The organism is Thermoflavimicrobium dichotomicum (genome assembly GCF_900114055.1).
Lineage (GTDB): Bacteria > Bacillota > Bacilli > Thermoactinomycetales > Thermoactinomycetaceae > Thermoflavimicrobium > Thermoflavimicrobium dichotomicum.
Map to the genome: position 1 here is coordinate 1 of NZ_FORR01000021.1, position 57671 is coordinate 57671.

Annotated in this window: 49 protein-coding genes and 3 pseudogenes (1 of these 52 running past the window's edge); 9 read left to right on the plus strand and 43 right to left on the minus strand. The window is 41.2% G+C overall.

Annotated features, from left to right (window positions below; translation table 11 throughout):
• Together BMZ78_RS15580 and tnpA are read right to left on the minus strand one after the other, a co-directional pair.
• The coding region (locus BMZ78_RS15580; protein WP_093231339.1) for a transposase at positions 1-794 on the minus strand (794 nt) is incomplete at its 3' end.
• A 4-nt stretch (positions 795-798) separates the two neighbouring features.
• A pseudogene (tnpA, locus tag BMZ78_RS15585) lies at positions 799-1194 on the minus strand (IS200/IS605 family transposase).
• A gap of 190 nt (positions 1195-1384) precedes the next feature.
• On the opposite strand from tnpA, the pseudogene BMZ78_RS19630 reads away from it, so the two are divergent.
• Positions 1385-1624, plus strand: a pseudogene (locus BMZ78_RS19630) (IS4 family transposase); the annotation flags it as partial.
• A gap of 221 nt (positions 1625-1845) precedes the next feature.
• On the opposite strand, the gene BMZ78_RS15595 reads toward BMZ78_RS19630, so the two are convergent.
• The gene (locus tag BMZ78_RS15595) at positions 1846-2160 is read right to left on the minus strand and encodes a winged helix-turn-helix transcriptional regulator (protein WP_093231340.1); all 315 of its coding nucleotides are present in this window, start codon (positions 2158-2160) and stop codon (positions 1846-1848) included.
• Positions 2161-2284: 124 nt separating this feature from the next.
• Between BMZ78_RS15595 and BMZ78_RS15600 the strand changes: the two genes are divergently transcribed.
• The 3 genes from BMZ78_RS15600 (at position 2285) to BMZ78_RS15610 (ending at position 6009) form a co-directional block, all read left to right on the plus strand.
• Positions 2285-2680: a DoxX family protein gene (locus BMZ78_RS15600; protein WP_093231341.1), complete on the plus strand. Its 396-nt coding sequence runs from the start codon at positions 2285-2287 to the stop codon at positions 2678-2680.
• Between the two features lie 610 nt (positions 2681-3290).
• Positions 3291-4286: a glycerophosphodiester phosphodiesterase family protein gene (locus BMZ78_RS15605; RefSeq protein ID WP_093231342.1), complete on the plus strand. Its 996-nt coding sequence runs from the start codon at positions 3291-3293 to the stop codon at positions 4284-4286.
• A 235-nt stretch (positions 4287-4521) separates the two neighbouring features.
• Positions 4522-6009 carry a flavin monoamine oxidase family protein gene (locus tag BMZ78_RS15610; protein WP_093231343.1) on the plus strand — a complete coding sequence of 496 codons (1488 nt, stop codon included), beginning with the start codon at positions 4522-4524 and terminating at the stop codon, positions 6007-6009.
• Between the two features lie 78 nt (positions 6010-6087).
• Here BMZ78_RS15610 and BMZ78_RS15615 read toward each other — a convergent pair whose 3' ends face one another.
• The 6 genes from BMZ78_RS15615 to BMZ78_RS15640 form a co-directional block, all read right to left on the minus strand.
• On the minus strand, positions 6088-6618 hold the full coding sequence (locus BMZ78_RS15615; protein WP_093231344.1) for a hypothetical protein: 531 nt from the start codon (positions 6616-6618) through the stop codon (positions 6088-6090).
• A 420-nt stretch (positions 6619-7038) separates the two neighbouring features.
• A complete protein-coding gene (locus tag BMZ78_RS15620; protein ID WP_093231345.1) occupies positions 7039-9108 on the minus strand; it encodes a multicopper oxidase family protein in 2070 nt (689 codons plus the stop codon).
• Positions 9109-9255: 147 nt separating this feature from the next.
• Complete coding sequence (locus tag BMZ78_RS15625) at positions 9256-9888, minus strand: response regulator transcription factor (RefSeq protein ID WP_093231346.1); 633 nt, start codon at positions 9886-9888, stop codon at positions 9256-9258.
• Positions 9885-10913: a HAMP domain-containing sensor histidine kinase gene (locus BMZ78_RS15630; RefSeq protein ID WP_093231347.1), complete on the minus strand. Its 1029-nt coding sequence runs from the start codon at positions 10911-10913 to the stop codon at positions 9885-9887. The genes BMZ78_RS15625 and BMZ78_RS15630 overlap by 4 nt, the downstream gene beginning before the upstream one ends.
• Positions 10910-11446, minus strand: coding sequence for a cell wall-active antibiotics response protein LiaF (gene liaF, locus BMZ78_RS15635; protein WP_093231348.1), 537 nt, complete (start codon positions 11444-11446; stop codon positions 10910-10912). The genes BMZ78_RS15630 and liaF overlap by 4 nt, the downstream gene beginning before the upstream one ends.
• 17 nt (positions 11447-11463) lie before the next feature.
• Complete coding sequence (locus BMZ78_RS15640) at positions 11464-12336, minus strand: DUF4097 family beta strand repeat-containing protein (protein ID WP_175482522.1); 873 nt, start codon at positions 12334-12336, stop codon at positions 11464-11466.
• A gap of 202 nt (positions 12337-12538) precedes the next feature.
• Here BMZ78_RS15640 and BMZ78_RS15645 point away from each other — a divergent pair, with 202 nt between their 5' ends.
• The gene (locus BMZ78_RS15645) at positions 12539-12991 is read left to right on the plus strand and encodes a DUF5946 family protein (protein WP_093231350.1); all 453 of its coding nucleotides are present in this window, start codon (positions 12539-12541) and stop codon (positions 12989-12991) included.
• A gap of 154 nt (positions 12992-13145) precedes the next feature.
• Here the strand turns inward: BMZ78_RS15645 and BMZ78_RS15650 are convergent, their stop codons facing one another.
• Entirely contained in the window at positions 13146-13892 is a 747-nt protein-coding gene (locus BMZ78_RS15650; protein ID WP_093231351.1) for a glucose 1-dehydrogenase, read from the minus strand.
• Positions 13893-14117: 225 nt separating this feature from the next.
• Between BMZ78_RS15650 and BMZ78_RS18895 the strand changes: the two genes are divergently transcribed.
• A complete protein-coding gene (locus BMZ78_RS18895) occupies positions 14118-14291 on the plus strand; it encodes a hypothetical protein (RefSeq protein ID WP_175482523.1) in 174 nt (57 codons plus the stop codon).
• 41 nt (positions 14292-14332) lie between these two features.
• Here BMZ78_RS18895 and BMZ78_RS15655 read toward each other — a convergent pair whose 3' ends face one another.
• The 4 genes from BMZ78_RS15655 to BMZ78_RS15670 all read right to left on the minus strand — a co-directional run bounded on the left by BMZ78_RS15655 (position 14333) and on the right by BMZ78_RS15670 (position 18022).
• Positions 14333-14503, minus strand: a complete 171-nt coding sequence (locus BMZ78_RS15655; protein WP_093231352.1) for a FeoB-associated Cys-rich membrane protein — start codon at positions 14501-14503, stop codon at positions 14333-14335.
• A 13-nt stretch (positions 14504-14516) separates the two neighbouring features.
• Complete coding sequence (gene feoB / locus BMZ78_RS15660; RefSeq protein WP_093231353.1) at positions 14517-16517, minus strand: ferrous iron transport protein B; 2001 nt, start codon at positions 16515-16517, stop codon at positions 14517-14519.
• A 39-nt stretch (positions 16518-16556) separates the two neighbouring features.
• Positions 16557-16793: a FeoA family protein gene (locus BMZ78_RS15665; RefSeq protein WP_093231354.1), complete on the minus strand. Its 237-nt coding sequence runs from the start codon at positions 16791-16793 to the stop codon at positions 16557-16559.
• A gap of 320 nt (positions 16794-17113) precedes the next feature.
• Positions 17114-18022 (minus strand): TIGR01777 family oxidoreductase, encoded by a 909-nt coding sequence (locus tag BMZ78_RS15670; RefSeq protein WP_093231355.1) that lies wholly within the window; start codon positions 18020-18022, stop codon positions 17114-17116.
• Between the two features lie 137 nt (positions 18023-18159).
• On the opposite strand from BMZ78_RS15670, the gene BMZ78_RS15675 reads away from it, so the two are divergent.
• Positions 18160-19950 carry a M3 family oligoendopeptidase gene (locus tag BMZ78_RS15675; protein WP_093231356.1) on the plus strand — a complete coding sequence of 597 codons (1791 nt, stop codon included), beginning with the start codon at positions 18160-18162 and terminating at the stop codon, positions 19948-19950.
• Positions 19951-20069: 119 nt separating this feature from the next.
• Here the strand turns inward: BMZ78_RS15675 and BMZ78_RS15680 are convergent, their stop codons facing one another.
• The 14 genes and pseudogenes from BMZ78_RS15680 to BMZ78_RS15745 all read right to left on the minus strand — a co-directional run bounded on the left by BMZ78_RS15680 (position 20070) and on the right by BMZ78_RS15745 (position 32004).
• Positions 20070-20447: a PaaI family thioesterase gene (locus tag BMZ78_RS15680; RefSeq protein ID WP_093231357.1), complete on the minus strand. Its 378-nt coding sequence runs from the start codon at positions 20445-20447 to the stop codon at positions 20070-20072.
• Positions 20448-20513: 66 nt separating this feature from the next.
• A complete protein-coding gene (locus BMZ78_RS15685; RefSeq protein WP_093231358.1) occupies positions 20514-21710 on the minus strand; it encodes a M20 peptidase aminoacylase family protein in 1197 nt (398 codons plus the stop codon).
• Between the two features lie 61 nt (positions 21711-21771).
• Positions 21772-22791, minus strand: coding sequence for an LLM class flavin-dependent oxidoreductase (locus BMZ78_RS15690; RefSeq protein ID WP_093231359.1), 1020 nt, complete (start codon positions 22789-22791; stop codon positions 21772-21774).
• 166 nt (positions 22792-22957) lie between these two features.
• Positions 22958-24118, minus strand: a complete 1161-nt coding sequence (locus BMZ78_RS15695; RefSeq protein WP_093231360.1) for an RNA-guided endonuclease InsQ/TnpB family protein — start codon at positions 24116-24118, stop codon at positions 22958-22960.
• Positions 24096-24721 (minus strand): annotated as a pseudogene (locus BMZ78_RS15700) (IS607 family transposase). Before BMZ78_RS15700 ends, BMZ78_RS15695 begins: the two are co-directional and overlap by 23 nt.
• Positions 24722-24802: 81 nt before the next feature.
• Positions 24803-25555 (minus strand): amino acid ABC transporter ATP-binding protein, encoded by a 753-nt coding sequence (locus tag BMZ78_RS15705; RefSeq protein ID WP_093231361.1) that lies wholly within the window; start codon positions 25553-25555, stop codon positions 24803-24805.
• Positions 25552-26262, minus strand: coding sequence for an amino acid ABC transporter permease (locus tag BMZ78_RS15710; protein ID WP_093231362.1), 711 nt, complete (start codon positions 26260-26262; stop codon positions 25552-25554). The genes BMZ78_RS15705 and BMZ78_RS15710 overlap by 4 nt, the downstream gene beginning before the upstream one ends.
• A gap of 47 nt (positions 26263-26309) precedes the next feature.
• The gene (locus BMZ78_RS15715; RefSeq protein ID WP_093231363.1) at positions 26310-27014 is read right to left on the minus strand and encodes an amino acid ABC transporter permease; all 705 of its coding nucleotides are present in this window, start codon (positions 27012-27014) and stop codon (positions 26310-26312) included.
• 25 nt (positions 27015-27039) lie between these two features.
• On the minus strand, positions 27040-27831 hold the full coding sequence (locus BMZ78_RS15720; protein ID WP_093231364.1) for a transporter substrate-binding domain-containing protein: 792 nt from the start codon (positions 27829-27831) through the stop codon (positions 27040-27042).
• 65 nt (positions 27832-27896) lie between these two features.
• Entirely contained in the window at positions 27897-28160 is a 264-nt protein-coding gene (locus BMZ78_RS15725) for a glutaredoxin family protein (protein ID WP_093231365.1), read from the minus strand.
• A gap of 48 nt (positions 28161-28208) precedes the next feature.
• Positions 28209-29021, minus strand: coding sequence for a transporter substrate-binding domain-containing protein (locus BMZ78_RS15730; RefSeq protein ID WP_093231366.1), 813 nt, complete (start codon positions 29019-29021; stop codon positions 28209-28211).
• Between the two features lie 18 nt (positions 29022-29039).
• Complete coding sequence (locus BMZ78_RS15735; protein ID WP_093231367.1) at positions 29040-29591, minus strand: GNAT family N-acetyltransferase; 552 nt, start codon at positions 29589-29591, stop codon at positions 29040-29042.
• Between the two features lie 24 nt (positions 29592-29615).
• Positions 29616-30959 (minus strand): LLM class flavin-dependent oxidoreductase, encoded by a 1344-nt coding sequence (locus BMZ78_RS15740; RefSeq protein WP_093231368.1) that lies wholly within the window; start codon positions 30957-30959, stop codon positions 29616-29618.
• A gap of 160 nt (positions 30960-31119) precedes the next feature.
• Entirely contained in the window at positions 31120-32004 is an 885-nt protein-coding gene (locus BMZ78_RS15745) for a LysR family transcriptional regulator (RefSeq protein WP_093231369.1), read from the minus strand.
• A 378-nt stretch (positions 32005-32382) separates the two neighbouring features.
• On the opposite strand from BMZ78_RS15745, the gene BMZ78_RS15750 reads away from it, so the two are divergent.
• Positions 32383-33912 (plus strand): phospholipase D-like domain-containing protein, encoded by a 1530-nt coding sequence (locus BMZ78_RS15750; protein ID WP_093231370.1) that lies wholly within the window; start codon positions 32383-32385, stop codon positions 33910-33912.
• A 340-nt stretch (positions 33913-34252) separates the two neighbouring features.
• Here BMZ78_RS15750 and BMZ78_RS15755 read toward each other — a convergent pair whose 3' ends face one another.
• The 7 genes from BMZ78_RS15755 to gltB all read right to left on the minus strand — a co-directional run bounded on the left by BMZ78_RS15755 (position 34253) and on the right by gltB (position 44970).
• A complete protein-coding gene (locus tag BMZ78_RS15755; RefSeq protein WP_093231371.1) occupies positions 34253-34483 on the minus strand; it encodes a hypothetical protein in 231 nt (76 codons plus the stop codon).
• Positions 34484-34751: 268 nt separating this feature from the next.
• Positions 34752-35681 (minus strand): S66 peptidase family protein, encoded by a 930-nt coding sequence (locus BMZ78_RS15760; RefSeq protein ID WP_093231372.1) that lies wholly within the window; start codon positions 35679-35681, stop codon positions 34752-34754.
• A 161-nt stretch (positions 35682-35842) separates the two neighbouring features.
• Complete coding sequence (locus BMZ78_RS15765; RefSeq protein ID WP_245739877.1) at positions 35843-36322, minus strand: VOC family protein; 480 nt, start codon at positions 36320-36322, stop codon at positions 35843-35845.
• A 132-nt stretch (positions 36323-36454) separates the two neighbouring features.
• Complete coding sequence (locus BMZ78_RS15770; protein ID WP_093231374.1) at positions 36455-37288, minus strand: ABC transporter ATP-binding protein; 834 nt, start codon at positions 37286-37288, stop codon at positions 36455-36457.
• Positions 37289-37526: 238 nt separating this feature from the next.
• Positions 37527-38660 (minus strand): N-methyl-L-tryptophan oxidase, encoded by a 1134-nt coding sequence (gene solA / locus BMZ78_RS15775; protein WP_093231375.1) that lies wholly within the window; start codon positions 38658-38660, stop codon positions 37527-37529.
• Between the two features lie 226 nt (positions 38661-38886).
• Positions 38887-40365 (minus strand): glutamate synthase subunit beta, encoded by a 1479-nt coding sequence (locus BMZ78_RS15780; RefSeq protein WP_093231376.1) that lies wholly within the window; start codon positions 40363-40365, stop codon positions 38887-38889.
• Positions 40366-40377: 12 nt separating this feature from the next.
• Positions 40378-44970 carry a glutamate synthase large subunit gene (gene gltB / locus BMZ78_RS15785; protein ID WP_093231387.1) on the minus strand — a complete coding sequence of 1531 codons (4593 nt, stop codon included), beginning with the start codon at positions 44968-44970 and terminating at the stop codon, positions 40378-40380.
• A 163-nt stretch (positions 44971-45133) separates the two neighbouring features.
• Between gltB and gltC the strand changes: the two genes are divergently transcribed.
• Entirely contained in the window at positions 45134-46039 is a 906-nt protein-coding gene (gltC, locus tag BMZ78_RS15790) for a glutamate biosynthesis transcriptional regulator GltC (RefSeq protein WP_093231377.1), read from the plus strand.
• Between the two features lie 882 nt (positions 46040-46921).
• Here the strand turns inward: gltC and BMZ78_RS15795 are convergent.
• The 8 genes from BMZ78_RS15795 to BMZ78_RS15830 all read right to left on the minus strand — a co-directional run.
• The gene (locus BMZ78_RS15795; RefSeq protein WP_093231378.1) at positions 46922-48919 is read right to left on the minus strand and encodes a hypothetical protein; all 1998 of its coding nucleotides are present in this window, start codon (positions 48917-48919) and stop codon (positions 46922-46924) included.
• A 281-nt stretch (positions 48920-49200) separates the two neighbouring features.
• Positions 49201-50202, minus strand: coding sequence for a 3-deoxy-7-phosphoheptulonate synthase (gene aroF, locus BMZ78_RS15800; protein ID WP_093231379.1), 1002 nt, complete (start codon positions 50200-50202; stop codon positions 49201-49203).
• 17 nt (positions 50203-50219) lie between these two features.
• Complete coding sequence (locus BMZ78_RS15805) at positions 50220-52322, minus strand: hypothetical protein (RefSeq protein ID WP_093231380.1); 2103 nt, start codon at positions 52320-52322, stop codon at positions 50220-50222.
• Positions 52323-52331: 9 nt separating this feature from the next.
• Complete coding sequence (locus BMZ78_RS15810; protein WP_093231381.1) at positions 52332-53567, minus strand: MFS transporter; 1236 nt, start codon at positions 53565-53567, stop codon at positions 52332-52334.
• The gene (locus BMZ78_RS15815) at positions 53552-54529 is read right to left on the minus strand and encodes a D-alanine--D-alanine ligase family protein (RefSeq protein WP_093231382.1); all 978 of its coding nucleotides are present in this window, start codon (positions 54527-54529) and stop codon (positions 53552-53554) included. The genes BMZ78_RS15810 and BMZ78_RS15815 overlap by 16 nt, the downstream gene beginning before the upstream one ends.
• A gap of 13 nt (positions 54530-54542) precedes the next feature.
• Positions 54543-55670: a 3-dehydroquinate synthase gene (aroB, locus tag BMZ78_RS15820; protein WP_093231383.1), complete on the minus strand. Its 1128-nt coding sequence runs from the start codon at positions 55668-55670 to the stop codon at positions 54543-54545.
• Positions 55671-56453, minus strand: coding sequence for an SDR family NAD(P)-dependent oxidoreductase (locus BMZ78_RS15825; protein ID WP_093231384.1), 783 nt, complete (start codon positions 56451-56453; stop codon positions 55671-55673). It lies immediately after the preceding gene.
• Between the two features lie 4 nt (positions 56454-56457).
• A protein-coding gene (locus BMZ78_RS15830; RefSeq protein WP_093231385.1) for an aminotransferase family protein crosses the window boundary here: on the minus strand, positions 56458-57671 show its 3' portion. 64 nt of this gene lie beyond the right edge of the window; the window shows 1214 of its 1278 coding nt (coding positions 65-1278); the start codon falls outside the window, past its right edge; its stop codon occupies positions 56458-56460.

Consider the following 57671-nt stretch of genomic DNA (forward strand, 5'->3'; position numbering starts at 1 on the left):
GACTTTGCTCTATTTCGAATATCCGTCAAATCTTCCATACGAATCATGCCAACACCGTTGGCAAGTGCATGGTCGATAATTTGACGGCTTATTTTGTGATTTTGGTCTTTCATCCAGCGAGACTCTTTATTTTTAGACTTTTTGATTGCAGAAAGCTTTTTCGATTTCCCCAGCTTTCTTCTTTTAGCTGCAAAACGTCTACGTCCAAAAGCAACCTGATTTCCTTTGAAAAACCATGATTTTGTACCAACACTGGCGACAGCTATATATCTTAGTCCAAGATCAATCCCCATTACTTTTGTTTCTTCTTGTTGTTCTACTTCAAAAGTGATTGAAATGGCAATATACCATTTTCTTTTTTTCCTGTATAGCTCGCTGGCACCCTGTCTGACGGTTCCGTTTAGGATTCTCTCCAACCATGCCTGCTGATAAGGACGGGCTACAACAGGTACACCAATCCGTTTTTCCAGGGTGGGAAAAGAAACCGTATAGAAGTCTCCAGCCTTTTCCACCTTGAGGTTCTGATTGTTGAAGCAACACCATAGCTTTTTGAATGATTTCGTGTTTTGGTTTTTCTTTTTTGACTTGACTTCTCGAATCGTCTGGTTTACTACAGCAGACGGAAATATTCCATGAGAAAACTCTTTGAAAATCTTACTGGTTGCCTTGTTCACCTCTGGGTGAACAAGTAGCCAGTTAGCAAATGCTGTGTTTATTTCCGTCATTCGCTGATACATTTCCTGTTTGGATTGAGTTGGCTTATGTAGTTCTAACCTTAGTTTGATAGTGGGCATCCATTCACCCCCTTTTCTTTTGAGATTCCACGTACTGCTTCACCGTTTCACTGGACACATTTCCAGCGGTACTGACAAAGAAGGAACGTCCACATACTTCGCAAATGGTTCAGATGCGAGTATTCCTGGCGAAGCTTTCTGAAAGTCACCCCTTTCAATTTCGCCATCATATCTGATGGAGAATCGGTCGGAAGACAATTCAAGAATAAATGACAGTGGTCAGGCATTATTTCCATTGCTATGATATTCCACTGATTTTCCTTGCAGATTTGCTCTACAATTTCCTTCAATCGTTCTTCTACTTGGTTTACCAGTACCTTACGGCGATATCTAGGACAAAAAACAAAATGATAGTGAATCAATGATACAGTCGTTTTGTTCGTCTATACTCTTGACTCATACTATAACTGTATCAATTTAATATTCAAACTACAACAAAAAATTAAAAAATAGTTGCTCAAAGCATCACCGTAAAGGGTATACCGAGCAACGCCACCTTTCATCCCACGGCTAAAGCCCTATGCATTACCCATAAATATAAAGTCGCTTGGCGACTTTTATGGTAAACCTATCAATCGAGACAGTCCCCAAATGAATCTTGTACTCTGGCTTTATCTGAAAATGAGTGGAAGGCTCTTTATACTGCTATCCATCGAACTTTTTCCCTTCCTTCTGACCCAATTACTCTTTCTACAGCAGTTTGTTGGATTGCTAAATTAGGTGGGTTTCTTAGAAGGAAAAGTGATGGGGTTCCTAGTGCAAAAGTTCTTTGGCGAGGTTTTCAACGGTCTCAAGATTTGACCTTCATGTGGAATACTCTTTATCAATAAAACACTTGTGGGTAATGCATAGGGCTAAAGCCAGTGGGCTTTCAGGCGGCATTTCTTTAAAATTCTGTCTTATGACATGAAAATAAACGACTCGTTATATTCGCTTCTATGAAATCACAGGCGGTAACGACCAACTTCCTAAAGCATTTGTCTCTCAATTAAAAGATGATATCCGGTACAGAAAAAGGTGCAAATCGCACCTTTTTTCTCTTTTATTTTCCTTATAATTCCATCCATGTTTCGGCCCATTTTTGCATTTCATTCATTATTGGTTCTAATGCACGGCCTTTATCTGTAAGTTCATATTCAATACGTACAGGCATTTCAGGATAAACATTCCGAGAGAGAATCCCTGCTGCTTCCAGTTCCTTCAATCGTTCTGTCAGCATTCGATCACTCATCTCAGGAATGATGTCTTTTATTTCCTTAAACCTTTTGCTTCCACTAAGCAATACACGAATAATCAACCCCGTCCACCGCTTACCGATTAGTTCAAAAGCGGCTTCGAATTTGGGGCATAGCTGCAATTCCTTCATGATATCCCTCCCTTAAATTAATTTATCATAGTTACTTGACAAAAGTAAGTAAATCCAATAATCTACTTATAGAAAGTAAGTTGATTTAATTTGATTATAAAATAAATGAAAGGAAGTGTACGGCATGAGTTTAGGTTTGCTTATTATTCGTTTAGTTGTAGGTCTTACATTTATGGGACATGGGTGCCAAAAATTGTTTGGATGGTTTGGGGGACATGGATTGAAAGGAACCGGAGGTTGGATGGAATCCATTGGAATAAGACCAGGTACCGTGATGGCTTTGTTGGCAGGATTAAGCGAACTTATTGGAGGATTTTTGTTTGCTGCAGGAGTGTTCATACCCATTGCATCCATCCTGATCGTGGGAACCATGCTGGTGGCTATTTTCAAAGTCCATGGACAAAATGGCTACTGGATTACCAACAATGGTTTTGAATATAACTTTGTCCTCATTGCGGTTGCAATCGGCATCGGTTTGGTCGGTGGGGGCGACTACACGATCGAATTATTGTGGAAATAAAATTAAACAATAGTCTTATAAAGCAGAAGCAAATCATGATTAATAATCTATCCCGCTGAATCACGATTCACATCGAACCACGTGTGGTTAATAAATAATTTCAGATTTCCATTTACTGCAATTATGACCTAAATAACATTATCTGTTGAACAGCTATATATCTGTAGAACATGCCGTGTAGTAGTTCGTTATTATGTTATTGGACAATTAATAGTTTAATAAACACAAGCTGTCAGCCTGGCACATGTATACCAGGCTGACAGCTTTCTTGTTGCGGCCTGTATCTGCTCGTTATGAAATGAGATTTACCTATCTCGTGCGATTGACACACTCCTGATTAAGTCCAGTCTTAATGTGAGCATTATTTTTTCAAAGTATTTTTTGGTTTTTGATACAAACTCATTTATAGTAAAAATAAATTTGCGATACTAGTCGTAATCATACGATTGGAATCTCAATTATGTCTTTATATTTTTATCTTGAAATGTATTCCCATCCATATATATACTGAGAATCCATCTGGAAGCCGACCTCAAATGGTTGCAAAGTCTGGAAGAAGAAAGATTATGACCCGCAGCCTAACCCTTTACTTCAGCTTGGGAGGTTCAACATGAAAAAAGGAAGCAAGAAAAAACGGATAACGCTGATCGTGCTTGCTATTTTTCTCGCCTTCATTTATGTGAACAACAGTTCCCTTCTGACCGATCCGCCGAACAAGCGACCACTCCTTCTTGCCCATCGCGGATTGGCCCAAACCTTTGATATGAACGGGATCACCGATGAGACATGCACGGCAAAGCGTATTTACCGGCCGGAGCATCCGTATCTGGAAAACACGATTCCTTCGATGCGTGCCGCCTTTGAGGCTGGAGCCGATATCGTGGAATTTGACATCCATCCGACCAAAGATGGGAAATTTGCTGTCTTTCATGACTGGACGCTAGACTGCCGCACCAACGGGAAAGGAGTGACGCGCGATCACACCATGGCTGAGCTCAAAAAATTGGACATTGGCTATGGATACACAGCTGATGGCGGAAAAACCTATCCTTTCCGTGGCAAAGGTGTCGGACTAATGCCGTCGATGGATGAAGTGTTGAAAACATTTCCACAAGAGGAATTCTTGATTCACGTGAAGAGTGATGATCCTGAAGAAGGTGCACTGCTGGCCGCGTACTTGTCCCACCTGCCTCCGAAGCGGCTAAGCAAACTGACTGTCTATGGTGGCGATAAACCCATTGCCGCGTTGGAAGAACGGTTGCCGCAGATCCGCACCATGTCCAAAGCGTCGATGAAAAAATGCCTGATTCCTTACATCGCTCTTGGATGGACGGGATGGGTTCCAAGCGCCTGCGAACGAACCCAGCTCCACATTCCCGAAAAAATTGGCCCTTGGTTGTGGGGATGGCCCCATCGATTCGTTTCCCGGATGGAAGCGGTGGATACCCGTGTCGTGATCGTCGGGGGTTCTGGAGATTTTTCGACCGGTTTTGACACCCTTTCCGACCTGAAGCGCCTTCCTCCCCGCTTCTCTGGTATCATTTGGACCAACCGGATCGACCGTATAGCTCCCGAGTTCAAGCTGGAGGAAAAGAACCAACCATAGGCCTTTCATTTTTGCCATGAACAAGAGTGTCGGATCCATTTTACCTTAGTGGACATACCGTGTTGGATAAGGTTCAGATAGTATACCAATCTTTATAGATTTCTTGAACCAGAATAAAAAAGAGCGGCATGTATGCTGCTCTTTTTTACATAATTGTGTAATCTGGCTGAATAAGATGGCAGTAAGCATCTTTTGTCAGCTCTCAGTTTGGGAAGCGTTGTCTAGGAGGAAAAGTATGTCAAATTACGCATTCCCGCGGTTATCATCTGATCAAATGATTTCGATCATCAGAAATGGACTTAAAAAAACCAAAATTCCCAAGAAGATCATCATTATTGGCGCAGGGATGGCAGGACTAGTCTCGGCCTCTTTGCTTAAACAAGCTGGACACCATGTGACAATTCTTGAAGCTTCAGAAAGAGTCGGGGGACGTGTCTATACGTTGCGATCCGATTTTAGGGATGGGCAGTATCTTGAGGCTGGGGCGATGCGTATTCCTGACACTCATTTTTTGACTTTGGAATATATAAGAAAATTCCGTCTCCCGGTTAACAGGTTCATCAACACGACTCCTAACGACATTATCTATGTTAGAGGAATCAAAACCCGTTTAAAGATATATGAAAAAAACCCTGACATTTTAGGCTTTCCAGTAGCCCCACATGAAAGGGGTAAAACCGCTACGCAGTTACTTCAATATGCAATAAAGCCCGTGACAGATTTTATTAAACAAAATCCGCGGAGAAATTGGCCTTTGGTCATAAAAGAATTTGATAAATACTCGATGGACGCTTATTTGAGATATAACCCGTTTGGAACCACGTTATCTACGGGTGCCATTGACATGCTTAAAGCACTTCTTTTACTGGAAGGATTTCCGGAGCTTTCTTTCCTGGAACTGTTAAAAGAAGCATTAAATATGTTTGACCCTAATATTGGATTCTATGAGATCACAGGCGGTAACGACCAACTTCCTAAAGCATTTCTCTCTCAATTGAAAGATGATATCCAGTACGGACAAAAAGTGACAAAAATTGTGCAGCACAATAACCAGGTAACCATTCATTCTGTCCAAACTAAAATCTTGGAGCCATTTCAAATCACCGGTGACCTTGCGATTATAACCATACCTTTTACAGTCTTGCAATTTGTGAAAGTTGAACCACGTGACTCTTTTTCTGAAAACAAATGGAAGGCGATTCGGGAACTTCATTATGTGGGCTCTACGAAGATCGGCATCCAGTTTAAAAGCAGGTTCTGGGAAAGGGAAGGCATGTATGGTGGGAAAACTATTTCTGATCTCCCTATTACATATACTCATTACCCAAGCCATGACCTAGGCGCATCAGGGCCGGGTGTTGTTTTGGCCAGTTATACATGGGAGAATGATGCTATACCTTGGGACAGTTTGAGAGATGAAGATCGCTGGATAAATGCATTAAAAAATTTGGCAGTTATCCATGGTAAACAGGTCTATCGTGAGTTTCTGACAGGAGCGAGCCACAGTTGGATTCAATATCCATATTCTGCTGGAGCTTTCACGATGTTTAAACCAGAACAGGCAACAGAACTGGGTCCCTATATTTCCACTCCTGAAGGAAGAGTTCATTTTGCTGGTGAACATGCTTCATCTAACCACGGTTGGATCCAAGGTGCAATCGAGTCTGGAATACATGTTGCACATGAAGTCAATGACTTACCCAGAACTTTCTTTCATTCCTAATCACCTCTTCACAATAAAATCCATTCAGATAGCAAAACGCCGGCCGAATAACTCCGACGGCCAGCGTTTTGCCCTTCCTTATGATCTTGCAGGAGCTGTTGAATGTTCGCCTTTCCGTTTTCCCCATGGCTTGATGACTGAAATGATCACCATGGACACCATGGCCAAAATGTTGAAAAATCCAGCCACCAACAATTGGTTGCGCCGCATGATGAATTCCTGATAACCGAGAGCGGATGCCCCATGTTTTTCCGCGATGGCCACCACCTCGCTGAGCCAATCGGACAGAAAGAAGATGCCCATCAGGATGATGAGGATGGTCAGCACTTCTTTGATAATCACCCAATAATATCGGGTCACACCCCAATGGGTCCAGATGGACAAGATGAATCCGGTCACCAAAGTGCCAATGGCAGGAAATTTGATCAAGGTGTCATCAATGAGATGAATGAGGGTATACGTTTGCGCCAAGTCATGCTTTTGCCCGTTCATTATCGCCCATAATCCAAGCAAAAACATGCATAAAGCACCACCCAGCCAGGCAGTGAAAAAGACAATATGGGCAATGAGGAACCACTGCTTTTGTCGAATGGATAAACGCTTTGACACGTTTCACGCCTGCTACTAAAAACATAGAAAAATATCCCTATGTCTAGAAAATTCCTGTTTCAACGTGTCCGATTTCGTACTTCCAGGGAAGATACTACTTTCGTTTGATATAACACTCCACAGGCGTAAATTCCCGGCTAGCCACCGGTACATATACATGATTTCGTTATGTGATCATCATGTATGAGTTTTAGACTTGGTTTTCGTCTTAGGATATTTATTTCTATGCTTTGTAGCAGTTTCCTCCTCTCAAATTTAAAATAATTAAGGTTTTTTCCATATTTATCTACATTTGACTATATTTCTAGAGACTGTTAACTGCCTCCTTTTGGTATTTGATGCTGTTGGTTGATGAGGCTTTTTTAAGTTTATTTGTTTGTATTGCAAACAAGTTTAAATAATTGACAGCCCTGGAATTCGTTACTCCGGTTGATTTTTTGTCTCTCTTCCGGCCATAAACGGCGACGAAATGCCTTCGTATGATAGATGGAGAGTCATGCCCACTCTGGCATGGTCCAAGTTATGGCAATGATCCATCCAGATGCCGGGGTTGTTGGCTCGGAAAGCAACTTCGTACGATTTGCCTGGAGCCACATTCAACGTATCGACCCACCATGGGCTTCCAGTGACAGGCTTTCCGTTTTTGGACAGCACGAGCATGTGATGGCCGTGCAGATGCATCGGGTGATCCATCCCGCTGCGGTTGATGAACGTCGTTTTCACCCATTCTCCTTCTTTCACCATCAGCATGGGCGTTTCCGGGAACACTTTTCCGTTGATGAGCCACAAGGCATTAAAGCGCCCATCGTAAAAGCCCATCTTGTTGTCAAACACCATGGTATACTCACGATCAAAGGAATGCGGGGTATTTGTGCCTGGTTTCGGCTTTCCATATAGGGCTGGATCAAATGGTTTCAGGTCTTTGGGTACCTTTGGCACTTCCCCTTTCCCATCTGGGCTGAGCAATAATCCTGCGGAAGAGGGGTTGTACTCCCTCGAACCAGTCAAAAACACCGGATGGTTCGGCATCGTAAACCGTATATCATAGCGGCCCCCAGCGGCCAATTTCAATTCTTGGTTGGCGATTGTGTTTGGTTGGTGGACATCATTCCCATCGATCGCCACCACTTGGAAAGGAGCGCCAATAAGTACAAATTGCATGGGCAAATTCGACGTGTTTGCCAAACGTAAACGAACTTTCGTTCCCTGTTTCACGATTTGCCTTTTGACGGTATCCGCATCATTAAAAGCGAACACTTCCCCTTGCCCTGTTTTCCATTGGTGACCGAGAACTGTGATTTCTTTCTCTTCAGCCAGCGGTTTCTTCGGTTCCACGACCAGATAGCCAAAAAGTCCTTTCTCCACTTGCAAATCGGACTGCTGGTGCGAATGATACCAGTAGGTTCCCACCTGATTTACCCGGAAGCGGTACACATACCGTTCATTGGGTTGGACAGCATCTTGCGTGACTCCTGCCACCCCATCTTCCCTGTTTGGAACGTTGAGGCCGTGCCAATGAATGGTAACACCTTCCTGAATGTCTTTGTTAATCAAGGTGACTTCCACCAGTTCCCCTTCCCGCATGCGAAGTTCCGGTCCTGGGATTTGTCCGTTGAATGTCCATGCGTCCACCACCTTTCCGGAAATGAGCCGTACCTTTTTCTTTTGGGCGACAAGCGTGAAGCGGCGATCTGGATGACCCGACGGGCCTTTCAATTCCGTCACGGAAATGTTTTTTTCGTTTCCAGAGGCGTGATGGGCATGGTGAACACCATGTCCCTCGGTTGTTTGGTCTCCGAAATCTACATTTTTATGATCCATCATGCTGAACCGGTCAGGTAGGCGACTTTGTTCCATATTCAAGAAAAACCATCCCAAACTGACGACGATGACAATGACTGCCACAGAAATTTTTCGCATGATCCGCACGAGCCAACTGGGCTTGACAAACGATTGCATTTGGTAACGTTTTTTCTGCATCAGCCAGATTGTGATAACGAACAGCACAAAAATCACTCCATCATACAACCAGGAAACCGGCAAAACGATCGTATTCCAATAACTGAAAAACGAACCCAAGACGGCTGCCCGCACCGGCACGACAAACACCGGATTCGCCGCACTCAGGCGGAGCTCCTGGAAATCTGCAAGCGAATCTTCTTTACTGTTCGCGATCCGGTTCAATGTGGGCAAGGTATATGCCAAAGTAAAAGCCACAGGTAGCAAGAGGGGAAGCAAAACGGTCCAAACCTTTTCCGCAACCAATTTCCATCCCAACATTCCCCCTTCCAGTGTAACCATCCCGGCGTGAATCAGGACAATGAATAAGATGAGAATATACAGGATCCTCGCCCGCTTGGCCTTTTTCCGAAAGGTCCGTTCTTCCGAATGGTACGGAAGATTCTTGATCATACGCGCGTTCCAAATGAACAAAATCCACAAGAGAAACGCCACGACAGTTTCTGTATAGCTGAGCAGCATCAGGAACATCTTCCTCTACCTCCTCCCTCCTTCAAAAGTAAAGAAAAAACAGTTTTCCCCAAACGAACTGGAGGGAGATTTTCTTCTACGACTCTGGTAGGAGAAGGATTCCGACCAAAAAATAAAAAAGGCGCCCTTTTAGGCACCCTCTTCCGCCTAGTCCACCAACTTGTTCCGGTGAGCATAGACGGCCGCTTGCGTGCGGTCATCCACCTGCAGTTTGTCCAAGATGTGGGTGATGTGTGTTTTGACCGTGCGGATGGAAATAAACAAGGCATCGGCGATTTCCTGGTTGGTTTTCCCTTCAGCGACCAACTTCAAGATTTGCATCTCCCTTGCAGTCAGCGCCTCATGCGGCTTGGCTTCATCCGTGCGCCGCATCCGAGACAGGACTTTTCCTGTCACTTCCGCTTCCAGCACGGGTTGCCCCTTCATCGCCTGCCGAATCGCGTCAGCAATTTCCTGCGCTTTGGACGTTTTGAGCAAATAACTGAAAGCCCCCGCTTCCAGCGCCGGATACACCTTCTCATCGTCGATAAAACTTGTCAGCACGATCACTTTCGGGGCATCCGGCCGGCGACAGATTTCCCTGGTCGCCTCAATCCCATCCATTTCATTCATCACCAAATCCATCAGGACCACATCCGGCTTTGTTTCCCGTGAAAGTCGAACCGCTTCTTTTCCATTGGCCGCTTCCGCCACCACTTCAAAGTCCGGCTGGGTCTTCAAATAAGTGGCCAGGCCAATCCGAACCATTTCATGGTCATCTACAATCATGACGCGAATCATTCCACCCACTCCCTTTCGATGATCGGTACTTTCACGACGATTTGGGTTCCTTTGCCGGGTAACGAAAAAATCTCCCCCACCCCGCCAATTTCGGTGGCCCGCTCTTGGATGGAGGAAAGCCCCACCGTGGATGTTTTCATCTTGCTGGTGTCGAATCCGATACCATTGTCGATGATCTTCAGCATGATTTGTTTATTGGCATGGAGCAGTTTCACCGTCACCGAAGTCGCCTGCGAGTGGCGCAACACATTGGCCAAGCCCTCCTGGGCGATTCGAAACAGATGGTCTTCGATCCCTTTGGGAAGACGCTGGATGGATTCATCGATTTCCCACTCGACATGGATCGGATGTTTGGCTTGAAAATCAGCCAGGAGCTCTGTCAAGGCTTCAGGCAAACTCCTCCCTTCCAAGGTGACCGGGCGCAAATGAAGTAGCAAGGCGCGCATTTCCCCTAATGCATTCCGGGCCATTTTTTCGATCAGGGCCACTTGGTCAGTCAATGCGGCTGGAACGGCGTTATTTTGTTCCAGCAAGGCCGCTGTCACCATGGAAATGGCAAACAGTTGTTGGCTCACTGCATCATGGAGCTCCCGCGCCAGGCGTTGCCGTTCCTCAAACACAGCTTTTTCCGTCGCCAGTTTCTGCAGGGAAAAAACCTGTTTCTCTATACGTTCAGCCATCCGATTCAATGATTGCCCGATCAAGCCGATTTCATCTTCTTCCAAAGGCGGTACCCGATAAGAAAAATGCCCCCCTTCAAATTTCAAAATGGCTTCGTCCAACCGTTCCAACCGCTTTTTGAGCCTTTTTCCATAATAGTAGCCGAACCATGTCCCAAACCACAGGGTATACACTAGCAAGGGGAAGATCAATGGGATGTTGAGAAATTCCACCGACATCAGGACGGACAATTTCAACTGAAAGTGGACACTGATCAAAAACACGATCAAAAGAGAGGAAAAAAGCGAAACCGCCACAGAAAAGAGCATGATTTTCCACTGGATATTGAGCCCTTTCTTTTTCATAGACATCTCACACTCACATCACCAAACAAAACGGAAACCAATATTTTGACTTTTCTTTTGCTCATGGCGTAGCCTGGTGTCTCTGTCTCCAGATGTGGGCGAAAACCTCTTGCCTCCCGTCCCAGCACTTCCAGTTTGCCCAAAGTCACCGAAGCGTCCACAGAGACTTCCAGATCATAAGGAAGATAAATGTTCACATCCCCAATCCAACCGCTGATCATGATCTGCTTTTCGCCTTCGGAGATCATCGCTTTAGTCAGGTCCAGCTTCACATCGGTGAATCCATGGGAAATCTGCAAGTCCTGGAGCTCATAGTTCGATTCGAGCCGATGAAATTTGCCGATCCACTGTTTGTTGCGGTCGCGGTTCTTGCTTCCGCTGCGAAAAAGGTGAAACCCGACAAAGAAGAATAGGAGCGAAAACAGCAAGCCAAACGCGTTGACTTGCATGAACAATTGAAGCAACAAGGCCAACAGAATGACACCTAGAAAACAGGATAGCCGAATATATTTTCTTTTTTGCAACCGCCGCACACACTCTCCCCCCCTTTCTAATGCAAATCTATTTGCCCGCTGGAAACCTTGAGTTTGACTGGAAATTTTCCCGAACCGACCGTTCCCTTGAGCACATCATCTCCCCTTATGGTCGCCTGTAAACCAGGCAAATCGCTCTTGATTACACCTCTTTGGATCCGCGCCTCCAACCGGAAGTCGGCATCTTGCGGCATATCGATGGTGCCGTGCCCTGCGCTGATCTCCATTTGGACAGGCCCTGTCAATTGATCAATCTGCGCTTTCAAATGCCCCAATGAAATCGACGCATCAAACCCTCCCGCAAAACGATTCAATTTCACTTGTCCTGATTCCACCTTGAAAGTTGCCTGCCGGGTTTGAAGCCCTTCCACCACCAATTGCCCTGATGAGCATTGGTAACTGAATCGGGAAGCATGGACATTTTTCACTCGAGCCTGACCGGACCCGATCTCCAACCGAATTTGATCCCATATCGAATGGGATTGATCAGCAGGAGAGGCCAACATTACATTTCCAGAGGTGAGACGAATATCCAAACGGGACAGCCGATCTTGCGGCAGGCGCACCACAAATGACCTTCCACGATTCGAAAGAAAGTCCGAAAACGAAGGCGTGATGTCCATTTGCAAGACAGACCCGCTTCGCTGAACTACGAACGGTTCATTCCATCTGGCTTCCACTTCCACACGAATGTCTTTGCGCCGTTCGGGTACCAAGCGGAGATATGTATACCCCGCCTCGATTTGCAACGTTTTCACGTCTTGAACATCAAACGTCCGCACTTCGGTACGAAGCGGAAATAACCATTCCCCCATTTTGCTATGCATGAGCGTGACAAGTATTAAAACAACTCCGATTCCCATCATCATGAGTCCCAACACTTTTTTCATAACCATCCGCCTTTAAAAGAAACTACCTCAAACATAATGGAAATGGCTTGCGTGATAGAACATTCCATGGTTGGATTCTGATCTCCTACTCCAGTCGGATCTCCTTATCCAAAAGGGTTAGCAAGCCCTTATTCCCCATCTCCACAAATGATAATATAAGATAAGGTCAGAACTCATCCTATTTCCTTGAAAGGATGGTAAGATGCGCTGTACTTGTGGAATTGAATCGAGAGAAAAATGCCAATCCATCCAACATGCAATCATTATGAAAGAAGTGGAAACCATTCGAAACTACTCCCTGCATCGATTGAGAGTGGATGCCTATTGCCTTCAACATCCGGATATCCATTTGGTTTCCGCCAAATCCTTCGCCGCGCATCTGCTTGGCATGTGCATCGCCATGGAATTTAACAGTGCCCCCGCCTTGTATCAGGTGATCCAGAAATGGGGTTATGGCAAAGGCGATTTGGAAAAACCGCCGATGCTCTCCTCTTTTGGTGATTTGACCATTGAGCACCTGCTGGATGCCCATGACGCCGATGAATACGCCTTGCGAGTACGGGAATATGCGGCAAGTGTTTGGAATGCCTACGAGGTGTACCATGGCTTGGCCCGCGACTGGCTCCAAAAAGCAAAAGCAACGGTTTTTCGCTGAAGAAGAGAAAGGGAACAGTCTTCGTATCCAACTGTTCCCTTTCATCATGGATATATACTTTACCGAAATACACCCGGATCGGATGCGCCACCACTTTAACTATTAAAAAAGCTGCCCCTATTAAAAAGGCAGCTCTCATGTTTGGCTACAGGGATCAAGGCTCATAGATCATTTTTCGTGTCATACCGCCATCGATTACGATATTGGATCCAGTGATAAAATCATTTTGGTCAGCGGTCAGGAACAAACATGCATTGGCGATATCTTCAGGCTTCCCGACACGTCCAGCCGGATGCTGCTTATGGTCAATTTCCCTTAATTGTGAATAGTCCCCTGTTTCAATCCAACCAGGACTGATGGCATTGACGCGAATCCGATCAGGACTTAAAGAAACTGCCAAAGCATGGGTAAGTGCCAATATTCCGCCTTTGGAAGCCGCATAGGCTTCTGTATCAGGTTCTGACATCAACGCTCGGGTCGAAGCAATGTTGACGATAGCACCTCCGCCCTTCTTTTTCATGATTTTAGCCGCTTCCCGCGAGCATAAAAAGACACCTCGCAGGTTGACATTCAAAATGTGATCCCATTCTTCTACTGTCAGCTCATAAGGAGATTTCCAATAGCTAATTCCTGCATTATTGATTAATATATCGAGACGACCATACCGATCTTCTGTATTTTGCATTAAGGAAACAATCTCGTCTGGCTGACCAACATCCACTACCTGAATAAACGGCTCTCTTCCGATGCTCCGGATAAGATCTGCTGTTTTTTGACTATCTTCTGCATTCCGGTCGGCAATGATTACGTTTGCTCCATGTTTTGCATATGTCACAGCAATGCACTGGCCGATTCCTCGACCTGCTCCAGTTACAATAACGACTTTATCTGCAAAGTTCATAACTGCCTCCTTGAGTTGAAAAATTCTTTCATTATACAAGTATACAAGTGGGATAGTAAAATTGAAAACCATGATCCAGCATTGAGAAAGACTGTGATGAGTTTCATGTAGCAGATCGGAACCTTAGGAGACAGAAATTGCGAACTGCCGAGAAAAATAGTGATTGACAGAAGAATTCCATATCGTTTTAATCTTAGATAGAAAAAGCTCCGGAGGTGGTTACCGATGAAACGAAAATGGTTTTTTATTAGTGCTATTATGACATCATTACTGCTAAGTGGCATTGACTCTTGTGCTGCTCTCATAGAGTCTTGTTCCTTAGATTCTTCCCAAATCAAAGACAAAGCTAGAGATTTTCTCTCTTGCAAAAGAAAAACGGAAGCCCCACTAATAACATAGGCTTCCGTTTGTTTTATTGTCCTATGTGTGTTAAATCGATACTACGATCTATCTTTATTAGGATGCTGGGCTTGATTACACAGTACAACAGCACAGCTTTCTTTTACTGAGCAAGCGGCACATTTGCTTTGTTTTGTTTTTTGAAAATAGCGGTAAAGAACCCAACCAGAATAACCAAAAATCAGAGTCCCAAGTAGAAAGTTAATCACCATTTGCCAGTCCTCCCTAGTGGAAGCCAAGAAGTTTGCCGCCCTGAAAAATAATAAACGAAATGAGGTAAGCAACGAAAAAAGCATATAAAACGGAAAACCAGGTCCATTTGGCTGAAGCGGTCTCTTTTTTGATTACAGCTACTGTTGCTAGACAAGGAGTATATAAAAGAATGAAGGCCATAAAACTATATGCTTGAAGCGGTGTGAAAAATTGTGGCAAGATGCCTTGTAAAGCCGCTTCATCTTGCACGGCATAAATAATATTCATGGTCGAAACGACTACTTCTTTTGCCAAAAAACCAGTAATTAAGGAGGCACCTGCTTGCCATGTCCCAAATCCCAGTGGAGTTAGCAGAGAACCAATAAAACCACCGATCAGAGCAAGAAAGCTTTGCTCCATTTTCACACCAAATCCTCCAGGTCCCATATAACCAAGTAGCCAGATTAAGACGGAACCAGCCAGAATAAACGTTCCTGCTTTTCGTACAAATCCTTTTCCTTTTTCCCACGTACTCCGTAAAAGTGAACGCCATTGCGGTGTCCGATAAGGAGGAAGTTCCACAACAAAAATTGATTCTTCATGGCGAGCGATCGTAGTTGAAAAGATTTTGGCCAAAATCAGGGCTACAACAATCCCAAGCACATAAAGAGACAAAATTATAATGGCTTGGTTTTTCTTAAAAAAAGTAGACACAAAAAGAGCGTATACCGTCAAGCGTGCTGAACAAGACATAAGTGGAGTCAAAATAATAGTAAGTAAACGTTCTTTGGGTTGTTCGATCGTACGTGCTGCCATGATTCCAGGTACGTTGCATCCAAAACCGATAATCATGGGAATAAAGGCTTTTCCATTCAACCCCACGTGTTCCATCAGTTTATCCATGACGACAGTGATTCGAGCCATATATCCTGAATCTTCGATGAAGGAGATCAGTAAAAATAGCATAAAAATTTGGGGAACGAATACAATCACTCCGCCTACGCCAGCAATGATCCCATCGACGATTAAGTCTTGCATAAATTTTGAAGCGCCAAGGGCTTGAAGCAGAGAGGTTACTCCTTCAGAAACAGGCCCCTCAATCCACTCTCCCAGTAGATCAGACAATGGGGTACCGACCCACTCAAAGGTTAATTTAAAAGTAAAATACATGAGTGCTAAAAAAATGGGTATACCTAAATATTTATTGGCGACGACTTGGTCGATTCGCTCTGTGATTGTCTTTTCCACCTGTTTGGTTTGGATGACACAGTCTTGAATGATCTGCTCAATCCATTGTCCCCGTCTGAGATGAATATATTGTGGGAGCGATTTTGCCTTTGAAGCTAGCTTTGCTTCGGTTTCTTTATATAACGTATCCAACTCTTTCCCATCAATATATTTGGCTAATGTATGACGCACAGGAGTGTTCCCTTCAAAAAATTGTATGGCTAGCCAGCGCTTGGGAAGATCCATCTCTGAAGGGAGTAAATCAATCAACTTTTCAATTGCTTCCTCAAGTATGTCTCCATAATTTACCCGGAAGGGAGTGGTTTTTTTGTTAGCTAGGTCAGGGATCTCATTGATTAGATTTTCACAACCTTCTCCAGTTCGGGCTACGATCGGAATCACTGGACAAGCGAGTTTCTTTGCCAATTTCTCATGATTGATTTGTAATCCAAGTGATTCGGCTACATCAACCATATTTAAACAAATGAGTAGAGGATTCCCATATTCCAATAATTGAAGGGTCAAATAAAGGTTTCGCTTTAATTGTGATGCATCCACTATGTTTAAGATAATAGAAACATCTTCATTTAGTAGATAGTTGGTAGCAACTCCCTCATCCTTCGAGAGAGGATTTAACGAGTAGATGCCAGGTAGGTCAACTAAAGTACCCAGATTATTTTTGAGTACGCCCATTTTCTTTTCAACAGTGACCCCTGCCCAGTTGCCAACATATTCGTATGAATCAGTAAGGATATTAAATAGTGAAGTTTTTCCTGTATTCGGATTTCCGGCAAGTGCGATATTCATCTAACTTGGCAAATAGAGTTGCCCTTCCTCCTCTCTGTCTTAGACAAATGTTACTTCGATTTTTTCAGCATCTTGTCTCCGTATCCCAATATGTTGACCATTTACTTCGATCTCGACTGGCCCACCAAAAGGGAACTTGCGAACAATTTTTACCACAGAACCTTCCAGAATATCCAAGTCTAGTAATCGTCTGTGTGTTTCCATACTCATTTGTTTTATATCTACAATCTTCCCTTTTTGACCAGCTTGTAGATTAGCTAGCAGGTAAGTTTGCATGTTATCCTGACACCTTTCAATCATTGATTGATAATAATTATCATCTTCAGCTAAATTATAGTCCAGTTGTTTATTGTTGTAAATAACATATTCTATAAAATTATAGAATTATATACAAATGAACTTTGAATATTAGCAATTTTTAAACTACCATTTGGCATGATTCGTTTCCATCTGGCCAGCTCTTTCTCGGCTTCATTCCACTTTGCCAGAAAATGATTGAATATAAAACGGCTACAGAGCATTAAAATGGTCGGATTTGCGAGGCGGTATCGAACCGCCCCTCGTCCGACGCTTGCTCTCATCCCCATAGCTAAAGCTTAGGGATTTTCTCGCTCGCAACGATATAAATCCTTTACAGCATCAAGTATCGTAGGATAATAAAATTGAAACCCATGATCCAGCAACTTTTTCGGTATTACCCGTTGCCCTTCAAGAAGCAGGACAGACAGTTCCCCGAATATGAGTTTCATCAAGGCAGCTGGTACAGGAAACCAATGTGGACGTTTCAGAATTTGTGCCACCGTACGGCCAAATTGGTCATTAGTGACTGGATTTGGTGCCGTTGCATTAACGGGCCCTTCAATATTCTCATTATTTATGCAAAACTCAATTAATCGAACCATGTCTTCAATATGTATCCATGAGAGCCATTGACGTCCACTTCCGACCCTTCCTCCCACTCCCCATTTATAGGGGAGGATCATTTTGGGATATGCCCCACCCCGATTGCCCAGTACCACTCCAATACGAAGTTTCACAGTACGGTCAATCGGAATCTGGTCAACCGCCTCTTCCCATTTTTCCACTACACTAGCCAGAAAATCAGTGATGCAGGCAGGACTATTCTCATCAAAGGTTTCTGTTTCCGAAATTCCGTAGATCGATATACCCGAAGCATTGACCAATACCTTCGGTTTTTGTCCAAGTTGACTTACTACGTGTTTTAACCTTTCAGCTACTGTCAACCGAGAACCGAGAATTCGTTCTTTCGCCGTTTTCGTCCAGCGCTGGTCAATCGATTCCCCGGCGAGATTTACAATGGCATCTACGTTTTCTAGTAATGTAGGTTGACTTTCTAACTTTTCCCAAGTAATAAATGGAACCGCTGGTTGCTGAGTGGAATTGGATGTACGGGAAATACCAACAACTTCATATCCTTTTTCTAAAAAGAATTGGGTCAATTCTTTGCCAATAAAACCGGTAGCGCCCGTAACCGCTATTTTCATGTTCCTTTTCCTCCCTATTTTTTATGATTTAACTTTTCTGTTCAATCATATCAAAATCAATCAATCAGTAGATAAAGACCACTATGAAAAGTTAAAATAGAAGAAGATACATTTGATTTAGAAAAGGAGAAACTTTGATGACATCAAAATATGCTCAAACATGGGATTTGGATGTGTTCTTCTCTGGAGGAAGTGAATCCTCTGCTTTAAAAGAAGAACTGTCCTATTTAAAGAGACATTTACCACTCATGAAAGAAAAAATTTTAACCATCAATACCAAAACGGAATTTCCAGCACAAGAAGAATGGGTTCAGGCCATTGATGAATTGCAGAACCTCACGAAACGCTTCCATGAGCTAAACTCATTTATTTCTTGTTTGGAAGCACAAAATACAAAAGATGAACAGGCAAAAATTCTAAGAAACCAAGCGAATCAGTTATATGCCGTTTATGAATCTGTCATGACAGCTTTGGAAAGTAAGCTGGCACAGATGACAGATCCATACTGGCAACAACTGATCAACAATTCGAAGATTCAGTCAGTTTCCTTTGCTCTCATGGAAAAACGGAACCAGGCTTTTGAGAAACTACCTCCAGAACAGGAAGAATTGGTTAGTGATTTAAGTGTCGATGGTTACCATGCTTGGGAACAAATGTATTATACCATTGTCGGTCGCATGCAAATCCCCTATGAAGAAAACGGAAAAACAGTTTACTTGTCTGTTGGCCAAGCAGTGAATAAATTGGCTCATCCAGATCGAAAAGTACGCCAGCAAGTATTTGAGAAATGGGAAGAAGCGTGGGAAAACCATGCACATCTTTTTGCTGAAACCATTAATCATTTATCAGGTTATCGCCTTCAGCTATATAAACATCGCCATTGGGATCATATCCTGAAAGAACCTTTGGCCAAAAACCGCATGCAAGAAAAAACACTCAATGCGATGTGGGAAGCAGTTGAAAACGGGAAATCGCGGTTAAAAGAATATCTGGAACAGAAAGCAAAAATACTCCATGTAGAGAAATTGAGTTGGTATGATCTTCAGGCTTCCTTACCAGGAAAAACAAAAACATATACATATGATGAAGCAGCCGATTTTATCATCGAACAGTTTGGTCAATTCAGTGAAGATCTAGCCGCTTTTACCCAACATGCCATAAAAAATCGATGGATTGAGGCAGAAGATCGTCCAGGGAAAAATCCTGGTGGCTTTTGCACCGGATTTCCTCAAAGCAAACAATCTCGCATTTTCATGACCTTTTCTGGAACTACGTCCAATCTATTTACCCTTGCTCATGAGCTGGGACACGCATACCACTCGTATGTGATGAAAGATTTACCAGTCCTTGTCCAAGACTATGCGATGAACGTAGCTGAAACCGCCTCTACCTTTGCCGAACTCATTGTCGTGGATGCTGCCATCAAACGTGCTAACACCAAAGAGGAAAAACTGATTTTGCTGGATGAAAAACTGAAATCGACAGTTGCTTTCTTCATGGATATTCATAGTCGCTTTTTATTTGAAAAACGCTTCTATGAAGAAAGAAAACAAGGAGCATTAAGCAGTTCAAGACTATGCGAATTGATGACCGAAGCTCAGAAAGAGGGTTTTGCAAATGCTCTAGCAGAATATCATCCACATTTCTGGGCTTCGAAATTGCATTTCTATGGTACAGATGTGCCGTTTTACAATTTTCCCTATACGTTTGGCTATCTATTTAGTGCAGGTATTTACGCACGATCACAAGAAGAAGGGCCTTCGTTTGCAGAAAAATATGTTCACTTGCTACGCGATACAGGTAGAATGACCGTCGAAGAGCTGGCTTCTCGTCATTTAGGTGTAGACTTGACCAAACCGGACTTTTGGCAAGAGGCAGTAAACTTGGCATTAAAAGATGTGGAAGAGTTTTTAAAGCTTGTTAAATAACAATTATCCTTGACTATATCTTTGTTCAAAATAGCTCTGTTTTTTGTTCCACTAGTGACTTCAAACAATCCCACCCATGTAAAAAGCTGGCCAGAATAAGGTCAGCTTTTTAAATGAAATTATTTGTTCCTATACATATATATACCATTTGCTTTTGCGACTAATGTATTTTGATCATTATAGATCAGGCACTCCGCATGGATCAATCTCTTACCTTTTTTAAATACGCGAGCATCAGCCAGCAAAAATTCTCCTTTGGCAGGACTTAAAAAAGATACTTTCAGGTCTACTGTCACTGCTGTTTGAACACCACTGGGATCTGCTTCTGGAACATTGCACATGGCAACATCGGCAAGGGAAGATATAATCCCACCATGAACAACGCCTAAACTGTTCAAATACAAAGGTTTTAAAGGCAAATAAATTTTAATTTGATTGTCACTTATTCTTTCATACTGTAAACCCAGGAATTCATCAAATGGTTGTTTGATAAACATAGTGTTCCCTACTTTCGCCCTATTTTCATATCTTATTATATATTAAATTTTTATAGTATAAGTAGGTTATATTGATGATGAATTCCTATCGGCCTGATCGGCAGCTCTCCACTGATCCAATGCATTTTTCGCCAATGTTGCAAAAAACTGCGCACTGACCGTTAGTGCCCTTTCATCTACATCGAATGCTGGATGATGCCATTCGTGAGGACCGGAAACACCCATAAACACAAAGGAACCTGGGATTTCCCGTTGATAATAGGCGAAATCTTCTCCGGCGGGAGAGGGTACAGGCGTAACTACATTTAAACCTAGTTGAACGGCCGTTTTAATAGTCAGTTCAGTCAGTACCTCATCGTTTTGAACGGAAGGTGGCCCCGGGTACCAGTGCAAAGTCGCCTTGGCTCCGTAAGCATCTGCGACTCCTTCAACAATACGGGAAATGTGACCGGGGATTTGGAACCGCACGTCTTCTTGAAAGGTGCGAACCGTTCCTTCAAGGATTGCTTTATCCGGAATCACGTTCCATGTGCTCCCACTTTGAATCCGGGTTACACTGATTACAGCGTTATTCAAGGAACTGATATTTCTGCTTACAATTGTTTGCAGCGCTGTGACTATGTGTGATGCCGTTACAATCGGATCAATGCCGGCATCCGGTACGGCCGCATGCGTTCCGAGACCTTCCACTTCAATTTGAAACCCGTCGACCCCTGCCATTAATACTCCTGATTTGATTCCTACCGTTCCTACAGCCAAATCCGGTTTATTGTGCATTCCAAAAATGGCTTGAACTCCTTCCAGCGCACCGCTTTCCAAAATCCGTTTCGCCCCTGCTCCTTTTTCTTCCGCTGGCTGGAAAACAAGACGCACGGCTCCTTTTAATTCCTTTTCTTTATGTTTTAACAAATAAGCAGCTCCAAGAATGGACGCAGTATGAAAATCATGTCCGCAGGCATGCATTTTGCCGGGGATTCGGGAAGCGAATGCAAGTCCCGTTTCTTCGTGGATCGGCAAAGCGTCAATATCCGCCCGCAACGCAATCGTCGGTCCTTCCTCTTTCCCTTTCACTTCCGCAATAACTCCGGTTTTCAAAGGAATATCGTAGATAATCTCGATTCCTGCTTCTTCCAACCATCCACGAATAAACCGCGTCGTTTCAAATTCTTCATTTGATAATTCTGGATTTTGGTGAAGATGACGGCGAATTGCAATTAACTCTGCTTCTAAATCCACTATATTTTCAACCATCCCGTTTCCCATTCGCTCTCCTCCTTTCGCTCGCTCTTCATCCACCTTTAAGTTAAACGATTTTTATACCCTGTTATCTCTTTGTGTGAACTTCCGTAAACGCTTCTTTGAGAAGTTCAATAGAACGAATCCGTTTTGAAAAATCCTGAATTGCCGACGTGACAATAAATTCCTCCACGCCATATCTTTTCTGTGCTTCCAACAGTTTTTGACGTACAGTTTCTTTTGATCCACAAATGATATTGGCTTTTTTGATTTCAATCGTGTAATTCTCTTCAGATTGCCTTCCGTATTCTTCTGCATGTTCCACACTGCCAACGGTTAACGTATTGCCACTTTCCAGGTGAATTTTGACGAGCTTCTGTTCTCCTGCCAATTCTTTGGCTTCCTGATCCGTATCCGCCACGATAACGGAAAGCGCAAGAATCGCTTGTGGTTGTGCACCTTTGTCTGTATTAAAATGGTTCCGGTATGTGACAAAAGATTCATCAGCAACGGATTCATCGCTGTTAATAAATTGAGCAAACACATAAGGAAGTCCAAGCTTTGCAGCCAATTCCGCACTGGAAACACTCGTTCCGAGCAGATAGATTTCGGCCGGTTGCTGAGGAATGGGGGTGGCGCGCAAACCAGCAAGCGGATGATTTTCATCCAAGCGATCTTGTATAAATTGTTCCAATTCGATGATTTTATCTGATAGCGATTGCGACCCGTGGACAGCCCTTTGTTGCAAAGCTTTAGTCGAACGGGGAAGTCCTCCTGGCGCTCTTCCGATGCCCAGATCGACCCGTCCCGGAGCCAGAGAGGCCAGGACATTAAAATTTTCCGCTACTTTATACGGACTGTAATGCTGCAGCATAACGCCACCCGATCCAATTCGGATGCGTCTGGTTTTTGCTAGTAAATACGCAATTAACACTTCCGGGGAAGATCCAGCCAGTTGATCGGAGTCGTGATGTTCAGACACCCAGAAACGATGGTAGCCCAGCTCTTCCGCTTTTTGAGCAAGTTCGACGGTATGTTGGAAAGCTTTCGTTGCTGTTTCTCCTTCAAATATCGGGCTCTGATCCAAGATACTCAACTTGATTCCCATCGTCTTTCCCTGCTACTAAAAACATAGAAAAATATCCCTATGTCTAGAGTTTTCCTGCTTCAACGTGTCCGATTTCGTACTTCCAAGGAAGATACTACTTTCGTTTGCTGTAACACTCCACAGGCGTAAATTCCCGACTAGCCATCGGTACATATATGTAGGTTAGTTAGGTTAACACTACATATTCTTTCGCTTGCATAAGGTTCATGGCTGCATTTAAGTCTCGATCCAAGGTATGACCACAAGATTCACACTGAAATATTCGCTCAGACAGAGAAAGCTTCTCCTTCTTGTGACCACAACTGGAACAAAGTTTACTAGATGGATAGAATGGGTTTACCTCTCTTAATTCAATTCCTAATTTGGTGCACATATTCAGCAGCTTCATCTTTAAGTCATAGAAACCTTGATCAGCGATTGATTTACTTAAATGCCTGTTCTTCATCATGCCTTGAACATTTAACTTTTCGATGGTGATATAAGATGGCTTGGCTTTCGCAATCATACTCACCACAAAGGCACGATAGGCTTCTCTCATACGTGCAAGCCTGGCATGAAGCTTTTGTACTCTGAGGATATTTTTGCGTATGTTACTTCCGCTTTTAGTAGCAGTTGTTTCACCTCTCTTTTTTCTAAATTCGTATTTTCGAGATAACGCACGTTGTTCACGCTTTAGACGTTTCTCTGTACGTTTGATTGCAGAAGATCTGTTTATGTTTTTAAATACTTGACCATTGCTTAAGACTGCAAAATGCTTGATTCCAAGATCCATCCCGATGCCTTCAACGTAGGAGTGTTTTTCCTTTGATTCAGAGGTAGAAACCTCTACCAACACAGAAATATAGAAACGATCTGCCTGTTGAGTCAGTGTGCAGCTTTTCACCTTTCCTGTGGTGGGGATGTAACCTTTTTCTTTTAACCGCACCCATCCAAGCGTAGGTATTTTGATTCGATGCCGTTCTACAATCAAGTCGCCTTTATTATTTTTAGGGAAATAAACCTTTACATCCTGGTTCTTTTTCTTCTTGAAACGAGGTCTCCTGGATTGTCCCTTGAAGAAACGTTTAAAGGCGGTTTCTGCATTCATGATCGCTTTTTTCCTTGCTTTACTCCCGCAGATTTTAATCCATGGATATTGCTTGGATAGTTCATGATTAACGTATTTGTCAAAATCATAACCCGATATGAATGTTTCGCCCTGCTCATATCGTGCAAAGTTGTATCCAAGATACTGATTGTAGAGAAAACGGCATATACCCATGCTTTGAACGATTTTTGTAATCTGTTCTGGAGTAGGGTTCAGTTCAGTCTTGTATGCTTTTAACATCTTGATCTTCCTTTAGTTTTTTCTTGTATTTACGTAGCCCGTAAATACGAGAGGAAAAAACATGAATAATTGAAATCAAATCCTGTACTAATTCCTGTTCAGGAGATCGTTTCTCATTATGCACAACTACAACCTCTACTCCCAATCCTTTTAAGAATCTTTTAAACCATTCATATCCAAACCGAACAAAGCGATCCTTGTGTGCGATGATGATGCGTGATATTTTTTGTCTTTGTGCTTCTTCCAACAACTGATTCCACTTTTTACGGTTATAGTTCAAACCACTTCCTACGTCTTCAATTACTTCATCAACAATCCAACCTTTAGCATTAGGGAAAACCTTCAAAAAATCTACTTAAAATTTGCTAAGTCATCCATTTGACCACGATTTGATACTCGGGTATAGATTACTGTCTTACCTGTGATTTCTTCACTAGAAGATGCCCCAATATAGTCTAAATACTGACTATGCGTATAATACCTCCTGTTAGTTGGGGTTCGGTAAGACTTTAATATACCTTTTTTATCCCAATTTTGAAGGGTCTTAACAGTAACTCCTAACAACTCACTCATTTGTTTTGGTGAACTTTTCCATATATTCATCATACAACATTTTTATACATTTTTCATTATTTTTATATAAATTAGTTAACTGTTTTTATCTCCTTATGTTTCCTACTTCGGTTATATGGAATATCTCCATTCTGGAGTGATTCGCTTCAAGAACTGTTTCGTGCGTTCTTCTTTAGGAGCATGGAATATCTCATTCGGTTTGCCTTCCTCTACAACCACTCCATTGTCCATAAAAACAACATGATCGGATATATCCCGGGCAAAGCCCATCTCGTGCGTCACCACGATCATGGTAATGCCTTCGCGGGCAATTTTCTGGATCACCGACAGTACTTCTCCAACCAATTCAGGATCCAGCGCGGACGTAGGTTCGTCAAAGAGAATGACCTCAGGGTTTAACGCAAGCGCTCGGGCGATGCCTACCCGCTGCTGCTGGCCACCGGACAATTGACTTGGATACATATCAATTTGTTGGGACAGACCGACTTTCTCCAATATTTGCAAACTTCTCTCTTTTGCGCGTTCCACGGGCCATTTTTGGACAACGACGAGTCCCTCCATGACGTTTTCCAGTACGGTTTTATGTTTGAACAGGTTATAATGCTGAAATACCATGGCTGTTTTTCTGCGTAGCGCCAAAATTTCTTTTTTGGTTGCGCGGTGGCAATCGACGGAAAGATCGCCAATGGTAATGGCGCCGCTATCGGCCCGTTCCAGAAAATTGATGCATCGAAGCAAGGTCGTTTTCCCTGATCCACTGGGACCAAGAATAACCACGACCTCGCCTTTTTCAACGGTTAAATCAATTCCTTTAAGGACCATTTGCTTTCCGAATGATTTTTTGATGTTTTTTAGTCGAATCATGCAACTCCCCCCTTAATAAACATTCGTAAACGTTTTTCCAGAATAGCAGTAACTTTTTCAGCCAATATGGTCATTCCCCAGTAAATGACCGCAGCCGCAATAAAGGATTCAAGGAATTTCCAGTTTGTAGAGGCGACGACATTCGCTTTCCCATTCAATTCCATTAACGAAATCGAGAAGGCCAGCGAAGAACCGTGCAGCAAACCAACGAACATATTGCACAAATTGGGCAGGCTGATCATCAAGGCTTGCGGAAGCACAATGCGTTTCATGGCCTGTGAAGTCGTCATGCCAATCGAATAGGCTGCTTCGATCTCGCCTTTATTGACTGCCAGAATGCCAGATCGGATGATTTCTGACATATAAGCGCCAGCATTAAGCGAAAAGGCAACAAATACAAACACGATAAGCGGAATGGAATTGGATCGTATGCTCCAACCCCATTTTTCGGCTAATACATCGAAAAGGAGAGGCAGGCCTAAATAGACAATATAAATATGCAGGATGAGAGGCGTGCCCCGAAGAAATGAAACGTAAAAATCTGCAATTTTATAAATCACCTTCACCTTATACAGCCGGATCAGCGCAGTGCCGATCCCGATTGCAAATCCTATTAACAGCGGCACGGTGGTAATGACCAGGGTGAGAGGGAGTGCTTTCATGATCTCAAAGAAGGCCGTAACGATAAATCTAAAGTCGATATTCATGGGGACCACCTCACAGAGCACTTTCATTCTGCAACCTGCAAATGAATTCATTGACTCACAGGAAATTGTCGTTCATATCGGAGCATCCTTGTTTCGAGCAAGGAAAAACATTTCTCTAACAAAATACATACCGCATAGTAGATGATGGCGAGCGATATATAGACCTCAAGAAAATGGTTGGTGGCCGTGCCGAGCGTTTGTCCCCTCCCCGTCATGTCCATCACACCGATGTAAAAGGCAAGCGAAGTATCTTTCAAATAGGAAATGACCAAATTGGCGAAATTCGGAAAAGCAATGGTTAACGCCTGGGGAAGCACAATGCGAACAAACGCAGCAATTGGGGTCATGCCGATCGCATAGGCCGCTTCCGTTTGGCCGCGGTCAACAGCGCTGACCGCGGCACGAATGATTTCGGAAAAAAGCGCCCCGATACTGAATCCGTAGGTGATGATGACAAACACTAAACTGGACATGTGGGTAACATCAATCTGAATCGTTTTTAACAGTTCAGGCAATCCGTAATAAACAAGAAACAGTTGAATCAATATCGGAGTTCCTCTAATGAACGAGACATAAATGGCAGACAATGTTCGTAGTACGGGAATATTGTAGATTCTGGGTAATGCAGCCAGAAAACCAACGAGAAGACCGATCAATACCGCACCTACCAGGATCAGCAGCGTAATGTGCAAGTAAGACAGCAATTTGGGTAAAAAATCGAAAACAAGATTAAGATCAAACGATTTTCCCATGATACATCCTGAACCTTTCACTAATTTATTTCGCTTCTTTCAAGTAATCTTGGCCCAGCCATTTCACGCTCAACTTGGATAAAGTGCCGTCCGATTTCATCTCTTTTAACGCTTGATCGATTTTGCCGCTTAATGCCGTTTCATCTTTTCGAAGAATGAAATAGACCTTGTCGTTTGCCAGTGGAGATCCTACCGCCTTTTGCTGCGCATCCACAGTTCTATTGTTATAGTCCACAGTGAACTGTGTGCTGATCGTGGCATCGATCCGCCCCGTTTTCAATTGATTGATGATGTCGTCTCCACCGTTTGAATAAACGATGTTGATCGCGTTATTATGAGTCTTGTTATACCTCTGGAGAATATAAGCTGCATTGCTGGTGGCGCTTACTGCCACTTTTTTTCCTTTAAGATCGTCAATCGATTTAATGGTTTTATTGTTCTGGTTCACTACGACTTTAGTCGGAGAACTGTTATAAGGCTCTCCGTTGAACAAAAACGTTTTTTCCCGCTCGGGATTTTTCACCATATTATGGGCGATGACATCGATCTTGTTCGTTTGTAAGCTCAATAGCAAGTTGGAAAATTCCATCGTTTTAAATTCAAACTCATACTCCGGAAGACGTTTGTCAATTTCTCTTACGACCTCAACATCAAACCCCGTCAACTTGCCATGATCATCAATGAAGCAATAATTGGGAAATTGTGTTCCAGTTCCCACAATTACTTTTTTCACATCGCCTTCAGAGCTGGCCACTTTACTGTCCGAGCTTGTACCGCATCCAGCCAGGATCAGCATCATCGCAAGGGATGTACTCATGGTTGTCCACTTCCAATTTCTGATAAAAATACCCCCAATTCTTTCTCACACATGAAATCTTCCAGCTATTCCTGGCTATTGGATAACAGTGCCTTAAGCCGATCCAGATCAGGCTCAAGCACGGCTTCAAACGTTCCTTTACTGCCAACTTCGATGACCGGTACATGACGAATCCCGTATTTGACTTCCAGCACATCGCGCAATACGTCTTTTCCTTCCACATCGAGATTTTCATAGGGATAGTTGTTGGCTTCCAAAAAAGCTTTCACTTCCGCACAATAATGGCAACCGCTCCTACTCCATAAAACTACTTTTTTACTTGCCGACAAGTTTCGTTCCCCCTCATGTTTTTAACTTTCAAACGATTCGACAGAAGTTTATCCCGTTTCTTTCGAGTAATCAGCACCCAGCCATTTCACGCTTAATATGGACAATGTACCGTCTGCTTTGATTTCTTTTAACGCTTGGTCAATTCTGTCGCTTAATTTCTTTTCATCCTTCCGCAGGATAAAATACACTTTAGAATTGGTCAATACAGGACCTACCGTCTTTTGCTGCGCGTCCACCGTTTTATTATTATAGTCCACCGCAAATTGGGTACTGATCGTGGCATCAGCACGTCCTGTCTTCAATTGGCTGATGATATCATCTCCGCCATTGGTATAGACGATGTTTATGGCGTTGTTGTGCTTCTTATTGTATTGCTCAACAATATAAGCTTGATTGCTAGTCGGGCTGACTATCACCTTTTTTCCTTTGAGATCGTCGATGGAGCGAATATCATTGTTGTTCTTATGCACGACGACTTTGTTCGGGAAAATATTGTACGGCTCGCTATTGAAGAGAAAACGTGCTTCGCGATCAGGGTTTTTCTCCATTTGATGGGCGATGAAATCAATTTTTTTCGTTTGGAGACTTAACAAAAGATTGGAAAATTCCATCGTCTTAAGTTCGAACTCGTACTCTGGAAGGCGTTTGTCGATTTCTCTCACAAGCTCGACGTCAAATCCTGTCAATTTTCCGTTTTTATCAATAAAGCAAATATTAGGAAATTGTGTTCCGGTACCTACAATAACCTTCTGAACTTTTTCGGTTTTACCATTTGCTGCGCTTTCGTCCGATTTCAAATTGCATCCTGCTATATTTAACAAAATAAGAAATAATGTTGATAGAATGGCCATCTTTTTCATGCTGTTTCCTCCAAGTCATTAAGCATGTAGTCCATGGCTAGGCCGGGATCCATCCGTTTTTTCTTGGTTATACTTCGAAAACAAATCCGGGTTAAGAATTTTCCTCATAAAAACGATTTTTTCGCCTTCCTTGTCAACTTCGTAAAAACGTTCGTATCCTTTTCGTTCATACATCGGGACCAGCCATGGGTGCCGTTCGGCTGTCGCAAGAGTAACGGCCGGAGCTTTCAGCGTATCCCGAATGATGTTTTTTTCGACCCAACTGAGCAACTTCGTACCAAACCCTTTCCCTTTGTAAGCGGGGTCCACTGCAAACCACCATATGAACGGCAAGTCGGTTACTTCTTTCACTTCTTCAAGTGCGGCAACCGTAACGGTAGCAATGATGGATCCGTCTTTTTCCAGAACATAGCAGTCATTGTTGGTGATATTGTCTTGAACCAGCTCAATGTTTGCCGTTGCAGCCGGAAATCGAATTCCCAGTTGCCGAATGGGCTCATAGGCTCTCAAAGTGACATCCAATAGTTCTTCGGCATCCTCTAACGTGGCCAATCGATAAATTTCACTCATTTTCTTCACCTCACGAAAGTTTGTTCAGGTACTTGCTTTTGCTTTGGTTTTGGAATACCGGTTTACGGGTTTAGGCAATCCCAAATTTCCGCGCAATGTGTCATGTTCATATTCGGTACGGAACAGTTCCCGCTCTTGCAAAATGGGCAATACATAATGAATAAAGTCGTCCAATCCATTTGGAAGCACAGAGGGGCAAATCATAAATCCGTCTGCAGCCCCCTCTTCAAACCACTCTTGCAGCGTATTGGCAATTTGAACAGGGGTTCCAATGAATGTGCTTCCTCCCTTCGGTGTCGTCACTCTTTGAGCTACCTGACGAAGTGTAAGATTTTCTTCTTTGGCTAATTTCTTCAGCTTTTCCGTTGTGCTTTTCCATCCTTCTGCCCCAAAATCGCCCAAATCAGGAAATGGTTCGTCCAGCGGGTACTGTTTGAAATCAATATCGTTAAAGTATCGGCCCAAGTAATTTAGCGCAACATCAATGTCCACCAGATTGGCGATTTCCTCATATTTGCGCTCCGCTTCTGCTTCCGTCTCCCCAACAATAATATTTACACCAGGGAAAATAAGGATTTGATCACGAGATCTTCCAAAAGTAACGGCTCTATTTTTTACATCTTCGTAAAACTCCTTGGCTGCGGCAATGCTTTCATGATTTGTGAATACGGCATCTGCGACTTTTGCAGCCAATGTTTTTCCTGCTTCCGATGAACCAGCTTGAAAAATAACCGGGTGCCCTTGCTTAGATCTGGATATATTTAATGGACCTTCAACGGAGAAAAATTCTCCCTTGTGATTTAAACGATGCATCTTCTCAGGATCGAAAAAAATGCCTTTCTCTTTATCGCGTATAAATGCATCGTCTTCCCAGGAATCCCACAATCCTTTTGTCACCTGCACAAATTCCTCGGCAATCCTATAGCGCAAATCATGTTTGGGGTGTTCTGTTTTACTAAAATTTAAAGCCGATTTCTCCAAAGGAGAAGTAACAACGTTCCAACCTGCCCTGCCGTTACTGATATGATCAATTGACGCAAACTGTCTTGCTACATTAAACGGTTCGCTGTAAGTCGTCGAAAGAGTGGCGACCAGCCCGATATGAGAGGTTTCACCCGCCAAAGCGGCCAGAAGCGTAAGCGGTTCAAATCGGTTTAAAAAATTTGGATGTGATTTTTCGCTAATATACAGCCCATCCCCAATAAAAACGAGGTCCAATTTTGCCCTTTCGGCTTTTTCCACCAAATCTTTATAATAATTTAAATTGATTGCAGCATCCGCAACAGCGTCGGGGTGCCTCCAAGAGGCTATATTTCCACCCGTTCCGCCTAGAAACGTACCTAATCTGAGTTTTCTTTTTTCGCCCATTTAATCTCTCCCCTATCACTTTGGCTGAGATGGCCTTAATCCCGATAATTCATATAAAATATATAGGATTTATTGTAAATAATATACCACATTCGTTCATTAACGGGGTAATAAGTGTTTTCTATTAATTTATAGATGAATTCGATAAAAAGGATTGTCATCAATCCCTAAAAGACCAAACCTCTGCCAATTCCAAAAAAGATTTGTAAACTCCAGTGTTTTCCCCTTTTAGCGTAATTATATTCGTTTGGAGGGTTACTCCCGTCAATTCTGGAATGTCTACGGGAAACAGTTTTTTTTCACGAACCTCTTGACGTACGCAAAGCTCAGGCAAAAAGCAGATTGCACTTCCTTTCATGACCAGTTTTTTTGCCGTTTCCAAGTTGTCAACATGATATTCGATTTTAGGAGGCTGACCCAAGCATTTAAACAATCGGTAAATTTGCATCCAATCCAAGGCTCCGCATTCAAAAAAAACAAACTTTTGGTTGGCGAGCATTTCAATAGAAAGTTTTTTAGCACCTATGAACGGATGATTTTCATACACAAACAGACGAATTGGGTCTTCATAAAACTTGATCGAATCAATACTGGAATGGGTAACATTTCGTACAAACCCTATTTCAATCTCTTTGTTTAACACTTTCGTCAATATTTCATCGGTTGAAGCCGTTGTCAGCTTAAAATTCATCTCAGGATATTTCTCTTTCAGCTTTGGCAATAATTCTGGAATCAAGTAGTTAGAGACTGATACCGTGCAACCCAGCCTTAATTCGTGGGGAACCGCCTTTTTTTGTTGGAGTTGAAGCTTGCCTCTTTGAAAAAAGTGAAGAATTTGCTGCGCATAAGGTAAAAACTGCTTCCCCTTTTCCGTCAAACAAATCTTCTTCCCTTCTCGATCAAAAAGTTTGCAATCCAGTTCGCGTTCCAGCGACTGAATTCTCGCTGTAACCGACGGCTGAGACAAAAACAAAGCTTTCGCTGCCTTGTTAAAGCTACCATAATGAATCACATACACAAAGGCTTCAATATTTTCGATATTCATTTTTTACCTCCCATATTTTCTTTGCTCTCCCTTGGTAACTTGTTAAAAATATAAGATAAGGCTCCTTCATATAGCCAATGAAGGAGCCTCCAGTTTTTCAGGTCGGCATTATTAAATTAACTTTTCCTACCAGAATACTATGATTTATATCCCTATAAAGATAATATAACACAGCTCGATTTCTCAGTCAGTATCAAATACTTCCCATGAATTAGGTATCCTTGGCAGCTTAGCTCTAAAAAGCTCCTTAATTCATTTCGATGATCAAATCGTGATAAACCATAATCAAATAAAGCTGCACATGATTATCTTACTCTCCAAGTGAATACACACATCACAGATTGCACATCCTATACTCCGAACGAGGGAGGGGTTCATTTGGTATGGATTCTTGGGCTGTACCTATTGAATACAGTCTTTATGTTAATCATAGCAGTCCGCGAGGTACGCCGACCGGCCAAGGCTTTAAATTGGCTAACCATCGGCCTCATTTTACCTGTAATCGGTTTTGGACTCTATCTCAGCACATCAAATCCAGTACGCATTCGTAGAGAAAGACTGACATCTCCGCACAATGAGTCGGACACGTTGCCTGTTTCTTTCAGCCGCTCAGCCTCTGTCATCGCACATGCTTTACGGCATTTGACCGTGCATGGGCTTCGACCCGTCCGAGTACAGATACTTACGAATGGCATTGAAACATATGAAAATCTAATCAAATCCATACAGAATGCGCAAAGAACGATTGATCTGGAATATTACATATACCGGGATGACCAAATCGGAAGACGCATCACGGACCTACTGATCGAACGGGCCAAGGCCGGTGTACGGATCCGCTTTTTGAGAGACGGTTGGGGAAGCAGGAAATTTCCACAGCATCAGATCATTCGGATGATGAATGCAGGGATTGAATGCCGGACGTTTTTTCCTATGCGCTTCCCTTGGGTGTTGTCCAATTGGAATTACCGGAATCATTGTAAGAACGTCGTGATCGATGGAAAGGAAGCTTTTACAGGCGGTATCAACGTCGGGGATGAGTATACCGGATTGAAGCCGAACGTAGGTTTCTGGCACGACACCCATTTGCGAATGGTAGGTGAAGCTACAGTCGATTTGCAGACTGTCTTCGACGCCCATTGGAACATCGCTTCGCCGGAACGGATGAAGACGAGAATACGTTGGAATACAAAAGCTGAGGATACGAAAAAGCCCATTCAGGGTCCCAGGCATATATCGCAGAACATCGTTCCACCCGGCAGGGATGTTCTTTCCAAATGGTCGGCAAAGTGGAGCACTGAGTTGGGCACCATGGATGGTACCGACGTTTCCACCGTCACGAGCACAGAGACGTTGCAGAAAGCGTACGTACAGACATTAGAAGGTAATCCTGGAATTCCTACTCAAGTCATCCGGCAGGCTTACTTCATTTGCTTGACACAAGCGACCCAGACCATTGACATCACCACCCCCTATTTTGTCCCTGATGCAGATATCATCATGGCGATAAAGACAGCCATTGCACGAGGTGTACGCGTGAGATTGCTGGTGCCTCGCCACGTAAGTCCCAAAATCGTAGGCTCTGCAAGCCGCACCTACTATGGAGAACTGTTGGAAGCCGGAGTCCAAATCTACCTGTACAACAAAGGTATGTTGCATGCCAAGCTGATGATCATCGATGGGGAGATTGCCGAAGTAGGCGCAGCCAACTATGATATGAGAAGTTTTCGCCTGGATTACGAGGTGTGCGAAGTCTTTTACAGTGCTGATGTGGCGCGGGAACTCACGGAGCAATTCGAGCGCGATCTTACTGATTCCGTACCATTGCATATCGAAGATTTGCGGCAGCGCTCCCTTTCGCAGCGCATTCTCGATCAAGGAGCGCGCCTGCTTTCCCCATTGCTATAGCGGAAACTCCACCACCAGTGGCAAAACAAAGATCGATAGAATTGCTAGGCAAACTCGCTTGCTAATGAAGCAGTAATACTACCAAATGGTTTCAATTTTCCACCAAGCAAGTAAGTGTCAATATTGCTTTTATTTAGCAATGACTCGAAGGCGACATTAAGCTGGTGCAACTGATAAAACTGTATAACAAATACAAAGCTGAAACGATACCTAGTAGCGAATTTGGTCTAATGAATCCAGAGAACAAACGTTCTTAACCTATCTAAAAGAAAAAGCTTCCTGCTCTCCAGATAGAGAGACAAGAAGCTTTTTAAATCTGGCCCTTTATTTTGCTGGTGACTTAGTACCCACTTTCACCACCACTACCATTCCTTCTGCTATTGTAGTTGATAAAATCTCTAGTATGGTTATTGCTGACATAGTGAATCGTTCCATTTGCAGAAGTGTATCTTTTCCGTTTAGGATCTATTCGATTTTCGATCTTATCACAGACAACTGCAAGGATAACAAAACCAACAACAAATCCGATAAATTGAATCATAAGCTTGAAAATATCTATTGTAGGTTCCACTGTATCCTCCTTGTCTGCTTTTATTATAACCGAAATACGGTATGTAGACAATCTATGTAGTTTGAAGAGGATATGGTTAATTTTTCTAATATTTTTATGTTTTTATCGCAAACTGGTATTAATTTTATACTAGTTTTAATTAATTGATCAAATTTAAATAACTATAATTATATTATGAAAAACATTTTTTCATTTTGTAACCTTATTTTAAGAATAAATGACACATTAGATATACCCCATTTTAAATACAGATAAACCACTAAATTCGCTAGATGACTCCTTTTTCCAGAAATGTAATCTTCCTTTCTGTAGCATGAAGCCGGACAGAGATTCCTATAGGAATGGCGAGATTCGGTTGACAATGCCCTATGTTCATTCCATAAAAACAAGGGATATGGAGGGGTGCCAGAATATCTTGTAAAACTCGGTCAATAGTTAAGCTGGGTCTTTTTGTTGGGGCAGGTATATCACTAAAGTCAGTAATCACAATTCCTTTGGCCGCTGTTAACTTTCCAGCCAGCTTTAGTTGTGTGAGCATTCGATCGATGGAATATGGTTCTTCGCTCACATCTTCAATGAATAGAATTTTGTCTTTTGTATCAATTTCATAGGGCGTCCCGAGTGTGGCTACGAGTAGAGAAAGATTTCCCCCTATGATCTCCCCTTCAACCACACCAGGTGTAATGGTATAGGAGTCCTCTTCACGCCCACAATACGATTCTATGGATGCTGGATCAGTTAAATGATGAAATAGCATAGAACATGTCAATGGATCATGCTCTTCCACCAGTTCACCTACCATCGGACCATGGAACGTAACTAGACCGGTATGTTTATGAATCGCAGTATGAAGACCTGTTATATCACTGTATCCCACAAAAATTTTGGGATGTCGTTGAATCAAATCGTAGTCCAGCAAATCTAAAATGCGCGGGGTGCCATACCCTCCTCTTATGCTAAAAATGGCTTTAACCTCTGGATCTATAAACATATCCAGAATGTCTTGAGCACGAGTTTCATCACTTCCAGACAAATATCCATAAACTTGACCAACAGACTTTCCCAGTTTCACTCGATAACCAAACCCTTTTAAGATTTTGATGGACTGTTGGATCACTTCTGGAGGAGCCGGGCTTGAGGGAGCAACTACTCCTATTGTATCGCCAGGCTCCAATCTTTTTGGCTTGATTTTCTCCATTCTTTACACCTCTTAACCACAGATTATAAAATCAGAAGCCATCATTCATACCTTATGATGGCTTCCATTATTTTAGCCGAATTATATGACAGAATCCGATCTGGTGATATATCCGTAACGGGAAGCCGGAGACATGTTGAGGCACTGTTATATCCAGTTTTTCACTTCTTGTCGATTTGTTGATGCAGTTCCCGCCATCGGCTAAGCGGGATTGCCCCCAGCTCGGGCCGTGGACCTTCCGGTAGTAAAGCGATATATTCCAAACTGTGCCCGTCAGGATCCTCAAAATACAACGATGCGGCTGGCATCCACGAATGGACAGTAGGCTCACCACCAGGATTGCCGAAGAAATCACGATACTTAATTCCTTGTTCAGCCAAAAATGCCGGAGCCAGTTCCAAATCCCTTAACGACACAGAAAAAGCGAAATGACTGCGAACGATCTGGTCTTCGGGTTTCTCCCACAACCCCAACATTTGCTGACGTGCTTGCCCTACCCAGAAAAATGCTAATTTTCTTTCTGGTTCACTGTAACAAAGTTTCAGCCCCAATTGATTCTGGTAAAAAGAAACGGATTTTTTCAAATCCCGCACATGCAAATGAGTCTCATAAATCCCCGAAGGTTCCACCCAGCGATGCACCTCAATTCCCTCCCGGTGAATCTTTTGATACATCAGCTCTATTCCCTATTCGGCGATTTTTTAAACTTTTTTGTTTATTAAATATAATAATCCTGTTTTGATCACAAACTAACTGTAGCGTAGGTTTGTTACTTATTTGGAAAAAATTTCAGATGTGGCAGTCCATTCCTCAAATCGTTGCTGTACCCCTTTTGAGTCAAACGATACCCAAAAACGATGATGCTTCTTTTCCACTTCTACGGGAAGATCAAAAAAAGCGCTTAACGTTGTTGAAGTCAATACTTGGTTTGTTTCTCCCTGTAGAAAAGACATACCATCCTTCAGTAAAAATGTGTGCGTAAAACATGGCAAAATCTCTTCAATGTGATGGGTAACATATATAAGTGTTGGAGCATTGGGTTGAGAAGCAATTTTTTCAATGCTATGTAAAACATGCTCTCTTGCAAATAGATCCAAACCGGTACAAGGTTCATCCAAAATGAGTAATTTGGGTTTGGCCATTAAAGCTCGAGCGATTACAATACGTTGCTTTTCCCCTTGTGATAGGGTTTGATAAGAGCGACCTGCCAAATGTTCGCAGCCTAGAAACGACATCAAGCGTTTGGCCTCTTCCATATCTGCATCGGAAAAAGTATCATAAATCCCGATCGAAGCAAACTTCCCGCTTAGAACAATCTTCTCTGCCGTTTCAGATCCATGTATTTTTTCTTGAAAAGAAGAACTGACCCAACCGATCTGCTTACGTAACTCACGTAAATCAACAGTACCGTAACGATGGCCGAGTACCGATATCTTCCCTTTGCTAGGCCAGAGATACCCGCAAATCAGATTGAGAAGAGTGGTTTTTCCTGAACCATTAAGCCCCAGGAGACACCAATGCTCCTCTGACCGAACCTGCCAATGGATATTCGATAAAATATGTTGTCCATTTCGTGTAAAAGATACATTTTCCACTGAGATAACCATTTTCCTCACCTTACCTTTATTACCCGCTTTTTCAGGAACAAAATAAACGTCCAACCTGTTGACCAAGTATCCTTTATATGCCGGTTTTCCTTTTCCGTTTCACTCCCGTTACTTAAAAACGAGCAAGAAGCCGTTCAACTGGAAAAGGAAAACCGGGTTTGTAGAGCGGCCTCAATATCCTTACCCCAGACCGATTTGTTATAAAGGAAAGCTTTTTATTTGTGAATGAGACGTTTTTTCAAAAACGATCCAAGGAAAACATGGAAATATCATAGGATGATTTCCCTTTTGTTACCAATTCGCTTACGATCTCACCGATCACACTTGCAAATTTAAATCCGTGTCCTGAAAATCCGGTAACGATCTTGATATGCGGAAAGTCAGGTAGTTGGTCAATGATGAAATGTCGATCAGGTGTCAAAGTGTAGAGGCATACCTTCCCGGCTTTACATTTACCAGCAGCCTGGGGCATAAATGTTTCCAGAAACTTTCTTACATCCCCTTCATCTTCTGAATACAAACCAAATTCGCGACTGACTGTATCAGGATCTACCTGTTTTCCTTGATCATGGCGTCCGATTTTCAAACCACTTCCTGCAAAACTGGGAAAACCATAGTAGTTTTCATCGGATAAATTGTAAGAAAAAGCTGGAAAAACATGAGCATCATATAGCTGTTCATCGCATTCAAACCACGCAACTGTCTTGCGAACCGGTTGTAGCGGAACATCGATATGTATTTTCTTCAGCAGTTTTTTGGTCCATGCTCCAGTGCTGATCATCACTTGATCTGCAGTAAATGCACCTTCTGTGGTATGGATCGTCGCCCCTTGAGAATCAAGATCGATTTTCTCTACAACGGTATTGACAAGAAATTCAGCTCCGTTGGATAAAGCAAGCTGACGATAAGCTCGAAGACATTCTTCGCTAAAAAGAACTCCTGCTCTCTTTTCAAAACAGCCTATAAAACCTTCTGGAACAAAAATCCCTCGCCAGCGGTACCTGATTTCATCATGGGATAATATTTCAAGAGGTAGTGAGAATTCATTCGCACTGGCAATCATCTCATCCATAAACGGTGTATGCTGTGGCCCGATGCACAACACTCCCGTTTTGGCAAAGAGCGAATAACCTGATTCTTCTGCTAACTGATCCCATAATTCTTGAGCTCTGAGTACCAGCTGAACATACTGTCTACCTTCTCCGTACGCATGACGAATGATCCTTGTATCTCCATGATGACTGCCATACGTGTGTGGAGGATCATAAGCATCGATTAACAGAACATTTAGACCTTTTTTTGTCAAATAATATCCTGCACTCATTCCCATGGAACCTGCGCCTACGACAATCACATCATAATGTTTTTTCACGATGTTCACTCCAGTGAATGTCAAGATAAAAAAACAATACCCGTGAGCGTTGAAGGAATTTATTTGACAAGTGAAATGTTACTTTTTAGTTTATCAGGAAAGCCAATCTTTTACTAGATAATTAAATCCCTTGCCATCTACTATGAACACAAAGAAACAGTTCTAAAAAAGGCTACTGACTGTCTACTGCATAAAAACAGTCGGTAGCCTTTTTCATAACATCAAATCAAGGCAAATTGGTATATCCCATCAAGTATTTATCGCATTCGCGAGCCGCTTCTCTTCCCTCATGGATGGCCCAAACTACCAGACTCTGACCCCTGCGCATGTCTCCTGCAACAAATACTCCTTCAAGGTTGGTCTGATACTTTCCGTACTCTGCTTTTACTTTCAAATTTACGTGCTCTAACCCTGCATGTTTAATTAGATGTTCGTCTGTTCCAGCAAATCCAATGGCAATGAGTACGAGCTGTGCTGGCCACACCTTATCGCTTCCTGGTATTTCCCGGAAGGTATAACGCCCATTTTCATCACGGATTTTTACCATATCAACCGTATGAAGCTCCTTGACATGCCCATGTTCATCTCCAACAATTTTTTTGGTCATGATGCAATATTGACGTGGATCTTTGCCAAACCGAGCGAGTGCTTCCTCATAGGCATAGTCCAAAGTAAATACGTTTGGATATTCCGGCCAAGGATTGTCTTCCTCTCTGCTCTCAGGCAAGCGAGGATGTTTACCAAACTGCACAACACTACGACATTTTTGGCGTAAGGCAGTGGCGACACAATCGGCTCCGGTATCCCCACCACCGATCACGATCACATCCTTGCCTTCAGCTGAAATGTATGGTCCACCATATTCAGGATCCAGTAATGTTTTGGTGGAATCCGTCAAATAGTCCATGGCAAAGTGGATGCCAGCCAACTCTCTGCCTTCAATTTGGAGATCACGCTGCTTTTGTGCTCCAGCACAGAGAACAACCGCATCAAATTTTTGTTGAAGTTCCTGAAGAGAAATATCTTTTCCGATCTCTGTGTTTGTGACAAAAGTAATACCTTCCTGCTTCAATAAATCAACACGCCGGTCAATCCATCTTTTTTCCAATTTCATATTTGGAATTCCATACATCAGTAAACCACCGATACGATCCGCCCGTTCAAACACTGTTACCCAATGTCCTGCCTTATTCAACTGATCCGCACAGGCAAGACCAGCAGGCCCCGAACCGACAATCGCCACTTTTTTGCCTGTACGTGTTTTGGGAGGCTGCGGAACAATCCATCCTTCCTGAAATCCTTTATCAATAATGGCTCTTTCAATACTTTTAATGGCAACAGCAGGATCGTGGATGGCTACTGTACAAGATCCTTCACAAGGTGCAGGACAAACGCGTCCCGTAAATTCAGGAAAATTGTTTGTTTTTAACAAACGTTCCAACGCTTCCTTCCAATGGCCTCGATACACCAGGTCATTCCATTCAGGGATGAGATTATACAGTGGGCAACCAGAAGCCTGACCATTTAATTCCATTCCCGTATGACAGAAAGGGGTGCCACAATCCATACAACGCGCCCCCTGCTGTTGGAGTTTTTCTTCGGGAAAGGGAAGCTGATATTCTTCCCAATCCCGTAGGCGTGACAGAGGATCCCGTTCTTGTGGCACTTCTCTTTCATATTCGATAAAACCTGTGGGTTTACCCATTTCTCTCCCTCCTCAAGCGAATATCGTTTCCAGTACTTTGTCTTTTTCTGTCTGCTTGTCTTTCTTTTTGAGCTGTTCAAATGCGACAACAGCAGCTTCTTCACGCGATAAACCTGATTGTTCCAATTCGTTGATTGTATGCATCATCACTTTGTAATCTTTTGGAATTACCTTGACAAACTTATGAACCTGTGTATCCCATTTCTCTAAAATGGCCTGACCAAGTTGGCTGGATGTGTATTTAACGTGATTCTGAATCAATTGTTTTACCCGCTCAACATCTTCTTTCTCAACCAGTTTCTCAAATAACACCATTTCCCGGTTGGATTGTTTTTGGAATTCCTCCAGATCTTCAACGAGCACGTAAGCCACTCCACCTGACATCCCTGCTGCAAAGTTTTTACCAACAGGACCGAGGATGACTACACATCCACCTGTCATGTATTCACAACCATGATCACCAATGCCTTCTACGACAGCGTGTACGCCACTGTTTCGAACGCAGAAACGTTCACCGGCAATTCCATTAATATAGGCTTCACCAGATGTTGCTCCATAGAAAGCTACGTTACCAACAATAATATTTTCTTCTGCGGCAAATGGCGCTGAAGATGGTTTGGCAACAATGATCTTTCCACCTGATAACCCTTTTCCGATATAATCGTTGGCATCGCCTTCCAAATAGAGCGTGATTCCCTTTGGAACAAAAGCACCAAAACTTTGTCCGGCCGAACCTTTAAAATGAAGGTGAATCGTATCATTTGGCAAACCGTTTTCACCAAAACGTCTCGACACTTCACTGCCAAGGAGGGTTCCGACTGCTCGATGTGTATTGTTGATCGATAAAGTAGCTTTTACTTTCTTTCCTTCTTCTAAAGCTGGTTGGCATAGCAGCAGAAGTTCGCGCGAGTCCAACGATTCTTCCAATCGATGATTTTGTGCAGTTTGATAATATTTTCCTACTTCTTCTGGCACACTTGGCTGATAGAGCATCGGCGACAAATCAAGATATTTTGCCTTCCAATGCGTTTTAGCCCGCTCGCTCATGGTTAATACATCCGTACGACCAATCATTTCATCGATGGAGCGGAAGCCTAGCTGAGCCATGATTTCTCTTACTTCCTGAGCGATAAATCGCATATAGTTGATGACATGTTCAGGATCACCCATAAATTTTTTACGCAACTCTGGATTTTGCGTCGCAACACCGACTGGACATGTATCGAGATGGCAAGCCCTCATCATCACACAGCCAAGAACAATCAGCGGTGCAGTCGCAAATCCATACTCTTCCGCACCCAAGAGAGCGGCAATCACGACATCACGGCCTGTCATCAGCTTCCCATCTGTCTCCAATACCACACGATCCCGCAAGTTGTTTAAAACCAGGGTCTGATGAGTTTCCGCCAAACCGAGCTCCCACGGCATCCCTGCATGTTTAATGCTTGTTCTTGGAGAAGCGCCTGTGCCTCCATCATGGCCACTAATCACAATCACATCAGCCAGTCCTTTGGCTACCCCTGCAGCAATCGTTCCCACTCCGGACTTCGAAACCAATTTGACACTGATACGTGCTTGAGGGTTCGCGCGCTTTAAATCGTGGATCAGCTGTGCCAAATCTTCGATGGAATAGATATCATGATGTGGAGGTGGCGAAATCAATCCGACACCTGCAGTAGAGCCGCGTACTTTTGCAATCCATGGATAGACTTTATTTCCAGGTAATTGTCCGCCCTCACCCGGTTTAGCACCCTGGGCCATTTTGATTTGGATTTCATCGGCATTGACCAAATAATGGCTTGTGACTCCAAACCGACCGGAAGCTACCTGTTTAATGGCGCTACGGCGCGAATCACCATTGGCATCCAATTGATAGCGTTTCGGGTCTTCTCCACCCTCTCCGCTGTTACTTTTGCCGCCTAAACGGTTCATGGCAATCGCCAAAGCTTCATGTGCCTCTTGACTTAGGGAACCATAAGACATCGCCCCGGTTTTAAAACGACGGACGATCGATTCGACTGGTTCCACCTCTTCGATCGGAACAGGCGGACGTTCTGTTTTAAAGTCAAACAGGCTGCGTAAAAATGTGATTTGTTCCTGGTTGGCCATTTCCGTAAACTTTTTAAATAATTGGTAATCATTTCGGCGGCAAGCTTGCTGTAAAGTATGGATCGTACTTGGATTGAAAGCATGATGCTCACCGTTACGCCGCCATTGCAAGTCGCTGCCAGGCTCCAGTGTCTTTTCGTCATACTCACGACCATGGAATGCCTGGGCATGCCGCATCTGTGCTTCTTTGGCGATGATATCTAGCGGAATCCCACCAATAGGGGAAGAGGTTCTTGTAAAATATTTTTCAATGACAGCCTGATCAATTCCGATCGCTTCAAAGATCTGTGCGCCCCGATAGCTCTGAATCGTTGAGATTCCCATTTTGGACATGACTTTCACAATACCATCTGTGGCAGTCTGGATATATCGTTGTACCGCTTCCTCAGGTGTGAAACCGGTTAACATGCCATCGCGAATCATTTCTTTGAAAGTAGCAATGGCTAAATACGGATTAATCGCATCAGCTCCATATCCGATCAACATGGAGAAATGGTGCACGTCACGCGGTTCAGCTGACTCTACGATAATACTGACTCGGGTACGGGTTCCCTGACGAACCAGATGATGGTGAAGACCACTTACAGCCAAGAGTGCCGGAATGGCCATAAACTCATCATTGACGCCACGATCTGACAGAACCAGCAAAGTGCATCCTTCCTGGATCGCCTGGTTAGCAGCGGCAAAAAGGTCATCCAATGCTTTTTCGAGATCGCCTTTTTCCACTTTAAACAAGATAGGCAGCGTCTTCACTTTAAATTCCGGATATGGGTTTTTTAGAAGTCTTGCCAATTCATCATCTGAAATAATGGGCGAAGATAAACGAATTCGACGACAATGGGTCGGTTCTGGTTTTAACAGATTTCCTTCTGATCCCAAGAGAGTCACCGTTGATGTTACGCATTTTTCCCGAATGGCATCAATGGGTGGATTCGTCACCTGAGCAAAAGATTGTTTGAAATAGTTATACAGAAGCTGGGGTTTATTGGACAGAACAGCCAAAGGCGTGTCGCTTCCCATCGAACCGACCGGATCTTTCCCTTCGGATACCATCGGTAATAATTGTTTCATTAATTCTTCATAAGTATATCCGAACGCCTTTTGCAGCTGAAAAATCGTTTCCGAATCCAATTCAGATGAAGAATGATTCTGCTTAGGTAACTCTTTCAACTCCATCAAATTTTCGTTTAACCATTCACGATAAGGAGCTTCTTTCGCAATCTGTTCTTTAATCTCATCATTGGTAATGATACGGCCTTCGTCCAGATCAACCAATAGCATACGTCCTGGTTGCAAGCGTTTTTTGCAAATCACTTGCTCCTCTGGAATATCGATGACACCTACTTCAGATGAAAAGATGACCATATCATCAGATGTTACATAATAACGTGCAGGACGAAGACCATTCCGGTCCAGGATCGCTCCAATCTGTTTACCGTCTGAAAAGGCAATGGCTGTAGGACCATCCCAAGGTTCCATCAAGCAACTGTGATATTCGTAGAAAGATTTCAGGGTATCATTCATTTGCTCGTTGTATTCCCAAGGTTCAGGAATCATCATCATCGCTACATGCGGAAGCGAACGTCCTGATAAGGCTAAAAATTCAAAGCAGTTATCCAGGATCGCCGAATCGCTTCCTTCCAAATCCAAAATGGGAAGGATTTTTTCCAAGTCTTCACCGAATACATCGGATTCAAACAGTTTTTCGCGAGCAAGCATCCAGTTGATATTTCCACGTAAAGTATTGATTTCACCGTTATGCAACAAGTATCGGTTTGGATGCGCTCTTTTCCAGCTTGGAAACGTATTCGTACTAAAGCGATTGTGTACCATGGAAAAAGCCGATGCAAATAATGGATCTCTTAAATCTGGATAAAAATCTCCCAGTTGTGCAGGTGTCAGTAATCCTTTATAAACAATGGTTCGGCTTGACATCGTGACTGCGTAAAAATCTTCACCTGCTTCTCTTTCCATCTGTTTGCGGATCACATATAGTTTCCGTTCAAAGGACAATGGATCATCCGAATCGCTATTTGCACCAATAAACACTTGCCGGATCACAGGCTCGGTTTCTTTGGCTAATTTCCCAATATTCATACTATTCGTCGGAACTGTTCGCCATCCCAGCAATTTTTGACCTTCCGCACGAATGAGATCTTCCAGCTTTCGTTCATATTCGGCTCTTTGATTTGGATCACGTGGTAAAAATAGCATTCCTACTCCATATTTACCTGGGGAAGGGAGATTGATATCAAGTTCTTTGCACACTTTTTTAAAAAACTCGTGAGGAATCTGCAGCATGATCCCTGACCCATCACCAGTGGCATCATGTTCTCCACCACGATGTACCAATTGACAAAGGATATGCAATCCTTTTTCTACAATTTCATGAGTAGCTGTCCCTTTAAGGTTAGCGATAAAACCAATTCCACAAGCGTCATGTTCGTACTCCGGATGATAAAGTCCTTGCTTCTTCGGCAGTTCTGTATAAGTCAACATTCTTCACTCCTTTGTGAAGATTTGGTAGTTCCCAGATATTTAAGACTCGTTGCGAGGATTCACATTACTTGTTATTTTATATTTGAATAATTATACAAACAATATATATTTCCGATTAAACCAATCTCAAAATGAGATTAATCATACTGGAGAGTGTTCTATGGAGCTAAGACAACTGCAATATTTCATAGAAGTAGCCAAACGTGAACATGTTACGGAAGCTGCCCATTCACTACACGTGGCCCAATCCGCAGTAAGTCGGCAAATCGCCAATTTGGAAGCAGAATTGGGAGTTCAATTATTTTTTCGGGAAGGACGCAATGTCAAACTGACACCACTCGGGAAAATTTTTCTGGAACATGCCGAAACAGCACTTAGAGAGATCGAAAAAGCCAAACAAGAAATTGAAGAGTTTCTAGATCCGGAGAGGGGATGTATTCGTATTGGATTTCCAAGCAGCTTGGCATCCTATGTCTTACCCACTGTGATATCAGCTTTTCGAGCCAAATATCCGAAAATAAGCTTTCAGCTTAGACAAGGGACCTTTCATTTTTTGATTGATGCGGTGGTCAAAGGAGAAATTGACATTGCCTTTATTGCCCCTGTTCCTGTGGAAATTAAAGAAGTACAGGGCCGTATCCTTTTCTCGGATAAAGTGGTCGCCTTATTACCTGCCAATCATCATCTCGCCCATTATCCTGCGCTTAGGATCAATCAGTTAAAAGATGAATCCTTTGCCCTGTTTCCAAAAGGATTCGTCCTGCAGGAACTGGTTGTAAAGGCATGTCATCAGATGGGCTTCGAACCCAAAGTGGCCTTTGAAGGAGAAGATATTGACGCTATAAAAGGATTGGTTGCTACAGGTCTGGCCGTTACTCTTTTACCGGAGGTTACCTTGATTGACAGCATTCCGCGCGGAACAGTAAAAATTCCGATTAGTGAGCCTGATTTATCACGTACGGTAGGCGTCATCATTCCAAAAAAACGGAATCTCCCTCCGTCTGAACAGTTATTTTACGAGTTTATTACCAAGTTTTTTACGATCCTTGATCAATTTAGTCAGTAGTTTAAGCTAAGATACAGAAAAACTCTTGCTGTTGAAGCAAGAGTTGAGGATGTTGCAAACCTAGCATCCAAGAAACAAATGGATGTTAGGTTTTGTTTTATTTGGATTGACCACTCCCCATGCCTACCTAAAAGCAGGTGATTCTTGGGTAATCTCTTCTACCGAAGAGAAATTTACCAAGCTTAGACCAACAGCCCATCGGCAATGAGTCTCATACCTTCTTGCAAGATATTAATGGATGCCTTGGGAACTCCCATCTGCTGACAGGATAATAAATCCTTAACTTGATGGCGATGTGGCGGAACCCTTAATCTATATAAATAGATACGCTGGAATCTTTGAAGTCTCGATCATGGTGAGTTTGGCACTCTGGACATGTCCGCTCTCTCCGTAGACTACGGATAAGTCTGAGATATTTCTGAGGAGGTTTCAGAAGAAGCTGCTCATTTTTTTCGTTTTAGTGTTGACACTCCACACGGCTGAAGCCGTGGTATTCTTGCGTTAGCGCCCTCAGTCCATTTCTGTTTCGGACAACGCCCAAGTTCAGGGGTGTGCATCACCCCATCCCATGCAGTTCTATGGTACTGGACCGCATGTACCCACATGGGCGGCATACCTGTTACCAGTATGCTAGTTCCTTTTATTCACTCTCATGGTTTTATCTGGTAGGAGTCATTTCGCTACCAGAACCTCGTACCATGACGTCCACAGGAACATTCGACCTACTACCAGCAGGATGAGCACCGCTCGTATGTTTTTATATAGAAAATGGTTGCTCTAAGCAATCCCATGAAGGGATTACCGAGCAACGCTGTCTTTCATCCGCGATTCAAACCGTGGGCTTTCAGACGGCATTTTTGTAACTCACTTTTGTTTGTCCTATTATACATAGGTGAAATGTTCATTTTGTACATATACTGGCTTTGTAATTACCCAGAGCCTTTCATTAACCAATGCAATAAATTTAAGGGAATTATATTGTGATTGCGAATCAACTGTAAGAGTTACTTCGAACACAGACTCGTTAGCAATATTAATCAAGGGTGAGTTACACCCAATATAAGTTAAACCATAGTCAAATTGATTGATCCCTTCACTTTCAATTCTAACTGTCAGAATCCCGCCTGATTCAACATTGTCCAGAGAATTAAGCTTGATTCTCACAAATTCATCAAAAAGTGGCTTATCTTCTATCGTACCACAACTTGAACAAAGCAATATTTCTCTCTTAATACTTGTATCCAAAGGGGATATGAGCACTTTTTTGGTCAGGTTTTTACCACAAAAACAAAATTCATTTGTCTCTTCATAATGCGACATCACAAAGTTCTCGGAATACTTTTCAGTAATTGGAAATAAACCACTTTTAGCTTCGTTTAATAAGCTCTTTAAAACACTGATAGCGATTTTACTTCGTAGCATCTCCACTTTGCTTAAGTTGTCTTTTAACTTTCTAAAATGTTTTGAGTTAAAACTAGCTTTGGGGTAGTGGGAACTAATTGACGCGTAAGCTGCTTCTAACTGCTTAATGAAGCCATTTGCAGAAGGTGGCATCAATTTCATTAAATTTAGCTCATTAAAGCTAGATTTGACCACATTGTCTAACATTTTAAAAGAACCACTTAATCCTTTTGTGGACGGGTTCAAACTAACAATTAAAACTTTATTTTTACCTGTCAATAACCATTCACTTTCTCCATTTTGAGTAACAAAACCTTTTCTTTCTAAATTTATTTGGTCGGCAAATTCCAATTCTATGAAATGTTTAGGATTATCAATGTTAATATCTAGTGTATCCAATACTTTATCTTCTTTGTATGTGATCAAATCTTTCACTAAGGAATAGTTTTGTTCCGGATCCCCTAACAATATATATCTCCCAATTTCATTTGCACATCGAGAGATATTCTTATTGATGAGCGAAACAATATGACCAAATGTGTATCCGAAATGTAACAAGCCCAAATACCAATTACACTCAACTGAACTATTATCTTTAACGCCTGGATACAATATTAATGATCTTAAACCACTTAATAGCAATGTCCGCCATAAAGGATTTAACTGTGGATGATTCTTTGGTTGATGAGTTTTCAAACCAAAACACGAATCTAAAAATACGTTAAGAACATTAATTTTTGAGGCAAGTACCCTGTTTTTATCAGGTTCTTTACTGACAATTTTTTTCGATCCTAAATAGATCTCTTCACCATTTCCGTGAGCAGCAATAATAAGGTTATCCATCCCTTTAACATTATGTTCCATCAAACGATCGAAAGGATCCTTTTTACGAGTATAAATATAGATCTGATCGTTAATATTCTGTGATTGCATTTTATCGTCAATCATTTGAAGGTATACAGAGTTACGAACATAATCTTGAACGGGAGTTAGAATTTTTGCTGTAAAAAAACTTAGTTCAGCCAAATTTCCACCTATTACAAATCCAACTTTTTTATTATGGAGAAATTGATTAGTTTTAATCAAACTATCTACATCAGGTGTAAAGGAAAAAATGGTGACATAGTTAACTTCGTAGTCCTGTAACTCTTCAATATTCTCAAATTCAATTAATTTTATATTCTTATGATAACTATAAATCTGGGCAAACAGTTTTGCCTTACTCCCCTTTTCTATTGCACAAATGGCTTCACTCCTAGTTTTATTATTTGCGGAAATTATTTGAATAGTTAATTCCCGTAAATCGTCAAGATTATGTATAATTTGCAAACTGACTTTGTATCTTTTTGCTATAGTTTCAATATGTTCTAGTGGATTAGTTTCGTCATGAACTATAGGTAAATAACCAGGTTTAAAAATCAATTCATTACTAATTACAAAATTAAGCATTGAAGAATCAATTACAAGCCACTTCAACACGTTCATACCTCCCTCTATAAATAAGTTTGTTCTCTCCCGATTTCAAAATGAAACCATCTTAGATGAAGATAAGATTGAATAAATGTATATTTGGATCTTCACAATGTCCAAGGAGTTTACCCTCCCATATCTCACAGGATCATTGTTGTTCTACATACCTTGGTATGGAGGCTGAAAAAGCTCCTTGACAGGGGCTGTACCCGAATGGAAAAATTATTTAAGGGTCCATTGTGCAACAGACACCGCGTATGTGTATGTTACGGGGGGATACTTTTCATTTTTTAAACCACTTTATTTGTAGCTTCTACACTAAACTGTTCATAAAGCCTTTTAAATTGTTCGAAATTAAGCGATTGTTGACCATCCGATAATGCCTGTTCAGGGTTAGGATGTACCTCAATAATCAGACCATCGCTTCCAACCGCTAACGCCGCTTTTGAAACTGGAGGAATATATTTAGTAACGCCTACTGCATGACTAGGATCAATAATAATCGGAAGATGGCTTAATTCTTTAATGATGGGTACAGCACTAATATCTAACAAATTTCTCGTATACTTCGAATTTGCTCTGATTCCTCTTTCACATAAAATGACATTAAAATTACCTTCACTTAGGATATACTCAGCTGCTAGCAACCACTCATCAATCGTCGCACTGAATCCTCTCTTTAACAAAATTGGTTTATTTGTTTTTGCCACCTTTTTTAAAAGGGGGTAATTATACATATTACGAGTTCCAATTTGTAATACATCACAATATTCTGCTACAACTTCCACATCCTCTACATTCACTACCTCAGATACAATGGACAAGCCTGTAGCTAATTTAGCTTTATATAATATCTTTAAACCTTCTTCTCCTAGTCCTTGGAATGAATATGGAGACGTCCTTGGCTTAAAGGCTCCTCCTCTTAAAAAATTTACACCTAAAGAAGCCAAAAACTCTGCAGTAACCATTAGTTGCTGCTCGGATTCCACGGCACAAGGCCCAGCAATAAACACTGGCTTTCCATTACCAACATAGTTTTCATTCACCTTTACAACTGTATTTCCACTTTTAAATTGTCTACTTGCTAGTTTGAATGGATATTTTACTTTATAGAAATCCTTAATTTTACGAGAGTCAATTAACGTATATATTAAATCTGTACTTTCCGGTTGAGTAAGTAAACAAATTTTACTTTCAGCAGTATTTACTACAGACTTAATCCCTTCCTTATCTAGCCTTTCTTTAATCTCTTCAAGAAAAGAATTTTCTGATTTAATAAATTCTATAATCATCAAGATCGTACTCCTTTTTAATAAATTAAAAGATGGGGACGTTTAAGAAAGTAATACTTCAAGTTGGACATCAAGATAAAGACGGGGTATACCTTATCCCGTGTGTAAAGATCCTCAGTTTTAATACTATAGCTAATTAACTTTTTCATTTTCCCATCAAGAATAAAGCTTGATGTTGTATCAGTGTTATTTATTCTATTTTTTATCCCTCTCCATGTAAGGAGACAATCAATAATGGCGGGGTAAGAAGTATTATTAACAATAGAAAACTGATAATTTACCTTACCTTTTTCAACATATGTTGCCATTTCAATACTTATCTTTAGATCGTCAAAGTCTGTAATGACGGAGCATGTGGGGCAAAATTCAATAGTTCTATGAATACTATTAATACTTGCGTATTGCATCGTTTGTTCAAAATAGTAACTAGAATTGCAAACTGGACAGTTCTGTTTCATGATGTAATCTTTAATTTTACTTTGTACATAATGTTTATCATAAAAACGTTTTTTGTCGGTGATCGTGTTTTTTTCCCAATAAGATAAGGATTTTTTATGAAATTTATGAACTAAGGATATAAAATCTTCTTTTTTCTGCACAAATAGTCCATCATTTTTAGAACTATAATTCAGCAAGATAGAATACTCATTAATTTCTTTAATACGGTTGAGTATTTGTGACTCTAAGCCTTTGGTATCAGGAGGATACAATCCGTATACATTGTTTTTTTGCATGCTATTAAAGCAATCTCTAATCGTTTCAAGAAAATGCTCTTTATAATTATTTTTTAATTTTATCTCTTTATATGATTTCAATTTATCCGCAGTAAACAATATAAGGTCTTTATTTTCCTTGCTATTGTATATAATCAAATAATAGATATCCTCTTTTTGAGACCAATCAGACTGAGAAATCAAAGAATCCCATTGTGAACCAACATTTTTTACAAACAAAAGATCTTCTTCGCTATTAAAATATATAGTGTCACTTGCTTCAATGTGTTCCAAACTCTCCTTGTTATAAGTGAGTGTAGGATCTCCATAAAGAACAAAAGAAGGAAAAAAATTCAAATGTGCAGCATATTGATTTAGGATTTTTACGCACTCTCCTATAGGCAATCCTTTAAGTAATAACTTATATAACAAAATCGCTTCAGATTCTGCTAATCCCTTTGCACAATAAGGAGCAATATATGAAATAACTTTTCCTTCTAATGCGCTATAGGAGAAAAAAATCTCCTTCGGGTATTCCACTTTTGACCTTGTAGTTTTCCCTAAGACACATCCATTCACTGCAAGTACTTTTGTATCTATATTTGAAACGAAATATTTATTTTTATTTTTGATGTCAAAATTAAAATCGTCCGGTAAGGGGGAAGTATTTTGATAATCTCCTGACAGTGATTGATAATCTCCATAAATCGCTATTTTCCCGACTTTTAGACGATCTTCTCTACCTCCCCCAGAAAGAAATATCACATCATAACTTTTATTAAATACATCTTCATATGTTATCTGGAAAGGCTCTTTGTAAAGTTCCTTGTTAATCTTGTTAAATTCATACCCACCTGTATTGATTAATACCTTACGAATATTACTATTATTATGATAGTAGTTCTTTAACAAGACCTTGCTCATCGTACTCAAGTCTCTAGCAGTAAAAATCCCATAACTTTTTATTTGTCTAGGGTAACCATTAATTAAAATCGAACTTGCTTCTAACAAGCCTTTTTGAAATTCATGGGTTAAGGTCATTGGAGATGTAACAATAATTATATAATCACGACTTGTTTTTTCTACTTCTTTAATGATCTGTTGAGGGTGATTTACAGCTATATAATCTAAATCCTTAAGTTTCGCATATAGAAGCCCAAACACCCAAAAATCGGACTCTAAATCGAACACAACTAATGTACTCGAGTTTTTATTTATTTCCCGAGTTGGGTCTAATTGTGTAATTACACCTGTTGAAGACTCGATATCTCCCGGAACATAGATTTCTAATCCATCTAAGAAGTTCGTATCTTTTAAACCAAACACAGGAACAATTTTGAAATCTGTATTATTCAACACATATGATTTAAACTGAGTAAAATCGTTGAAATTTAAAACCTTAAACATTCATCTCACCTACACAGATTTAGTATTAGTATCTGTATACTTATAAGAAAGGAATTGTTTATTCAGCGAGAAGAAAACTCCTAGAATAGTTACCAATCCAAAAGTAACAAAAGTTGTTTGAATTGATGTAATGCTAGTTAAAGGACCACTAATTAGTGCACCCAAAGGACTTATAGTTAGAGTCAAAACATTTATACTTGTAATAACTTTACCTAAAATATCATTATTCGTAGTCTGTTGTATTGTAGAGATGATCGTAACATCCATAACTGTTACCAATAAAGAAATAACAGCGTACATCGCACCCGCGAGTATCCAGTTTGCAAAGAAAGGGTAACAGGTTATAAAACCACTTAAAAGTAAACAAGAAAATATGAGAATTTTTCCAGGTGTAAATTTATTTGTAAGAGTACCCGCAATAATTCCCCCTGCAATTCCTCCCAAACCAGCAAAAGAAAATATAATTCCTACTAAGTCATCCTTTAAATACAATTCATGCTTCGTATAATAGACCAAAGATGCATTAAAAGCTTGCATTGCAATATTGATAAAAACAACTAAAATTACTGTACTCCAAATGACTTTACTCTTTTTAATGGTTTTAATTCCTTCAAATAATTCACTAAACTTAAATCTACTCTTATTTAGAGGTATTTGAGGGACAGTAACCTTAATCAGCATTAACAATAAAACGATGAATGTTACTGCATCAAAAATTAATACAGAACTGATACTATATATAGAGATGAGTAAACCACCTAATCCTGGTCCAACTAGTTTAGAGATTGTCCTTATGGTTTGGAAAACAGAATTATACACTTGTATGTCTCTCTTGGCGCATATACTAGGAATTATGACACTAACACTTGTATCGTAAACCATCCCAAATAAAGACAACAAGAAAGCTATAACGTAATAAAAAAAGAGATGGGCATTAACATGTATCAGTAATGGTATGATAAGAACTAGTAAAGTTTGAATAACAATTGAATACATGATGATTTTTTTTCTATCGTACCTATCTAGAGCCACTCCCAAGAAAAGCCCAAAAAGTATTTGGGGGAGAGTTTCTATTACAATCATTGTTGATAATGCGATAGCAGACTTGCTTAGGTTGTAAATTAAGATAGGAAAAGCAATTTTGAAAAACCTATTACCAAAAGATGAGATAGCTTCTCCTATTGTTAGGAATACGAAATCCTTATTTTTTAAAACCAAAGCAAGATTCCTCAATGCAAATTGCATACTTTGGACCCTCTTTTCTGTTTGTGTCTTTTCAAACCAATTTCAATATCTCGATTCAAAACATCTTTAATATCTAAACCAACTTTAGATGCGGATACTGGGACAACACTATTTGGGAGCATCCCATATGTAGTACCGATTTCAATGAAGTAATACTGTTCTTTCGAATCAACTCGCAAATCAGCATAACAAAAGCCTCGAACATTTAGAAGCTCCAGAGCTTTAACCATATCCGAACATATTTCGTGAACAATCTTATTATCTAACTCATCATTTTCAACGAACATAGGTTTGTTACTTAGATATCGACTTTTAAATGAATTTTCTTTATTGACTACTGCTCTCATGAGAGGTAGTAAAGTAATCTCATTGACATCGCAAACAGCACCAATAATATAATCAACACCATTTATATAATTTTCGACTAGTATTTTATCGTCATATTGGTTTACATGTTGAATTGCTTTATTAATCTTATTAATGTTGAATTCGGAAACCTTTTTAATCCCTATACTGGAACCACCTTGTACTGCAGGTTTAAAAATTACAGGCATTGATAAACTACGTGAAAGTTGATCAAGTATTTCTTTTTTGTTTGAATAATACTCATGAATAGTAAAACTCATAAATTGAGGAGTAGGTATTTTTAAACTTTGAAATATATGCTTTGCTACTGACTTATCTTTAAAAAGTGAGGATGCAAGCACACCACTTCCATTATAAGGAATATCCAGCAACTCCAATAATCCTTGAAGTGTACCATCTTCTCCTGGACAACCATATGTAACCAAAAAAGCAAAATCCATTTTCTTTAACATATTGATTTCCTCAAAAATGTTCTTCATGTCTAACAAGAAAACTTCGTGACCAAGAGAAATTAGCTCTTCATGTACAAATTTGGCCGTTTTTAAGGCTATATCATATTCCATTGGCGATCCGCCATAAATTACAGAAATCTTCATAATAACATCCTCTTCATATATACATTTTATAAAGTAATTTTTTTATCAAAGATATATCTTCAACTTCTTCGATCACAAAAGAACCAACATTTAATGGGAGAATAAAACGTATTCGCCCTTGACTTACTTTTTTATCAAATTTCATAAAACGTATGATACTTTCTGTAAGATCATCCAAAGTCTTAGCGGAATACAACTCTGTATCAATTACTGTGGGTAAATTATACTTTTTTAACACTCTTATCAATCGATTTGTGTTCTCTTTAAAAAATCCATGTTTATATTCACTGATAAAACATTCAAAAACACACCCAATACTAACCGCTTCGCCATGAAGCAATAAACTGTGGTTAGTAAGAGATTCCAAAGCGTGAGCTAAAGTGTGTCCAAAATTCAAACACAATCTCGGGCCTTTTTCCATTTCATCAATTTCAACTAGTTTTTTCTTTAACTTGACTGATTGAAGAATTATGTAATTAAATGTTTTACTATCGAATTGTTTTAAATTCATACTTTCCAGAGCTAAGAATAAATCAGGATCCTGTACAAAAGCAGCTTTAATAATTTCCGCCATGCCATTGTTAAATTCACGTTTAGGAAGAGTTTTAAGAAGGGATGGATCTATTAAGCAAAGATCTGGTGGGTAGAAGAAGCCTATTGCATTAGTTATTTTTTGAAAATGTACAGCTACTTTTCCTCCAATACTACTGTCAACTTGGGATAGTAATGTCGTGGGAATTTGTACAAATTTAATTCCTCGATAGTATGAAGCAGCTACAAATCCTGCAAGATCTCCAATTACTCCTCCACCCAAAGCTATTATTAGGTCATCTTTATAGAACGAATGCTTTATAAGAATTTGATATATTTTCATTGCGTTATCCAGACTCTTATTCTTTCCACCAGGTTTAATTGAATAGTGGAGGAATAATATATCAGAGTTGATAAATTGACTAGATACTTGATCCAAGTAATATTGTTTCACATTATCATCAGTAATGAGAAGTATTTTTTTTCTAAGCAAAGAATTATCTTCCAAGATTTCTCGAAGATTATTCAGTATGTTCTCTCCAAAAAAAATCTTATATATTTTTTTTCGAGAGCAAATTGTTAGCTCTTCTAATAAATTTAACTTCCTCATTTAAATAGTCACACCACCATTAATAGGAATACAAGCCCCGTTTATGAAATTAGCGGCCTCCGAACACAAATAAGCAACAAAATTTGCAATGTCTCTAGGGTCACCCATTCTTTTTAATGCTACATTCTTTGTATAAAGGTAGTATTCACTTTCTTGAATGCTTACACCGAATTTAGACGAATACATTTGAATAGCATATTGAGTCATTTCAGTTTTTATAGATCCTGGTAAAATACAGTTAACTAAGATATTATTTTCTGCACACGTTTGTGCAAGAACTTTAGTAATATGAACTAACGCAGCTTTGCTACTCGAATATGCAGGAAAGTAGGGTTTAATATTTTCTGCGACAGAAGAGGAAATGTTAATAATTCTTCCCCACGCTCTCTCTTTCATATAAGGAAGTAATTTATTAATAATCTGAATATGACTAAACAAATTCACTTGATAAACGTGTTTCCAATAATCAAGAGTAGTTTCTTCGAATCTTAAAGGTTTTCCTATACCTGCATTGTTTACAAGAATATCTACTTTGTATTTGTTAAGCATTTCATCTAACAGATTATCAATTTGATTAGGATCATCTAAAGGTATGGCAAAGCCAACAAAACCATATTTATATTCTTCTTGTATTATCCTTTGAACTTTTTCTCTTGAACGTCCATGTATAATAACCTTTGCCCCTAACTGGGAAAGGACTTTTGCAATTGCCAGTCCTATTCCCTGGGTGCTTCCTGTGATAAAGGCAGTTTTCCCATTAAGATCAATCGTATTTATATCCATGCTTTCACCTTAAACCAATAAATTGACTGGATACTTCATGCAAGGTTTTTTGTAACTTGTTATAAATATCTTTTAAAACATTCTCATCAGAAGTAAGGGGGGGCATTACAACAACAACTTCTTCCTCAGCAGGTCTAAAAAGCAATCCATTCTCCTGAGCTTTTACTGAGACAGTTTTCGCAATACCTTGGAATTTACTATCCAACTTTAGGCCATACATAAAGCCTTTTCCTCTTACTTCCTGTACTAAATCAAATTCAAAACTAAGATCTAATAGATATTTCCATAACAATTCCTCTTTCTGTCTTACATGATCAATAACATTTTCTTCTAATAAAATTCTCAATGTCTTATATGCTGCAGCACAGGAAATTGGATGACCCCCATACGTAAAACCATGCCTGAAAACAATATCATTCGTCTTGAACAGCTCATATATTTTTTCGCTAACCAGCACTCCTCCAAGCGGAGCATACCCAGCTGTCATTCCTTTTGCTACTGTGATTAGATCTGGTCTTATATTGTGCATTTTATAGGCAAACAGATTTCCTGTACGTCCAAATCCCGTTACCACTTCATCAAAAATAAGTATAATATCATGATGATTACAATACTCTCTTAATTTCTTTAAAATGATGCTTTCGATTGGTATAATCCCGCCAGCACCCATAATCGGCTCAACAATAATAGCTGCAATTGTATCTGGATTTTCATTATTTAGCTTCCTTTCAATAAGCTCCCAATGGATATCGGAAGATTCCACAGAAGTAGGTTTTGGTAAGGTGATAGATCCTGGCAGCATAGGTCCTGTACCTGTGGTATTACTATTAATCCCCATCACACTCAAAGCTCCATAAGAAACACCATGATAAGAATTTTCAAAGTGTGCGATTTTAAATTTTTCTTGCTTGCCCGAGTGGTAGAAAAAGCTCCTGCTTATTTTAATAGCTGTTTCTACTGCATCCGAACCACCTGTAGTAAAAAATACCGCATCGAAATCATTATCCAATCGGTTTAAAAGTTCGTTAGCATATTCTATACCGATTTGATGAGCTCTCCCAAAAAGAGAAACACCCGTTACTTCATTAGACTTTTCATACATAAAATCAATAATATCTGTTCGGCTGTAACCTAAGTTTACATTCCAAATGCCTGAAATAGCATCAACATACTCTTTGTCATTTTTATCATAGACATAGGATCCTTCGCCCCGAGTAA

Excerpts from the sequence above, each read along its gene's own strand:
- BMZ78_RS15595 (WP_093231340.1), bottom strand. The coding sequence starts at position 2,160 with ATGAAGGAATTGCAGCTATGCCCCAAATTCGAAGCCGCTTTTGAACTA.
- BMZ78_RS15600 (WP_093231341.1), top strand. The coding sequence starts at position 2,285 with ATGAGTTTAGGTTTGCTTATTATTCGTTTAGTTGTAGGTCTTACATTT.
- BMZ78_RS15605 (WP_093231342.1), top strand. The coding sequence starts at position 3,291 with ATGAAAAAAGGAAGCAAGAAAAAACGGATAACGCTGATCGTGCTTGCT.
- BMZ78_RS15610 (WP_093231343.1), top strand. The coding sequence starts at position 4,522 with ATGTCAAATTACGCATTCCCGCGGTTATCATCTGATCAAATGATTTCG.
- BMZ78_RS15620 (WP_093231345.1), bottom strand. The coding sequence starts at position 9,108 with ATGTTCCTGATGCTGCTCAGCTATACAGAAACTGTCGTGGCGTTTCTC.
- BMZ78_RS15625 (WP_093231346.1), bottom strand. The coding sequence starts at position 9,888 with ATGATTCGCGTCATGATTGTAGATGACCATGAAATGGTTCGGATTGGC.
- BMZ78_RS15630 (WP_093231347.1), bottom strand. The coding sequence starts at position 10,913 with ATGAAAAAGAAAGGGCTCAATATCCAGTGGAAAATCATGCTCTTTTCT.
- BMZ78_RS15640 (WP_175482522.1), bottom strand. The coding sequence starts at position 12,336 with ATGAAAAAAGTGTTGGGACTCATGATGATGGGAATCGGAGTTGTTTTA.
- BMZ78_RS15645 (WP_093231350.1), top strand. The coding sequence starts at position 12,539 with ATGCGCTGTACTTGTGGAATTGAATCGAGAGAAAAATGCCAATCCATC.
- BMZ78_RS15650 (WP_093231351.1), bottom strand. The coding sequence starts at position 13,892 with ATGAACTTTGCAGATAAAGTCGTTATTGTAACTGGAGCAGGTCGAGGA.
- BMZ78_RS18895 (WP_175482523.1), top strand. The coding sequence starts at position 14,118 with ATGAAACGAAAATGGTTTTTTATTAGTGCTATTATGACATCATTACTG.
- BMZ78_RS15655 (WP_093231352.1), bottom strand. The coding sequence starts at position 14,503 with ATGGTGATTAACTTTCTACTTGGGACTCTGATTTTTGGTTATTCTGGT.
- feoB (WP_093231353.1), bottom strand. The coding sequence starts at position 16,517 with ATGAATATCGCACTTGCCGGAAATCCGAATACAGGAAAAACTTCACTA.
- BMZ78_RS15665 (WP_093231354.1), bottom strand. The coding sequence starts at position 16,793 with ATGCAAACTTACCTGCTAGCTAATCTACAAGCTGGTCAAAAAGGGAAG.
- BMZ78_RS15670 (WP_093231355.1), bottom strand. The coding sequence starts at position 18,022 with ATGAAAATAGCGGTTACGGGCGCTACCGGTTTTATTGGCAAAGAATTG.
- BMZ78_RS15675 (WP_093231356.1), top strand. The coding sequence starts at position 18,160 with ATGACATCAAAATATGCTCAAACATGGGATTTGGATGTGTTCTTCTCT.
- BMZ78_RS15680 (WP_093231357.1), bottom strand. The coding sequence starts at position 20,447 with ATGTTTATCAAACAACCATTTGATGAATTCCTGGGTTTACAGTATGAA.
- BMZ78_RS15685 (WP_093231358.1), bottom strand. The coding sequence starts at position 21,710 with ATGGGAAACGGGATGGTTGAAAATATAGTGGATTTAGAAGCAGAGTTA.
- BMZ78_RS15690 (WP_093231359.1), bottom strand. The coding sequence starts at position 22,791 with ATGGGAATCAAGTTGAGTATCTTGGATCAGAGCCCGATATTTGAAGGA.
- BMZ78_RS15695 (WP_093231360.1), bottom strand. The coding sequence starts at position 24,118 with ATGTTAAAAGCATACAAGACTGAACTGAACCCTACTCCAGAACAGATT.
- BMZ78_RS15705 (WP_093231361.1), bottom strand. The coding sequence starts at position 25,555 with ATGATTCGACTAAAAAACATCAAAAAATCATTCGGAAAGCAAATGGTC.
- BMZ78_RS15710 (WP_093231362.1), bottom strand. The coding sequence starts at position 26,262 with ATGAATATCGACTTTAGATTTATCGTTACGGCCTTCTTTGAGATCATG.
- BMZ78_RS15715 (WP_093231363.1), bottom strand. The coding sequence starts at position 27,014 with ATGGGAAAATCGTTTGATCTTAATCTTGTTTTCGATTTTTTACCCAAA.
- BMZ78_RS15720 (WP_093231364.1), bottom strand. The coding sequence starts at position 27,831 with ATGAGTACATCCCTTGCGATGATGCTGATCCTGGCTGGATGCGGTACA.
- BMZ78_RS15730 (WP_093231366.1), bottom strand. The coding sequence starts at position 29,021 with ATGAAAAAGATGGCCATTCTATCAACATTATTTCTTATTTTGTTAAAT.
- BMZ78_RS15735 (WP_093231367.1), bottom strand. The coding sequence starts at position 29,591 with ATGAGTGAAATTTATCGATTGGCCACGTTAGAGGATGCCGAAGAACTA.
- BMZ78_RS15740 (WP_093231368.1), bottom strand. The coding sequence starts at position 30,959 with ATGGGCGAAAAAAGAAAACTCAGATTAGGTACGTTTCTAGGCGGAACG.
- BMZ78_RS15745 (WP_093231369.1), bottom strand. The coding sequence starts at position 32,004 with ATGAATATCGAAAATATTGAAGCCTTTGTGTATGTGATTCATTATGGT.
- BMZ78_RS15760 (WP_093231372.1), bottom strand. The coding sequence starts at position 35,681 with ATGGAGAAAATCAAGCCAAAAAGATTGGAGCCTGGCGATACAATAGGA.
- BMZ78_RS15770 (WP_093231374.1), bottom strand. The coding sequence starts at position 37,288 with ATGGTTATCTCAGTGGAAAATGTATCTTTTACACGAAATGGACAACAT.
- BMZ78_RS15780 (WP_093231376.1), bottom strand. The coding sequence starts at position 40,365 with ATGGGTAAACCCACAGGTTTTATCGAATATGAAAGAGAAGTGCCACAA.
- gltC (WP_093231377.1), top strand. The coding sequence starts at position 45,134 with ATGGAGCTAAGACAACTGCAATATTTCATAGAAGTAGCCAAACGTGAA.
- aroF (WP_093231379.1), bottom strand. The coding sequence starts at position 50,202 with ATGATTATAGAATTTATTAAATCAGAAAATTCTTTTCTTGAAGAGATT.
- BMZ78_RS15805 (WP_093231380.1), bottom strand. The coding sequence starts at position 52,322 with ATGTTTAAGGTTTTAAATTTCAACGATTTTACTCAGTTTAAATCATAT.
- BMZ78_RS15810 (WP_093231381.1), bottom strand. The coding sequence starts at position 53,567 with ATGCAATTTGCATTGAGGAATCTTGCTTTGGTTTTAAAAAATAAGGAT.
- BMZ78_RS15815 (WP_093231382.1), bottom strand. The coding sequence starts at position 54,529 with ATGAAGATTTCTGTAATTTATGGCGGATCGCCAATGGAATATGATATA.
- aroB (WP_093231383.1), bottom strand. The coding sequence starts at position 55,670 with ATGAGGAAGTTAAATTTATTAGAAGAGCTAACAATTTGCTCTCGAAAA.
- BMZ78_RS15825 (WP_093231384.1), bottom strand. The coding sequence starts at position 56,453 with ATGGATATAAATACGATTGATCTTAATGGGAAAACTGCCTTTATCACA.